Consider the following 57,671-nt stretch of genomic DNA (forward strand, 5'->3'; position numbering starts at 1 on the left):
GCATCCGTCCCGAGAAAGGCCGCCCATGCCCATCGAGTTCGCCGACTCCCCGCGATCGACCGTCGGCCTCGAGTGGGAGATCGCCATCGTCGACCGCGAGACGGGCGAGCTCGCCTCGGTCGCCGACCGGGCGTTGCAGCTGCTCGACTCGATCAGCCCGGGCGGCCGGCACCCCTTCATCACCTCGGAGCTCCTGACGAACACCGTGGAGCTCGTGAGCAGCGTGCACGCGACGGTCCCGGCGGCGGTCGCCGACCTCGAGGGGCAGCTCGCCGAGGTGCGCGCCGTCGTCGAGGAGCTCGGCGACTACGAGCTGATCTGCAGCGGCTCCCACCCGTTCAGCCAGTGGTACGACCAGCAGCTCACCGACAAGCCGCGCTATCACAAGCTCATCGAGCGCACCCGGTGGTGGGGGCGCAACATGATGATCTGGGGCGTGCACGTGCACGTCGGCATCGAGGACCGCGACAAGGCGCTGCCGATCCTCGACGGCCTGCTCACCTTCCTTCCGCACTTGCAGGCGCTCAGCGCGTCGAGCCCGTTCTGGGCGGGCGTCGACACCGGCTACGCGTCCAACCGGGCCCTGATGTTCCAGCAGCTGCCGACCGCGGGACTCCCCTACCCGCTGACGGACTGGGCCGCCTACGAGAGCTACGTCGAGGACCTCCGACGCACGGGGGTCATCGAGGACCACAGCGAGGTGCGCTGGGACATCCGCCCCTCCCCCCGCTGGGGCACGGTCGAGGTCCGCGTCTGCGACGGCGTCTCCACCGCCAGGGAGCTCGGCGCGATCGGTGCCCTCGTACAGTGCCTCGTCGAATGGATGAGCACGAAGCTCGACCGCGGCGAGCCGCTGACCGTGCTGCAGCCCTGGTACACGCGGGAGAACAAGTGGCGTGCCGCACGCTACGGCCTCCACGCCGTCGTCATCACGGATGCCTCGGGCACGGAGCGACCCGTCGCCGACGATCTGCTCGAGCTCGTCGAGCGCCTCTCCCCCGTCGCCGCGCGGCTCGGCTGCGGCGCGGAGCTCGCCGAGGTGACGCGCATGGTCGCCGAGGGCGCGAGCGCCCAGCGTCAGCTGCAGGTCGCGGAGGCGAACGCCGGGGACCTCAAGGCCGTCGTCGCGCACCTCGCCCACGAGCTCCGCTCGGGGATGGACGCGTCGACGCGCTGAGCGGAGCTCAGCGGCCGCCGAGCAGTTTCTGGAAGTTCGCGAGATCGTCGGCCGAGGGAGTCGGTGCCGGCGCGCCGCCGAGCCCGAAGCCCGCACCCTTCGACTCCTCCGCCGTGCCCGCGACCGGGCGCCCCTCGGCGATCGCCTGGTTCTCGGCCGCCCGCTTCGCGGGGTTTCCCGAGCGCGAGCCGCCCGACTTCTTCTTGTTCTTGGCCGACTGACGCTTGCCCCCGCCGTACCCGCCGGCGCCCGGGATGGGCCCCATGCCGGGGATCTGCGGCACGCCGCCGCGAGCGACGGTCTTCATCATCTTCGCGGCCTGCTCGAAGCGCTGCACGAGCTGGTTCACGTCGGTCACCGTCATGCCGGCGCCCTTCGCGATGCGGAGGCGGCGCGATCCGTTCAGGAGCTTCGTGTTCTTGCGCTCCGCCGGCGTCATCGACTGGATGATCGCCTCGGTACGCACGATCTCGCGCTCGTCGAAGTTCTCGAGCTGCTGCTTCATGCCGCCGGCACCGGGCAGCATGCCGAGCATCTTCTTGATCGAGCCGGCGCCACGCAGCTGCTGCATCTGCTTCAGGAAGTCCTCGAGCGTGAACTGCTCGCTCGCGAGCTTCTCGGCGACCTTCATCGCCTCTTCTTCGTCGAAGGCCTGCTGCGCCTGCTCGATGAGCGTGAGGATGTCGCCGAGGTCGAGGATGCGGCTCGCCATGCGGTCGGGGTGGAACGGCTCGAAGTCGTCGAGGCCTTCACCGGTCGAAGCGAAGATGATCGGCCGGCCGGTGACCGAGGCGACCGAGAGCGCGGCACCGCCGCGCGCATCGCCGTCGAGCTTGGACAGCACGACACCCGTGAAGTCGACGCCCTCCTGGAACGCCTTCGCGGTGGCGACCGCGTCCTGACCGATCATCGCGTCGATGACGAACAGCACCTCGTCGGGGTTCGTCGCCTTCCGGATGTTCGAGGCCTGCTTCATCAGCTCCGCGTCGACGCCGAGGCGGCCGGCGGTGTCGATGATGACCACATCGTGCTGCGCGCGGGCGGCCTGCGCGACGCCGTCCTTCGCGACCTTGACCGGGTCGCCGACGCCGTTGCCGGGCTCGGGCGCGTAGACGGGCACGCCGGCCTGGCCGCCGACCACCTGGAGCTGGTTCACGGCGTTCGGGCGCTGGAGGTCGCTCGCGACGAGGAGCGGCGTGTGCCCCTCTTTCACGAGGTGCTTCGCGAGCTTTCCCGCGAGCGTGGTCTTGCCCGCGCCCTGGAGGCCGGCGAGCATGATCACGGTCGGCGGGTTCTTCGCGAACTGCAGGCGCCGCTGCTGGCCGCCGAGGATGCCGACGAGCTCCTCGTTGACGATCTGGACGACCTGCTGCGCGGGGTTCAGCGCTTTGTTGACCTCGTCACCGAGCGCCCGCTCGCGCACCCGAGCGGTGAACTGCTTGACGACGTCGAGCGAGACGTCGGCGTCGAGCAGCGCCCGCCGGATCTCCCGAACGGTGCCGTCGACGTCGGACGCCGACAGCTTGCCCTTCGTGCGGAGGTGCTTGAAGGTCTCGGCGAGGCGGTCAGACAGGGTTCCGAAGGTAGCCATAACAGGCCGATTCTATCCGGATGCCCTGGGCCTCGCGGGCCAGTCGCGCGGTTCGCCCGCGCTCAGCCCTCGAAGCGGACGTCGACGATCTCACGCCCGAGCTCGATCACGGCGATGAGCCGCTCGTCGGTCTCGTCCGGCGCCAGCCCGTACTCGAACTCCGCGAACGGCTCGCCCTCGCCGTCGGCCTCCGGTCGAAGGTCGACCCGTACGAGGCTCAGCGAGCGCAGCGCGTCGACCTGACGGTCGCCCGATTCCCGGCCGATGGCCGCCTCGATGTCCTCAGCCTGCTCCAGTTCGGGATCGAGCACCGCGTCGAGGAAGCGCACCACCGGGGACGAGCTCGAGTCGAGCTGACCGACGAAGGCCCCGCGCAGCTCGTCGTCGACGAGCTCGAGCTCGCCGACGAGGGTGGCCGCGGCATCGAGCGCCGCGGTCGACGCGGACTCGCCCTCGGCGTCCAGGACGACCTCGACCCGCTGGTCCGCGTACTCGACGTCCTCGGACCAGTAGTCTCCGACGACGCCGAAGTAGTCGTGCTCGGTGGCCATGTCGCGCCCTCCTCTTCTTGCGTGCGCTTATCCGACGAGCTTCTGCGCGAAGACGTGCGGGGTGAACCCGGTCAGGTCGGCGATGCCCTCGCCCTGACCGATGAGCTTGATGGGCAGCCCGGTCTTCTCCTGCACCGCGAGCACGAAGCCGCCCTTCGCGCTGCCGTCGAGCTTCGTGAGTACGAGCCCCGTCACCCCGCCGTGCTCGATGAACGCCTCGGCCTGCGCGAGCCCGTTCTGCCCCGTCGTGGCGTCGAGCACCAGCAGCACCTCGCTGATCGGCGCCTGCTTCTCGACGACGCGTCGGATCTTGCCGAGCTCGTCCATGAGCCCGCCCTTCGTGTGCAGCCGGCCCGCCGTGTCGATGACGACGATCTCGGTGCCGTCGCGCTTCGCCTGCTCGACCGTCTGGAACGCGACGGATGCCGGGTCCTGCCCTTCGCGCTCCGGCCGGACGATGCCGACCCCGGCGCGCTCCGCCCAGGTCGCGAGCTGATCCACCGCGGCGGCGCGGAAGGTGTCGGCCGCGCCGACGACGACGCTGCGGTCGTAGCTGCGGAGGAAGCGGGCGAACTTGCCGATCGTCGTGGTCTTGCCGACGCCGTTGACGCCGACGACGAGGACGACCGCCGGCCGCTCGGTGAGTCGGAGCGTCGGGTCGTACTTCGCGAGCCGCTCCTCCACGACCTCGCGGAGCATCCGCTGGACGTCGCGCGGATCGGTGGTGCGGTACCGCTCGACCTGGGCCTTGATCTGCTCGACGATCTCCTCGGTGACGGCGGGCCCGAAGTCCGCGGTGATGAGCGCCGCCTCCAGGTCGTCCCAGGTGTCGTCGTCGATCGTCTTCGCACCGAAGATGCCTCGGAGCGCCGAACCGAGCGACCAGGATGCGCGTTCTGCCATGCGTCGAGCTTATTCGTTCAGCGGAGCCTGCCGGGTTCACTCAGGGCACCACGGCGATGGCCGAGAGCTCGTTGAGCTCGTCGAGCACCGCCTCCGGGTCCTGCCCGGTGCAGTCGATCGTGACCGTGAAGCCGAGCCCCGGCTGCACGAGCGCCCGGCCGGCGACGACCCACTGGACGGTGCCGTCGTCGCCCACGACGTAGCGGGCGTCGACGTCGTCGTTGCCCGGCGCGGCGAGGGCGAAGCCGCCGTCGACGGCCACCTCGCCGACCTCGGCCGCGGTGGCGCCGAACACGACGGCGAGCATCTCGTCGGTGGCGATGCGATCGTCGCCCGAGCTCGTGTCGACGTCACCGATGTAGCCCTGCCAGTACGCCGCCGTGCACGCGCCGTCGGCGGAGGTGTAGCCCCAGTTGCCGTTGCCGTCGTCCGGGCTCGTCAGCGTCCAACCGTCGTCGAACATGAGCCCGTCGGCCCACTCCGCGGTCGAGGCGGAGGTGAGCAGCGCGCCGTCCTCGAAGGACAGCTCGTCGAAGCCGGCGGAGTCGCTCTCGACGATCGGGTCGTCGCTCTTGCTCGCGCCGCCGCCGTCGATGCGCTGCGCGTTCGTCACGTCGATCGGGAAGCAGCCGCTGAGCGCGAGCGGCGCCGCAACGGCGGCGAGGATCGCGAGGGCGCGGAGCGCGGAACGTGGTGCGGTGCTGACGGGGCTCATGCGGCCAGCCTAGCCATCCGCCGGGACGCGGCAATGGGGAGCGCTCCCCGCCGCCGCCGCCGAGCGATCAGCTCGCCGCGCGCTCCTCCCGGACCCGCTGACCGACGACGGCGGAGACGCCGTCCTGGCGCATCGAGACGCCGTAGAGGGCGTCGGCGATCTCCATCGTGCGCTTCTGGTGCGTGATGACGATGAGCTGGGACGCTTCGCGGAGCGACTCGAAGGTCGTCAGCAGGCGGCCGAGGTTCGCATCGTCGAGGGCGGCTTCGACCTCGTCCATGATGTAGAACGGGCTGGGGCGGGCTTTGAAGATCGCCATCAGCAGCGCGACCGCGGCGAGCGAGCGCTCACCGCCGGACAGCAGCGAGAGACGCTCGATCTTCTTGCCGGCCGGCTTCACGCTGACCTCGATGCCGGTGCTCAGCAGATCGTCGGGGTTCGTCAGGAAGATGCTACCGGTACCGCCGGGGAAGAGCACCGGGAACACCTCGGTGAAGGCGTCCCTGGTGTCCTCGAAGGCGGCCCGGAAGATCGCCTCCATCTTGCCGTCGATCTCCTCGATGATCGTGAGCAGATCCTTGCGGGTGTTGGCGAGATCGGTGAGCTGCTCGGTGAGGAACTGGTGGCGCTGCTCGAGCGCCGCGAATTCCTCGAGCGCGAGCGGGTTCACCCGGCCGAGCTGGGCGAGCTTCCGTTCCGCCTGTGCCAGCCGTCGCTGCTGCACCTCCTTGGAGTACGGCGTCGCCTCGCCGTCCTCGGTCTCCGGCGGCACCTCCTGCTCGGGGCCGTACTCGGCGACGAGCACCTCCTCGGTGAGCCCGAGCTCGGACTCGGCGCGCTCGGCGAGCGAGGCCGCGTGCAGCTTCTTCTCGTAGATCCGCAGTTCGAGGCCGTGGACGTCCTCGGTGACCGACTGCAGCCGCTCCCGGACCTGGGCCTCCTCGCGTCGGACGGCCTGCAGCTGTTCGTTCCGGCTCGCTCGCTCCGCTTCCGCCCGGCCGAGCGCGACCCGCGCCTCGGCGACCGAGGCGTCGACCGAGGCCAGCGCCGCGGGCAGCGCCTCGGCGACCCGGCTCGCAGCCTCGAGCTGGGCACGGCGGATGACGGCGCGCCGGGCGGCCTCGACCGCCTGCTGCTGCTCGGTGTCGAACTGCCGCTCGAGCTGGCCGATGCGGGCCTCCTCGGAGCGCACCCGCTCGCGGATGGTCTCGACCGCGAGCTTGGCTTCGACCTCCCGCTCCCGCGCGGCATCGAGCGCCGCGACGGCCCCGTCACGCTTCGAGGCGTCGAGCACCGGCCTCGGCACGGCCCGAGCGGCCTCGTGCGCCGCCTTGCCCGCCTCCGCGGCGGCCTCGGCCTCGCCGACACGGCCCTCGGCGCTCGCAGCCGCCTGCCGGAGGCGTTCGAGCTCGGCGTCGGCGGCCTCGAGCTGCACACGGGCTCGGTTCAGGCGTTCGGTGCGCTGGGCGAGCTGGGCGTCGAACTCGCGGAGGCTGGTGAGCGCCTGCTTGGAGACCTGCTTCGCCTGCTCGTGGGTCGTGCGCTCCTCGGCGAGGGCGCTGCGGCTGCGCTCGAGTGCGCCGCGCAGCTCGTCGAGGGCGTTCTGGGCCTCGTCGCGCTCGGCGACGAGCTCGATGCGGCTCTGCTTGCGCCCGGAGCCGCCGCGCAGCACGAAGCGGCCGACGACGGTGCCGTCGCGGGTGATCACCGTCACCGGACGATCGAGCTTCGCGAGGGCGGGTTCAGCGGCGCGGACCGCGTCGAGGTCGTCGGCCACGAGCACCTCGGCGAGGAGCGCGCGCACGCCGGAGGGCGCCGTGATCACCTCGGCGGCGGGCGTGAGCCCGGGCACGCTCGGCAGCGCGGCGGAGGCCGGCGCGCCGCCCGCGTCCGCGAGGGTGATCGCGACACGGCCGAGATCGCCGTCCGCCGCTGCCGCGACCGCCCGGAACGCGGCATCCCGGTCGTCGACCAGCACGGAGTCGGCCAGCGAACCGAGCGCGGCGGCGATCGCCGCCTCGAAGCCGGAGCGCACCTGCATGCCCTCGGCGAGCAGGCCCCGCACGCCGGGCACCCCGGCGGCCACGAGGGCGGCCGAGCCGTCGCGCTGGTCCAGCGCCAACGAGAGCGCCTGGGTGCGCGCCTGCAGGGCGCCCTGCTCGCGCTCGAGCCCGTGCAGCCCCTCGCGGAGCCGCTCGATCTCGGCCTCGGACTCGAACACCGCCGCCTGCGCGAGTTCGTACGCCTCGTCGAGGTCGGTCTCTCCGGCGTCGTCGCTCTCCGCCTGCTGCTCCGCCTCGGCGAGCGCGGCGGCCGCGGCGGTGCGGCGGGCCTCGGCCGCCTCGAGGGCGTTGCCGTGCCGCAACACCTCGCCACGGGCCGAGGCGAGCTTCGACGCGGCCGCGTCGGCCCGGCCGGCGAGCTTGGACAGTTCGAGGTCGTATGCGGCGACGAGCGCGCTCTGCTTCGCGATCTCGGCATCCACCTCGTCGAGCGCGGCACGCGCGACCCCGGTCGCCTCGTGCGCGACGTCGAGCTCGCCCGCGGCCGTACCGATGCCGTCGCGGAGGGCGTCGAGGGCGTCGATCGCCTGGACGATGTCCTGACGGCTGACGGTCGGCACGGCCTCCGGGGCCTCGCTCTGGCCGCCGAGCAGCGCGATCCGCTGCCGGGCGAGGGTGTCGACGGCGCGGAGGGCGCTCTGCGCCTGCTCGAGCTCGAAGCCGAGCGAGCGCGCCCGATCGACGTCGTCTCCTTCGAAGGCCTGCTCGAGTGCGGTCACCCGCGCCTGATGCTGCTCGAGCTTCTCCTGCAGGACGAGCCGCTCAGCGTGCCGTTCGTGCTCGCTGCGACCGTGCTCCTCGAGTGCGCGGCGCAGGCCGGTGAGTTCATCGGCGAGCAGGCGCGCCTTCGCGTCGCGCACGACGGCGGCGATGCCGGCCGCCTCGCGGGCGACCTCCGCCTGGCGGCCGAGCGGCTTCAGCTGGCGCCGGATCTCGCCGGCGAGGTCGGACAGGCGGGTGAGGTTCGTCTGCATCGCCTCGAGTTTGCGCAGCGTCTTCTCCTTGCGCCGGCGGTGCTTCAGGATGCCGGCCGCCTCCTCGATGAAGCCGCGGCGGTCCTCGGGGCTCGCGTGCAGCACCGAGTCGAGCCGGCCCTGCCCGACGATGACGTGCATCTCGCGGCCGAGCCCGGAGTCGCTGAGGAGCTCCTGCACGTCGAGGAGCCGGCACTGCTCGCCGTTGATGGCGTACTCCGACTGGCCACTGCGGAACAGGGTGCGCGAGATCGTGACCTCGCTGTACTCGATCGGCAGGGCGCCGTCGGCGTTGTCGATCGTGAGGCTCACCTCGGCGCGGCCGAGCGGCCCACGGGTCGAGGTGCCCGCGAAGATGACGTCCTCCATCTTGCCGCCGCGGAGGGTCTTGGCCCCCTGCTCGCCCATGACCCAGGCGAGAGCGTCGACGACGTTGGACTTGCCGGAGCCGTTCGGCCCGACGATGCAGGTCACCCCCGGCTCGAACGCGAAGCTCGTGGGCTGCGCGAAGGACTTGAAGCCTTTGAGCGTGAGGCTCTTGAGGTACACGTCCCACCTTCCTGCTCCGGGCGCTGCGGACTACCGTAGCCGAGTTCGCCCCCGCGGGCGCGGCGGAACGCCGTCGGGCGCCGGGACGGGCCCGGTCCCCGTTCGGTCGCCCCGTACGCTGAAACCATGGAGATCCGTCAGATCCCGGTCCCCGAGCGCCTCGGTGTGCCCGCCGCCCGTGAGTTCGAGCAGGCGGTGCTGCTCCTCGCGGCGGTCGAGCACGAAACCTGGGGCGACGACGACTTCGCCCTCAGCGCCGAGGAGATGCTCGCGGCGGCTCGCGGAACGCACTTGCGAAGGGTGGCGTTCGGCGCGTGGGACGGCGCGGAGCTGCTCGGGCGGTCCTCCGCCGTCTGGGACGAGGACCCGGAGGCCGAGTCGGCCGAAGTGCACGTCGTGGTCGCTGCGGGGCACCGCCGTCGGGGCATCGGCCGCGCCCTCCTCGAGGTCGCGGAGCGCGCCGCCCTCGGCGCCGGCAAGATCGCGCTCGACTCCTTCTCCGACCATCCCCCCGGGAGCCTCGGCGAGCCCGGCTCTGGGCTTCGGGCACCCGCGGCGACCGCCGGCGACGCAGAGATCCCGGCCGACTCCGCCGCGGCCGCATTCGCCACGGCGACCGGCTATCGACTGGGGCAGATCGAACGGGTGAGTCTGCTGGAGACGAGCGGACGCGACCGGGAGCTCCGGGCGCAGCTCACCGAGGTTCAGGACTCCGCCGCGTCGGCCGGCTACCGGGTCGTGAGCTGGCGGGACGGCGCGCCCGACGCACTCGTCGACGCCTACGCCGCAGCGAGGGAGCACATGAGCCGAGACATCCCGGCCGGGGCGCTGCAGATCGACGCCGAGCGCTGGGACCGCGCGCGGGTGCGCGCCTGGGAGTCCGAACTCCTCGCGGGCGGGACGACCCTGCTGAGCTGCGCCGTGGTCGACCCGAGCGGGAGCGTCGCGGGCTACACCGTGCTGGAGCTCCCGCCCGGCCGCCCGGTCGCGTACCAGGACGACACGATCGTGCTCGGCCCGCACCGGGGTCACCGGCTCGGTCTCCTGCTGAAGCTCGCGAACCTCGTCGCGCTGCATGACGCGGCTCCGGAGCGGACCCGGGTGCACACCTGGAACGCCGACGAGAACGCCCATATGCTCCGCATCAACCTCGGCCTCGGCTTCCGTCCGTACGGGCTGTCGGCCGCGTGGGAGCGGCGGGTGCCGAGCGGCGAACGGCCGTCGTCGCTCAGCTGACCCGGCTCATCCGACCCGTGCGACGGTGGCCCGGAGCCGAGCGACGCCGCAACTCCGCCCGGTCGATTCGCGCGGCATCAGCCGCGTCGGGAGGAGGATCGGGTCCGACGGGACCGGCTTGCCAGCGAGGATGGCGATGAGCGTGTTCGTGGCGGTCGTACCCTGATCTCGAAGCGGGGACGCGATGGAGGTGAGCGGTGGCGTCGTCAGCGTGCCGAGCTGGGAGTTGTCGAAGCCGACGACGCTGACATCGCGGGGCACCTCGAGCCCCAGGGCGCGCAGGCCGACGATGAAGCCGATGGCCATCACGTCGTTGAACGCGATGACGCCGGTCGTCGGATTCGCGGCCCAGTGCGAGGCCGCGCGGAAGCCGCCTTCGACGGTCGGGGACGCGGCTCGGATCCGGCAGGTGCGGATGCCGAGATCGACCGCCGACTGCTGCACGCCCCGCCACCTGACGCCGTCGGTCCAGGATGCCGCGGGGCCGGCGAGGTACGTGACCTCGGTGTGGCCCAGCTCGTGCAAATGCTCCGCCGCGTGCCGCGCGCCCTCCGCACCGTCCGTCAGCACGCAGGGCAGGTCGCCGACGATCCGGTTGAGCACGACGACCGGGCGCTGCTTGGCGAGCATTCGGATGCCGGCGGCGGGCAGCCGCGGACTCGTGAGGATGACCCCGTCGACCGCGGTGAGGTATCGCTCGAACGCGCGCTCGCGCACCATGCTCTCGCGGGAGTCGAAGACCATCAGGGTGTACCCCGCCCCCTCGGCCGCGAGGTCCGCACCGCGGACGAGGTCGGTGAACACCGGGTTCTTGATGTCGCTCACTACCATCGCGAGCAGCTGCGACCGTTGGAGTGCGGCCGGTAGGGTGCGGCTGCGCAGGTACCCGAGGCGCTGCGCGACCTCCCGGACCTTCGAGGCGGTCGCCACGCTCACCCGCCCGGGCCGGGCGAGAGCGCGTGAGACAGTCGACGGCGCTACGCCCGCTTCCCTGGCGACGTCATAGATCGTGACCGGGCGCTCCTCTGCCTGTTCGCGGTGCGGCATACGGGCATGGTACTGGCGCTCGCGCGGGGCGGAGCGACGCGGAATCACGGACGCTCCACCCGTTCGAGGGCCATCCCGGTCAGACGGTTGGCAAAGCATGGCAACTTGTTGCCAACGCCCGAGGGGCTCCCAGAGGATGGTCCGCATGCAGGCCACACGACGAACGCACCCGGCAGGGCGGCACCCCGACCGTCTGCTCCCCTCGGAGCCGCAGCGCCGTCGCATCGCCCGCGAACTCTACGAGCAGGTCGCCGATCTCCCCATCGTTTCGCCGCACGGCCACGTGCCCGCGGCGCTGCTCGCGGAGAACCGGCCGTTCGAGAATCCGGCCGAGCTCTTCATCACCCCGGACCACTACGTCACGCGCCTCCTGCACGCGCACGGCGTCCCGCTCGCCGAGCTCGGCGTCGGCGCCGAGCCGCTCTCCGAGGAGCAGGCCCGGAGATCGTGGCGCATCCTCTGCGAGCACTGGGCGCGGTTCGCCGGAACGCCGATGAAGTACTGGCTCGAGGACGTGCTCGTCGGCGTGTTCGAAGTCGACGAGCTACCTGACGCCTCGAACGCGGACGCCCTCTTCGACCACCTCGGCGAGCGCCTCCGCGACCCGGCGTACCTCCCGCGCGCCCTCGTCGAGTCGTTCAACATCGAGACGCTCGCCACGACGGACGACCCGCTCTCGACCCTCGAGCACCACGCCGTGCTCCGCGACGACCCCGCCTTCGCCACCGACGTGATCCCCACGCTGCGGATCGAGGCGGCCATCGACCCCGCCCATCCGAGCTGGCACCGGAACGTGACCGCGCTCCTCGCCGGCGCGGGAGGCGACGACGCCTTCGAGCCCTACCTCACCGCCATCGCCGAACGCCGCCGCGTGTTCGCGCAGCACGGCGCGGTGTCGATCGACTGCGCGCTCGAGGACGCCCGCACGGCGGTCCTCCCCCACGGACAGCTCGCGGAGCTGTATCTGCGAGCACGGCGAGGCGAGGCGACGCCCCTGGAGAAGGCGACGTTCTGCGCGGGCATGGTCTCGGAGCTCGCCCGGCAGTCCCATGACGACGGACTCGTCATCACCCTGCACGTCGGTTCGCTGCGCGACTACGACGCCGGGCTGCACCGGCAGTACGGACCGGATCGGGGCTGCGACATCCCGCTCACGACGCAGTTCGTCGAGGGGCTGCGCCCCCTCCTCAACGAGTTCGGCCACGACCCGGCGTTCCACCTCGTCCTCTTCACGCTCGACGAGACCTCGTGGGCGCGGGAGATCGCGCCGCTCGCGGGCTTCTACCCGAGCGTCTACGCGGGCGCGCCCTGGTGGTTCCTCGACGAGCCGGAGGCCATCCTGCGCTACCGCTCCGCCGTGACCGGTTCGATCGGCTTCGGCAAGCAGTCGGGCTTCATCGACGACACCCGTGCGCTCTGCTCCATCCCCGCGCGCCATGACATGGCTCGACGCCTCGACAGCGCCTTCCTCTCGAAGCTCGTGAGCGAGCACCGGCTCTCGATCGACGAGGCCGGCTCGATCATCAGGCAGCTCAGCTACGAGCTGCCGCGCGCCGCGTTCCGGCTCGGCCACTTCGGCCACTGAGCCGTTCGTACGCGCGCCCACCCCCATTCCCCCCGACTCGGCTCCACTCCCCCGATTCCCTCCCCCGCTCGACCCCGAACCTGACCAATGGAGGTCACGAAATGAAACGGTCCATGGCACGCGGAACCGCCACCGCAGCGGCGCTCTCGCTGCTCCTCGTGGGATGCAGCGCTTCACCGCCGGACGGATCCTCGGGATCCGGCTCCGAGGAGCTCGTCTACTGGTCGATGCTGACCGTCGACGAGCCCGAGGTCCCGATCCTCACGGCCGTGTTCGATGAGTTCGAAGCGGAGACGGGCATCACGGTCAACGTGCAGTGGCAGGGGCGCGACGTGCTCCAGAAGGTGATGGCCGGGATGACGACCGGCAACGTGCCGGACCTCACCGACCAGGACAACAACCGGCTGCAGGGCCTCCTCGCGAACAACGGTGCAGCCCGAGACCTCTCCGGACTGTACGAGCGCACGGTGCAGGGCGAGGACGTCACGATCGGCGAACTCGTCGGCGACAAGTACGACCCGCTCACGAAGGGCGAGGACGGCGCGTACTTCATGCTGCCGTTCACCCTCCAGCCCTACGTCTGGTGGTACAACGGCGCCAACGTCCCGAGCCTCACCGACGGCGCGCCGAGTGATTGGGCCGGCATGGACGCCCTGCTCGGCGAGCTGAAGGCGGAGGGACGCGCGCCGCTCGCGCTCGACGCGGACCACACCGACTACGACCGCGCGATGGTCGCGACCGCCATCGTCCGCGCGGTCGGGCCAGGCAAGCTGCTGGAGGCCGTCGAGGACCCCACCGGCGACGCTTGGGACACCCCCGAGATGCGCGAGGCCGTCGAGCTCTTCGTCGACTGGGCCGAACAGGGCTTCTACGCCGAGGGCTACGACAGCAGCAAGTGGCCGGCCATCCAGACGGAGTGGGCGCAGAACAAGGCCGACCTGCTCTTCCTCGGCGGCTGGACGCCGAACGAGACCCGGGGCTATGCCGCCGACGACATGGCGTACCGTGCGTTCAACTTCCCCGCCGTCGAGGAGGGCGGCGACACCGCGGTCCCGGTGGCGCTCAACGGCTTCGCGATCCCCACGAAGGCGAAGAACCCCGAGGCCGCGGAGCAGTTCCTGGCGTTCCTGTATGCGAAGGACCCCATGTCCCGTCTCACGACCGAGACGCTGAGCCTCACGGTCCGCTCCGACATCGAGGTGCCGGCCGACCTGCAGGACATCCGCGACATCGTCGACCAGAACGCGATCTACGGCGTGAACGACCAGGTCCCCGCCGTGGTCCCGAACTTCGACACCACGGTCTTCCAGCCCGCGACTCAGGCCCTCGTGACCGGCCGGCTCACCACCGACGAGTTCATCGAGCGGATGAAGACCGAGCAGAAGCAGTACTGGGAACTCAACGGGTGACCGTCCCCCGAGCCGCAGGAGCAGACGAGTGAGCGTGTTGGAGTCAGAGCGCGTCGGGACCGACGCCGACGCACCGGGGCGCACCGCCCGTACCGAGGCGAGGCCGCGGCAGCGCTCGCAGCGGAACTGGTTCGTGCTCTTCGTCCTCCCGGCCGTCGTGCTCTACGCACTCGTCCTGATCGGTCCGACGGTCTTCTCGATCGGGGTCAGCCTGTTCCAGTGGAATGGGCTGACCCCGCCCGAGTGGCGCGGGCTCCGCAACTACGAGATCCTCTTCCGGGATCCGGTGTTCCTCCGCTCGCTGGTCAACACCCTGGTGATCCTCCTCGTCGGCGGCGCCGTGATCTTCATAGTCGGCTTCTTCTTCGCAGCGTTCATCCGGACCATGCGGGGGCGGAACTTCATCCGTTCTGCGCTGTTCTTCCCGTTCATCGCGTCGCCGATCGCCCTCTCGATCGTGTGGGGCGTGCTGTTCCAGTACCGGGGCATCGTGAACACCCTGCTCGGCGAGCTCGGCATCGAGCCGCTCGAGTGGCTGTCGAGCGAGAACATCTTCAAGATGGCCGTCACCGGCACCATCTGGGTGAGCGCGGGGCTCTATCTCACCATCCTGCTCGCCGGGATCGACCAGATCCCGCCCATGTACTACGAGGTCGCGGAGCTCGAGGGTGCGAGCGCCTTCCAGCGGTTCCGGTACGTCACGCTCCCGCTCTCCTGGGACGTCGCCTCCGTCGCCGCGATCCTCTGGACGATCGAGGCGCTGAAGCTCTTCGACTTCCTGTTCGCCTTCGGCGGGGCCACGACGACGATGCCGCCGGTGGAGATCTGGAACTCCTCGCTCTTCGTCTACGGCCAGACCTTCGGCGACCAGGTGCCCGCGTACCGCTTCGGGTACGCCTCGGCATCCGCGGTGCTCATGCTGCTGCTGTTCGGCGTCATCGTCGTACTGCTCCGGCGGATCCTCCGCAGGGAGCCGATCGAACTATGACCCGCCACCGCCCCCGCGGCCGGCCCACGCCGGACGCCCCGTCGAAAGAGGTGCACCGATGAGCCCGCAGAACACGGCCCGCGCGCCTCGGCGAGCGTTCCAGCGTGCCACGCGCTCCACTCCCGGCCGACTCTTCGGCTGGCTACCCCGCCTCGTCATCTGGCTCTTCGTCGGGTTCAACCTCGTGGTCCTCGCGATCACCCTGTTGTCATCGGTGAAGACCACGAAGGACATCTTCGCGGCCCCGCTGGGCCTCCCGACCACGTGGGAGTGGGGCAACTGGAGCACGGCCTGGTCCAACAGCGGGTTCGCCGTCGGAGCGATCAACTCCCTCATCGTCGTCGGCTCGGCGTCGATCGCGGTCGTGGCGATCGCCGCGCCGGCCGCCTACGCGCTCTCGAGGATGAATGTGCGCTGGGCCAAGCAGCTCTCGACCGCGTTCGTGCTCGGCATCGGCATCCCGCCGCACATCATCATCATCCCGCTGTTCATCGAGTTCTCGCAGCTCGGCCTCATCAACAGCAAGCTCGGGCTCATCATCGTGTACACGGGCGTCTCCTTGCCGTTCGCGGTGTTCCTGCTCACCGGCTTCATGGCCGCCGTGCCGAAGGAGATCGAGGAGGCAGCTTCCCTCGACGGGGCGGGGCCGATCGCGACGCTCGTCCGCATCTTCTTGCCGACCGTGCGCAACGGCCTGCTGACGGTGTTCATCATCACCGCGGTGAGCCTCTGGAACGAGGTGCTCATCGCCCTCACCTTCGTGCAGTCGAACGACAACTTCACCCTCGGGTTCTCGCTCATGTCCCTGCTCTCGGCGATCCAGTACAGCGGTGCGGACTACGGGCTGCTGTTCGCCGGCGTCGGCATCATGCTCGTGCCGATGCTGCTGCTGTTCGTCCTGCTGCGGCGATTCGTCATCGAGGGCATGACCCTCGGCGTCGGCAAGTAGCCGCGCACCGCGCCATCAACGACGCACCCATCTCGAAAGGACCTGCACGTGACCACCCCAGCCGTCCCGCTCGGACATCGCAATCTCAGCCCGAACGCCTGGCTCCTCGACCGGGCCAGGAAGCACACCCCCCGGTTCCACTTCGACCCGGAGACCACCGACGTCGAGGCCTGGCGGGAGAAGACGCTCGCCGCGGTCCTCGCGACGCTCGGCGAGGAGCCGCCGGCCTGCGAGCCGAACCCCGTGCTGCTCGGCGAGATCGAGCTCGACGGCTTCATCCAGCAGCGCTGGATGATGGACGTCGAGGACGGACTGTCCACAATCGTGGCGGTGAACCGGCCGAGCGGCGGCGGCGAGGAATCGACCTGGGCCCCGATCCTCTGCTGGCACGGCCACGACATGGGCGGCAAGGAGCCCATCATGGGCAACCGCTCGACCGCGCTGCTCCGCTCCTACGCGGACGACGGCTACAACTACGGCGCGGTGATGGCGCGCCACGGCTTCGTCACCATCGGCGTCGACTGGATGGGGCACGGCGACTTCGACGAACAGCGGAAGTGGCGCATCAGCTCGCCCCAGAAGGGCGTCGAGATGGACTGGTGCGACACGTACTACCTCAACGCGACCAACCTCGGCATGACGCCGCTCGGCATCAACATCGCCCACGGGAAGCGCGTGCTCGACTTCGTGACCACGCTCCCCTACGTGCAGGACGGGCCGATCGGGGTGATGGGCGTCTCCGGAGGGGGCACGATGTCGCTGTGGTCGGCGCTCGCGGACCCGCGCATCGCGGCGACCGAGATCATCTGCTACTCGGACACCTTCCCCGACTTCGGCTTCCGCGACAGCAACTACTGCGGCATGCAGATCACGCCGGGCCTGTTCTCGCTGGTCGACGTCTCCGATCTGCAGGGGCTGCTGTTCCCCCGCGCGCTGATGGTCGACCTCGGGTTCTTCGACGACTGCTTCATGCTCGAGTCGGCCGGCCCCTGCGCCGACCGCGTCGAGGAGATCTATCGACGGGCCGGTGCGTCGCACCGGTTCCGCCGACAGCTGTTCGCGGCCGGGCACAGCTGGTGCGACGAGCAGTCCGCCGACTTCTTCGGGGAGCACCTGCGATGAGCGGACAGGAGCACTGCGAACTGACGATCGAGACGGTCGCGGGCGAGCGCCTGCTCGCCGTGGCGGGCGCCTCGGACCGGGAGCGCGCCCGGTTCGAGCGGATGGCGCCGGGCCCTCGCGCCGGCGTGTCGTACGGCCCGCTGTCGGCGCGCAACGCGGCGGCCGCCCGGATCGTCCGGCCGAACCTCGCACCCCGACCGATCGGGCTGTCGACCTCGGCCGGCACCGGGGATCGGCTCGGCCTCGCAACCCCGGGTCAGGCCGCAGCATTCCGAGACTTCGCGCCGGGCCTGCGAGCGATCTTCGCGCAGCAGTCCATTCGAGAGATGGACCGCCTGGGCCGCAGCCCGCAGCAGGTGCTGGACGACGCCACGTTCGGCTGCATCGAGGCCGGTTGGACCGCTCCGGTCGGCGCGGATGCCGACCATCTGAAGACCACGGACGACATCGACCGCTGCCTCGCCGCTGGCTTCAGCCTTTTCACGATCGACGTGGGCGACTTCGTCGAGGCGTGCGACGCGGTGCCGTCCGACGCTGAGCTGGCCGGGCTGCCCTGGGCCGAGCTCGAGGACGACCTCGCCTCGGCCAGGCGCCGATACGCCTCGCTTCGACTCGAGCTCGACTCGGGCGTGCAGACCGTCGGCGAGGCCGAGCTCGCCCATGCGATGGGCAAGTACGGACGAGCTGTCGCCATGGGAGCGCGACTCGCCCGTCACCTGATGGACCGCGCCAGCTCTCCCGTCGAGATCGAGATCGCCGTGGACGAGACCGACGAGCCGACGACCTCGGAGGAGCACATCTACATCGCGACGGAGCTCGCGCGCCTCGGCATCCGCTGGGTGAGCTTCGCTCCTCGCCATCTCGGCTCCTTCGAGAAGGGCGTCGAGTTCGCCGGCGACCGCGCAGCGCTGTACGACGCGATCTCCCGGCACGCCGCGATCGCGCGGGCGCTCGGGCCCTACAAGATCGGCATGCACTCGGGCTCGGACAAGTTCAGCATCTACGACGGCGTGATGGAGCACACCCGGGGACTCGTGCACCTGAAGACCTCAGGCACCAGCTATCTCGTGGCGCTCGGCGTCCTCGCGACGCAACGTCCCGAGCTCTTCCGGCGGGCCTACGAGGCGAGCCTCGCCGCGTATCGCGCCGCCCGCGCGAGCTACCAGGTGTCCGCGGAGTCCGGCGCGGTCCCCGCCCCTGACGCGCTCGCCGACGCGGAGCTGCCGCGCCTGCTGCTCGCCCCGGCGACGCGGCAGATTCTGCACGTCGGCTACGGTGCGGTGCTCCGCACGGCGGACGGAGGCGGTGCGTCGTTCCTCGGCACGGAACTCGTCACCGCACTCTCGGACCACCACGACGAGTACCGGGCCGATCTCCGTGCGCATTTCGGCCGACACCTCGCCCCGTTCTCGGCCGTGAAGGTCCGCTCGTGACGATCGCCCCGTCGGTCGCCGGCCTGTTCGACCTGGAGCGGAGCACCGCCCTGGTCGTCGGCGGCACCGGCGTCCTCGGCGGCCGATTCTGCGAGGCGCTGGCCGCCGCCGGCGCTGAGGTCGCGGTCGCCGGTCGCTCCCGCGAGCGCGGCGAGCAGGTGGTGCGCCGTGTGCTGGACGCCGGCGGTGCGGCGCGGTTCGTCGAGCTGGATGCCACAGACCGGGCGTCCGTCGAACGCGTTGCCGCGGACTGCCGGGAGCGGGGAGGAATCGACATCCTCGTGAACGCCCCGGGCGTCAACAGCGCGACACCGTTCGAGGAGATCACCGACGCCGAGTGGGAGCTGCTGCTCGACACGAACCTCGGATCGATGTTCCGGACGATCCAGGCGTTCCGGCCACAGCTGGCGGCCGCCGGGGGCGGCAGCATCATCAACATCTCCTCGGCCTCTTCCGGCCCGCCGCTGTCGCGGGTGCTGGCCTACGGGGTCGCAAAGGCCGGCGTCAACAGCCTCACCCAGTACCTCGCCCGGGAGCTCGCACCGGACGGGATCCGCGTCAACGCGATCGTGCCGGGGTTCTTTCCCGCCGAGCAGAATCGTGCGCTGCTCAGCGAGGAACGGGTCTCCGACATCGTCCGGCACACCCCGATGGGCCGCCTCGGCGAGCAGCACGAGCTCGACGGCGCGCTGCTCTGGCTCGCCTCCGGCCGAGCCTCCGGCTTCGTCACCGGTGCGCTCATCCGCGTCGACGGCGGGTTCTCCGCCATGACTATCTGAGATCACGCCCGACCGCACCCCGCGGCTCGCCCCTCCCCTCCCCTGCAGAAAGGAACCGGTGTGAAGATCGAACGCGCCGAGGTGATCGTCACCAGCCCGAATCGGAACTTCGTCACGTTGAAGCTCACCACCGACGATGGCCTGACCGGTCTCGGCGATGCGACCGTCAACGGCCGGGAACTGGCCGTGGTCTCCTATCTCACCGATCACGTCGTCCCCCTGCTGCTCGGACTCGATGCACATCGCATCGAGGACACGTGGCAGTTTCTCTATCGGAGTGCGTACTGGCGCCGAGGGCCGATCACGATGGCGGCGATCGCGGCGGTCGACATGGCGCTCTGGGATCTCAAGGGCAAGGCGGCCGGCCTGCCGGTCTACCAGTTCCTCGGCGGCGCCTCGCGCAGCGGGATGATGGCCTACGGGCACGCCTCGGGGAAGGAGCTGCCGGAGCTGTTCGATTCGATCCGGGAGCACCAGGAGCTCGGTTACCGCTCGATCCGCGTCCAACCCGGCGTACCGGGGCTGAAGGCGATCTACGGCGTCGCCTCCAACACCGGCCTCGCCGGCAACGAGGGCGTCAGATACGACCACGAGCCGGCGCAGCGCGGCGTGATGCCCATGCTGGAGGACTGGGACACGCGCGCGTACCTGCGGCACGTGCCGACGGTCTTCGAGGCGATCCGCGCGGAGTTCGGCGCAGAGCTGCCATTGCTGCATGACGGCCACCACCGGATGACCCCGCTGCAGGCCGCCGCCTTCGGGAGGTCGCTGGAGCCGTACGACCTCTTCTGGCTGGAGGACTGCACGCCGGCGGAGAACCAGGAGGCGCTCCGCCTCGTCCGACAGCACACCACGACCCCGCTCGCCATCGGCGAGGTGTTCAACACGATCTGGGACTTCCAGGCGCTGATCAAGGAGCAGCTGATCGACTACGTGCGAGCGGCCTCGACGCATTTCGGCGGCATCAGTCCGCTGAAGAAGGTGATGGACTACGCCGCCCAGTATCAGATCAAGTCCGGATGCCACGGACCGACCGACATCTCACCGGTCGGCTTCGCCGCGCAGCTGCACGTCGGGCTCGCGATCCACAACTTCGGCATCCAGGAGTACATGCAGCACGGGGCTCGCACGAACGCCACCTTCGAGCAGTCGATGACCTTCGTCGACGGGTTCCTGCACCCGGGCGAGCGCCCGGGTCTCGGCGTGGAACTTGACGTCGACGAGGCCGGCAAGTACCCCTATGTGACCGCCTACCTGCCGTACAACCGCCTGGCGGACGGGACCGTCCACGACTGGTGACGTGCCCCACCCGGTGACGTGCGCCACCGACTGCGGTCGGCGACGTGAGATCAGCCGGCTCGTCGCGCCCGCAAACGCTGGCAGCGCGGGCAGAAGTGCGAGGAGCGGTTCATGAACGGCTCACGCACCATGAGCGTGCCGCAGCGCGGGCAGGCCTTGCCCTCGCGACCGTACGCGTTCAGGGAGTGCGCGAAGTACCCGGACGCCCCGTTCACGTTCACGTACTGGGCGTCGAAGCTCGTGCCGCCCTCGGCGAGGGCCTTCTGCAGCACCCCGCGCACGGCCTCGAGGAGCTCGCCTGCCCGGCGCGCACTGACGCTCGACGCGGGCTGCTCGCCGTGCAGGCGCACCGCCCACAGCGACTCGTCGGCGTAGATGTTGCCGATGCCGCTGACGAGCGTCTGGTCGAGCAGCACGCGCTTCACGGCGGAGTGCCGTCTCGCGAATGCCATGAGGAAGCCGCGCTCGTCGAAGGCCGGGTCGAGCGGGTCCCTGGCGATGTGCGCGACCTGGCTCGGCACGAAGTCCGCCCATTGCCCCGTCACTCCGGCGGAGAACCCGGCCGCACGGCCGTCTGGCGTCGGCGCCATCCGGTCGATCGCCATCGAGCCGAAGATGCGCTGGTCGACGAAATCGACACGGAGCTCGCCGTGGTCCTCGTGCTCGAGGTGGATGCGGATGCGGGCGTGCGCGTCGCCGCCCGGATGGTCGGGCGTGCGCAGCAGCACCTGCCCGCTCATGCCGAGATGCGCGACGAGCGCCCGCGGCTCGGCCGGCGCCTCGGATGCCTCGGATGCCTCGGATGCCTCGGATGGCAGGATCGGCAGCCAGAGGAACTTGCCGCGGCGGACCGCGGCGGCGAAACGCGCCCCGACGAGGCTGCGCTCGAAGTCACCGCTCGCGGGATCGTGCCGCTTCAGCGACCGCCGGTCGAGCACCTCGACGCCGGTGACGAGCGCACCGGTGACGGCGGGAGCGAGACCGGCGCGGACGACCTCGACTTCGGGGAGTTCGGGCACCTCAGCCCGCGCTCAGGGCGGTCCAGGCTTCGAGCGCCGCGGCCATCTCGGCCTGCTTCTTGCTCGATCCTTCGCCTGAGGCCCGGACGAGCTCACCCACGGAGACGGTGGCGAGGAAGTGCTTGCTGTGATCGGGACCGCTCTCGGCGACCTCGTACACGGGCGGCGGGGAACCGAGCCGCGCGGCGGCTTCCTGCAGACTCGTCTTCGGGTCCATCGCTGCACCGAACCGCGCGGGGTCGCTCATGAGCGGGGCGACGAGACGCAGCACGAGCGCCGTCGCGGCATCGCCCCCGGCGTCGAGGTAGGTCGCCCCGATGATTGCCTCGACCGTATCGGCGAGGATCGACGGCTTGTCGGCACCGCCGGTCATGGTCTCACCGCGCCCGAGCCGGATGAAGCGGCCGAGGCCGATCGCGCGACCGACCTCCGCCAGCGCGGCGCTCGAGACGAGGCTCGCCCGTCGCTTGGCCAGCTCGCCCTCGTCGAGCTCGGGGTGATCGCGGAACAGCCGCACCGTGACGGCCTGACCGAGGATCGAGTCGCCGAGGAACTCGAGGCGCTCGTTCGTGGGGATGCCGCCGTTCTCGTACGCGAACGACCGGTGCGTGAGCGCGAGCAACAGCAGCTCGGGGGCGATCTCGATCTGCAGCGTCTCCTGGAGCGCTGCGAGGTCTCGATCCGCAGTTCCCGTCTGCCGCGCGTGCGCCACGACCGGTCGTTCGGAGTCCGAGGGCCGACTAGACGTCGGCGACCTTCCGGCCCTTGTACTCGAGGAAGAGCGGGGTGCCCGCCGAGTCCTCGACCACGCGCGCGCGGTGCGGGAGGCTGTAGGTCACCTTGCCGTTCTCGACGGTCTTGACGAGCGTGGGGACCTCGGCCTTCCACTGCGAACGGCGCGCGTGGGTGTTGGCGCGTGACTTCTTCCGCTTGGGAACAGCCATGTCTCTCTCTCAATCTCTCTCAGAATCAGCGCTGCCCGCGGCAGCGCCCTGGTCTTCGGAAGCCTCGAACCCGGCGAGCGCGGCCCATCGAGGGTCGCGCTGCTCGGACGTGACGAGTTCCGGATGATCAGCCAGACGCTGCCCGGTCACAGGGTCGAGACCCGGGCAATCAGGCCGGCACACCGGCTGGAAGGGCAGTGCCAGCACTACCGCATCTCGGATAAGCGGTTCAAGATCCACGTGGTCGTCTTGAACCTCATACTCGAAAGCTTCCCCAGAATGATACGCGAAAAGCTCCTGGAACTCGACTTCGACGGGCACGGCGATGTCGATGAGGCACCGACTGCACTCCCCCTCGGCCACCGCATCGAGCTCGACACTCGCGAGAACCCCCTCGTGCACCGACTCCAGCCGAACGTCGAGCTCGAGCTCGGAGCCTTCGCGGACGGCGACGAGGCCCTCGCCGAACTGGGCCGGCGCGGGGACGTCGAGCTCGACCTCACGCATCTCGCCAGGGCGGTGCATGACGTCGCGCACGTTGATGCGGAACGGGGAATCGTGATGGGCCACGATCGGCCATTCTACGCGCGCGCAGCCGACCGTCGGCCCGCCCGCGCCGTATCGAGCAGCGAGACCGGGAGAAGTCGGGCCCGCACTCGCGTCACGGGCGTCGCCCGGCGCCGCAGCGCCGTCACGAGTTCGACGAGCGCGGCCTCCGACACCGGCGCCTCGGTGCCCGGCGGTCCGTACCGGGCGCGCTCCACCGCGTCTCGCAGCGCGTACAGGGCACGCCGACCGGCGTCGTCGAGGCCCCCGAGCTCGTCGAGCAGCACGTCGGCCGCCTCGCGCGGGGTGAGTGCCGCCGTGCCTGCGGCAGAGCCGAGGTCGCTCGCGGTTCCCATCGCCTCCCGCCAGGCGGCATCCGCGCCGCGATCGTCGCGCCGGACCCGGCGGAACCGTACGCGGCGGACCCAGCTGCGCACCCCGGCCGGCAGCAGCAGGACGACGACGAGGCCGAGGGTGACGAGCGGCCACACGACCGGATCGCTCGTCGCCCCGGCTGACCCGCCGGACGCGAGCTGACGCTCGGGATCGAGGTCCGGCCTGGCTCCGGGCGTCGGCGGCGGCGTGCCCGGGGCGCGCTCCGGCACCGGGGCGGTCTCGCTCGCCCCCGGGCGCGAGTAGTCCGGGACGGTGCCCCGGCCGGGCGTCGGTTCGAAGGGCACCCAGCCGACGCCTTGGAAGTAGAGCTCCGGCCAGGCGTGGAGATCCTGGCTGTCGACCTGGACGACGGCGACGTTCTCCACGCGGGTCGTCGTCGGCGTCCCGGCCGTGTACCCGACGGAGATGCGCGAGGGGATGCCGAGCTCGCGGGCGAGGACGGCCATCGTCGAAGCGAATTGCACGCAGTAGCCTTCCCGCTGCTTGAGGAACTCGGCGACGACGTCGAGGCCGCCGCCGTCGTAGCTTTCCTCGACCGGTGCCTCGACGGAGTATCGGAAGTCCGGGCCGCGAAGGTACTCCTGGATGGCGACGGCGCGGTCGTACGCGGTGTCGGCGCTCGCGCCGAGTTCCGCCGCGAGCTCGGCGATCGGAGCGGGAGTCTCCTCGGGGAGCTCGGTGAACTCCTGGATGGACTCGGGAATGCGGCTGCCGGCCGCTCGGAGCTGCTCGGCAGTGGGATCGATCTCGAGCATCGTCGCGCGGTACTGCTGACCACTGGTGTCGCTGTCGGCGCTGCGGACGGTGAGGGGCCCGCGGTCCCAGAACCAGGACCCGTCGAGCCCTTCGACGGACGACACGGGGTACGGCAGGGGCAGCCAGGTGGTGCGCAGCTGCTGCACGGTGATGTCGATGGGATGCTGGGTGCGCGCCACCGCATCGCCGAGGCCCGTCGGCGTGGGGAACTCGTCGACCGCGTTGTCGCCGTCGATCCGCCGGTCGCTGGGAGCCCAGACCTCGCCGTCGAAGCGATCGATCGTGAGGAGCCGGAAGTACGGTCGGTCGCCGTCGCGTGCGACGTAGCTGAACGCGGGCACCGCGTCCGGTCGCCGAAGGTCCCGCCCGAGGTCGAGGAAGGGGCTCACCCCGCGCGCGAACAACGCTCCCTGTCCCCCGCTGCCGAGCAGGAGGCTCGTCGAGACGCTCGGCGTCGAGGCGGTGAGGAGCGACGCCGCGACGAGTCCCGCCGCGGCGAGACCGATGGTCGGGAGCACGCTCGACGCGACGGGCGTCCGCCGCGGCGCCGTGATGAGTACCTCGTCGTCGTGGTGGGCGAGGGCGGCTCGCCGACGTACGCGCACATCGACCCGGAGCAACAGGAGGAAGGCGGCGGCGGTGAGCACGAGCGTGCCGACCTCGGCGCCGTCCTCGATCAGGAAGCCGGGCACGAGGATCGGCACCAGTGCGGGCGCGGCGGCGAGGGCGGGGAGCCGGAAGGTCAGCACGAGCAGATCCGCGAGCACGGCGAGCAGCCCGGTTCCGAGCGCCAACCCGAAAGCGAGGGACGGCACCACCACGGCCGGCACCGACTGCTGCTGGATCGTGCGCTGCGCACCGCCGAGCAGCTCCCCGAACACGCCGAAGGTGTCGGCGGTCGGGACGAGCAGCAGGAGCGAGCTCGAGCCGCCGAAGAACAGCGTGAGCGTCGCGAGGAGGATGAGGAGCTCACCCAGCGGCACGAGCGAGGCCGGCAGGCGGATGGCCCGGAGCCCGGCGCCGCCGAACAGCACGGCGGCGGCGACCGCCGTGCACAACCACCACCACCCGCTGCCGGCGAGCAACGGGCCGAGGGCCATCACGGCGATGACGAGGAGCAGGAAGGTGGCACCGCTCAGGGCGAGCGCTTGCAGCCGGCTGAGCGGCGCACGGTCACGGCGCATCGCGCTCACCCGCCAGGAACTCGTCCCATCTGGCCTCACGAGCCGCGCCGGCGCCGACGGTCGTCGGGCGGGCGGTGAAGACCGTCGCGAGCTCGGCCGCGCGGCGGATGCGGATGATGCGCCAGTCGGCGTGCTCGAGCGTCTCGATCCAGCGTTCGGCGACCGACGGCAGCACGATGGCGACGGCCGGTGCGAACGTCGCTCGGAGCGCCGCGAGTTCCGCGAGACGCTCGTCGGCTGGCCGAACGAGCACGGCGAAGCCCGGCATCGGCGCCCGCCGTTCGCGAGTAGCCGTGAGCCGGCCCGCCCCGTTCGCCGCGCTGCCGCCGCCCGCGCGCTCCCGACGCCGCCACTGCCCGGGCGTGGGGAGCCGGGCGAGATCGTCGAGGAGCAGCGCCGCGCCGCCTCCGGGTTCGCGATACTCGCCGCGTCCCGGCGCGCCGTCGTCGAGCGGATCGACCCGCAGCCGATATCCGCGATCCAGCAGGTGCACGCCGAGGGAGGCGGCCGCCTCGACCGCGAGCTCGAACTCGAAGTCCGGCGCATCGCCGCGGTGAGCCTCGTCAGTCCGGCCGCGCGGCGCGGTGTCGAGGAAGAGTCGAGCTTCGGGGTCGCCGCGCTGCTCCTCCTCCCGCACCATCAGCTCGCCCCGCCGGGCCGTCGCCGCCCAGTTCACCCGGCGCAACGGGTCGCCGTAGCGGTACTCCCTCGCGATCAGCTCGTCGGAGTTCGGGTTCGTGCGCCGCTGCAGCCCGTGCCGAGCTCCGTCGACCGCGGCGCTGCGTGCGATGGCACCGTCGATCGCGGTCACCCGCGGGGTGACGAGCAGCTCGCGTTCGCCACCGACCGCGCGCCGCATGACGGCGAGGCCGAACGGGTCGCCGAGCGACAGCTGCAGCGGGCCGATCGGGTACGCGCCCCGCCGGGGCGTCCGGAGCAGATAGTCGAGACGCACCGTGTCGTCACCGCTCGGCAGGGCGCGCTCCCAGGACCCGATGCCGGGGAGCACCTCCTCGCCGGGCGCGAGCAGCGGTGACGGCACCTCGTCGCGCCACCTCGCCCCGTCGAACGGTCGCCGCGAGCGGTTCTGCACCGTGAGCCGCACCCGGGTCGAGCCGCCTGCCGCGACCGTCGCCGGGGCGAAGGTCCGGGTCACCGCGAGCCTCGGTAGTCGGAGCATCGCGTAGCCGAGGCCGACGAGCGGCATCGCGATCGCCACGAAGGCCAGCAGCAGCACGTCTCGCAGGTCGAACCAGAGACTCACCCCCGCCAGCACCGCCCCGATGACCACCAGCCCGGCCCCGCGCCTCGTCAGCCGCGGAACGTTCCGCGGCTGGCGGCGGGAGGAGGCCGGCACGACTAGTCCCTTCGAGCGCTGCCGATCGGCACGGGCGTGTCGGTGACGATGCGGCGCACGATCGTATCGATGAGGGGGCCGCTGTCGTGGTCGTGCGAGCCGAGCGCCCGGCTCGTCGGAACGAGCCGGTGGGCGAGCACCGGCACCGCGAGCGCGTCGATGTCGTCGGGCAGCACGAAGTCCCGGCCGTGCATCGCCGCATGCGCCTTCGCGGCACGGACGAGCTGCAGCGTCGCGCGCGGACTGGCGCCGAGTCGCAGCTGGCGGTCGTCGCGCGTCGCCCGGGCGAGCTCGACCGCGTACTCCTTCACCGGGGCGGAGGCGAACACCCGGGACACCGTGCGGATCATGGCCTGCAGTTCGTCGAGGGCGACCACCGGGTCGACGAGGTCGATCGGACTCGCCGTCTCCCGCGTCGACAGCATCGCGAGCTCGTCGGCCTGGGCCGGATAGCCCATCGAGATGCGCGCCATGAAGCGGTCGCGCTGGGCCTCCGGCAGCGGGTAGGTGCCCTCCATCTCGACCGGGTTCTGCGTGGCGACGACGACGAACGGGCGCCCCAGTCGGTGCGTCACGCCGTCGGCCGTGACCTGACGCTCCTCCATGCACTCGAGCAGCGCCGACTGGGTCTTCGGGCTGGCGCGGTTGATCTCGTCGCCGATCACGAGGTTCGCGAAGACCGGGCCGGGCTTGAACGTGAAGCTCCGCGTGGACTGGTCGAAGACGGAGACACCGGTGACATCGCTCGGCAGCAGATCGGGGGTGAACTGGATGCGGCTCACCGTGAGGTCGACCGAGCGCGCCAGGGAGCGGGCGAGCATCGTCTTGCCGACGCCGGGCACGTCCTCGATCAGCAGGTGCCCTTCCGCCAGCAGGACCGTGAGCGCCGCCACGACGGCCTCGCGTTTACCGCTGATCACCGTCTCGACGTTCGCGACGATGGCGGCGGCGCGGGCGCCGACCTCGTCGATGCCCGGATCCGGCATCCCCGTCATGGTCGCAGCGCCCGCTTCGCTCACGGGGTCATCGCCCCCGCGAGATACTCCGCGACGGAGGCCGGCACGTATGGGCGCACGTCGCCGCCGAGGGCCGCGACCTGGCGCACGAGCGAGCTCGAGACATGCGCGTTCGCCGGGTCGGGCAGGAGGAAGACGGTCTCGACCCCGGCCAGGTGGCGGTTCACGATCGCCATCGGCGTCTCGTACGCCACGTCGAGCTGGGAGCGGATGCCCTTCACCAGCACGCTCGCCCCGACATCGGTGCAGTAGTCGACGAGCAGCCCCATGCTCCAGCTGGCCACCACGATGTCGCCCTGGATGCCGGCGTCGGAGATGGACTGCTCGATGAGCGCGACCCGCTGGGCGATGGGCAGGAGGGCGCTCTTGTCGGGGTTGTGCACCACGACCACATGGAGCTGGTCGTACAACCCTGCCGCACGCCCGATGACATCGAGATGTCCGAGGGTGACGGGGTCGAACGAGCCGGGAACGACGGCGATCCGCTGCATGGCTCCAGCGTAGTGCCCGGCGGAGCCGCCGGCCCGGCCGCCTCAGCTCTTGCTCAGGAACTCGCTCGCCTCGTCGTCGAGTCGCCGTCGCACCGCCTCGGCGAGCGCCTCGTGCCGGGTGAGTCCGGGATCGTCGTCGAGCAGCGCGGCCGCGTGCCCGCGCGCCTCACCGATGAGCTCGGCATCGCGGACCACTCGCAACAGCTTCAGCGAGGACCGGCCGCCCGACTGGCGGGCGCCGAGCACATCGCCCTCCTGGCGGAGCTCCAGGTCGACCTGGGCGAGCTCGAAGCCGTCGAGCGTCGCCGCGACCGCCTCGACGCGCTGCAGTGCCAGGGAGCCGGGCGCCGCCCGGGTCACGAGCAGGCAGAGGCCCGGCACCCCGCCGCGCCCCACGCGCCCGCGCAACTGATGGAGCTGCGAGACGCCGAAACGATCGGCGTCGACGACGACCATCGCGCTCGCGTTCGGCACGTCGACCCCGACCTCGATGACGGTGGTGGCGACGAGCACGTCGACCTCCCCGGCGGCGAACGCCCGCATCACCCGGTCTTTCTCGTCGGCCGCCATGCGACCGTGCAGGGGTTCGATGCGGGCGGAGCCGAGCTGCGGATGCTCCCGGAGCTCGGCGAGCGTGGCGAGCACGGTCGCCGCCGGCGCACCCTCCGCCTCGGCCGCCTCGATCGGCGCGACCGGCTCGCCGTCATCCTCGGTCTGCTTCTGGTCGATCGCCGGGCAGACGACGAACGCCTGCCGACCCTGGGAGAGCTCTTCGGCGAGCCGCTCCCAGATGCGGGACCGCCACGCCGGACGGATGGCGAGCGGCACCACCTGGGAGGTGATGCCGGCGCGGCCCGCGGGCAACTGCCGGATCGTGGACACGTCGAGATCGCCGAAGACGGTCATCGCGACGGTGCGCGGGATGGGCGTGGCCGTGAGCACGAGCACGTGCGGGGCGGTGCGGCCCTTCAGGCGCAGGGCCTCGCGCTGTTCGACGCCGAAGCGGTGCTGCTCGTCGACGACGACGAGCCCGAGATCGGCGAAGGTCACCCGGTCGCCCATGAGCGCGTGGGTGCCGACGATGATGCGAGCCTGCCCCGCGGCGGTGCGGAGGAGCGCCTTCCGGCGTTCCGCGGCCGGCAGCTGGCCCGTGACGAGGGTCGGCATGAGTTCGGCCGAGAGCTCGGGGCCGAGCACTTTCGCGATGGAGCGCACGTGCTGGGCGGCGAGCACCTCGGTCGGCGCGAGCAGGGCGGCCTGCCCGCCCGAGTCGGCCACCGCGAGCATCGCCCGCAACGCGACGAGGGTCTTGCCGGAGCCGACCTCGCCCTGCACGAGGCGGTTCATCGGGGCGGCGCTCGCGAGGTCGTCGGCGATCTCCCGCCCGACCTCGTGCTGGTCGTCGGTGAGCTCGAAGCCGAGTGCCGCGTCGAAGCGCTCCAGCAGCCCGCCCGGCTTCGGCCGGCGTTCGATCGCCGCGTGCGAACGGAGTGCGGCGCGCCGCTGCAGCAGCGCGGTCTGCAGCACGAAGGCCTCGGTGAAGCGCAGCGTGCGCCGCGCGCTCTTCCAGTCGCCCTCCGACGACGGCCGGTGGATCAACTCGAGCGCTCGGCGGTGACCTTCGAGCCCGCGGGCCTCGCGCACCTCGGCCGGGAGCGGGTCGGCGACGCGGCCGAGACCGTCGAGCACGAGCGCCATCGACTTCGCGAGCTGCCAGCTGGCGATCGTGGAGGTCGCCGGGTAGATCGGGATGGGCGCCTGCGCCCAGCGCACCGCCTCGGCATCGTCGACCGTGCGGGGGGTCTCCTCGTCGAAGAGCTCGTAGTCGGGATGGGCGAGCTGCCGCGCGCCCTTGTACGAGCCGACCTTGCCCGCGAAGATGCCGCGCCGGCCGGGCCGCAGCTCGTTCTGCCGCCACGACTGGTTGAAGAACGTCAGCGTGAGCACCCCGTTGCCGTCGGAGATCTTCACTTCGACGATCGAGCCGCGTCGCTGTCGCATGGACCGCTCGCGCACCTCGAGCACCTCGGCCACGATCGTCACGTTCTCGTCGAGCGGCAGCGAGTCGAGCGCGGTGAGCTCCCCGCGCATCGCATAGCGCCGCGGGTAGTGCGACAGGAACTCCCCCACCGTGCGGTAGCCGAAGGCGCGCTCGACGGCCTGTGCCGTACGCGAGCCGAGCGCCGTCGCGAGCTTGGACTCGAGGCCGAAGGAACCGGGCTCCACACTCGGCTCAGCTGCTGCGACCGTCATGCCTCGATCGTAGGCCGTGCCCCCGTCAACGCCTCGAGCTCGGCCGTCACGAACGGATCGCCGGCGCGCTCGGCGTCGAGCGCACGCTGGATGGCCAATGCCTCGTCGGTGCGCCCGAGGGTGCGCAACGCGCGCGCCATCGACCACCGCGCGACACGGAGCTGCTCGGCGCTGCCGTACTGCTCGGCGGCCTCGGCGGCGAGGGTGAAGTGGTGCAGCGCGGCGACCGGATCGTCGCCGTCGTGCTTCGTCCAGCCGAGGTTGTTGTGCAGCGCGATGCCCCAGCGCAGCACCCGCGGATCGCGGGAGCCGGCGAGCACGTCGAAGCCCTCGGCCGCCCATTCCTCCTCGTGGCCGCCGTCGGTGAGCGCGAGCATGTGCAAGCCGTCGAGCACGAGGAAAGCGGCACCCGCCGCGGCGGCCTCCCGGACGGCGCGGGTGAGCTCGGGCAGCGCTTCCTCCGGGCGCCCGGCGGCCGCATGCAAGCGGCCGCGCTCGAGCGCCACACGGGCGCGCAACTCCGCCGCCTCCGGCCCGGACTCCGATCCCGGCGCGGCGGCGGCGACGCCGTCGAGCACCGCGAGCGCCTCCTCGGTACGGCCCTGCAGGCCCACGGCGCGCGCGAGCTGGGCGGCCATCACGGCGCGCTTGTGCGGCGTGCGCTCGGGATCCGCGGATGCCGCACGGAATCGCTCCTCGCTCGCCACCGGATCGGCGAAGTCCCAGAGCCGATCGATCTCGCGCTGCTCCGTGCCCCGATGGCGGGACGGGCTGGCTGGAAGGTCGGTCGATTCGTCCACGAAACCATCATGGCAGCGCCTCCCCCGAACGGGCGACCCCTTGACGGCGGATGACGCCCCGCCTATGGCACCGCCGCTAAGCTGCCTGGAGCATGACGCGCATCATCGCCGGCTTCGCCGGTTCTCAGACCCTCGCCGTCCCCCGCTCGGGCACTCGGCCGACGAGCGACCGCGTGCGCGAGGCGATCTTCTCCGCGCTCGAGGCCCGCGACGCGATCGCCGGCGCTCGCGTGCTCGACCTCTACGCCGGCTCCGGGGCGCTCGGCCTCGAGGCCGCGAGCCGAGGGGCCGCGGAGATCGTGCTCGTCGAACGTGCGAAGCCGGCCGCCGACATCTGCCGCCGGAACGCCGAGGGCGTGCGCCGCGCGGCACCGCGCGGCACGGCGCCGATTATCCGGGTCGCCCAGCGCAGCGTCGCCGCGTTCCTCGAGCCCGGCGCGGCCCCCGGCCCCTGGCACCTCGTCTTCATCGACCCGCCGTACGAGCTGGGCGAGTCGGAACTCGCGCGCGAACTCGCCGCGCTCGCACCGGCGCTCGCCGACGACGCGCTCGTGATCGTGGAGCGGAGCGCGCGCTCGCCGGAACCATCCTGGCCGGAGGAGATCGACCTCGAGCGGCGCCGCGACTACGGCGAGACGACCCTGTGGTGGGCCGTGCCCGCGGATCACCCGGCCCGGCCGTCCCAGCCCGAGTAGGGGTCCCAGCCGAGCGCCTCCACGGGCTCGCCGTCCAGCGAGAGCCGGCCCGGTGCGTCCACGACCCGGCCGATCCGCTCGAACGGGGGCGGCGGCGTCTGCCCCGCGGGGAACGTCGCCAGCAGCCCGTGATCCTCGGCTCCGGCGAGAGCGAGCCGCGGGTCCGGGCCGAGCGCCGTCGCGGCGAAGTCGAGCCCCACGCCGCTCGCGACCGCGATGCGTCGGGCGTCGCGGGCGAGCCCGTCGGAGACGTCGAGCATCGCGGTGGCACCGGCCGCCGCAGCGGCGACCCCCGCCGACACCGGCGGCCTGGGCGCGAGCTGCGCAGCCAACAGCTCGGGCTCGCGCCGCCGGAGCTCGGCGGCGAGCGAGGCATCCGGCTCTCCCGATGCGTCGCGGGCCTCGTCGAACAGCAGGGCCAGGCCCCGCGCGGCGTCGCCTCTGACGCCCGCGTGCGCGAGCACGTCGCCGACGCGGGCACCGGAGCGCAGCACCGGCGCGCGGCCCTCGAGATCGCCGAAGGCGGTCACGGCCAGGGTCAGCACGGTGGAGGCCGAGAGGTCCCCGCCGACGACTCCCGCCCCGGGGGCCAACACCACGAGCGCCTCCCGGAACCCGTCGGCGATGCCCTCCAGCACGGCGACGTCGAGCTCCGGCGGGGCCGCGATCGCGACGGTGAGGGCGGTGGGCCGGGCGCCCATCGCCGCGACATCAGTGAGATTCGTCGCCGCCGCCTTCCACCCGAGTTCGAACGGCGTCGACCAGGCGAGTCGGAAGTCGGGTCCGTGCACCATCAGATCGGTCGTGACGACGAAGCGGCCGTCGGCCGCCGCGACGACGGCCGCGTCGTCCCCGGCGCCGAGCAGTGCGGCCTCGCCCGGCCGCAGCCTCGGGAGCACCCGCGCGAGCACCGCGTCCTCGCCGAGCCGTCCGATCGAGGTCGCCGGGCTCAGAGCGTCTTCCATGGCTCCCACGCTAGCCTGGCCTGGATGTCTCTCCGCCCCACCCGGTTCCGCCGCGTCCTGCGCGCCGCCGCCGTCATCGCCCCCGCCGCCCTCGCGCTGTCCGCCTGCACGCCGATCGTGCCCTTCGAGGCCGCCCCCGACGCGAACGACGCCGACTGCGCCTCGCTCGTGGTGCGGCTGCCCGACACCGTCGCCGAGCTGCCGAAGCGTGAGACGAACGCGCAGGGCACCGGCGCCTGGGGTGAGCCCGCGTCGGTGCTGCTGCGCTGCGGCGTGCCCGTGCCCGGTCCCACCACCGACCGCTGCGTGAGCGTCGACGGCATCGACTGGGTCATCGACGAGTCCGACGCCCCGCGCTACCTCTTCACGACGTACGGTCGCACGCCCGCCGTCGAGGTACTCGTGGACAACGACGTCGTCGGCGGCACCACGGCGATCGCGGACCTCTCGAACGCGGTCGGCATCATCCCGGCCGACGACGGATGCACCTCCCTCGGCGACCTCGGCGAGATGCCGAGCGAGGGCTGAACCGCCGGCTCAGCGGGCGCCGCGCGCGTGCCCGACCTCGATGAGGCGGGTGATGAGCTCCGGGTAGCTGAGCCCGGAGTTCAGCCAGCACGTCGGGAACATCGAGATCGGCGTGAAGCCCGGCATCGTGTTCACCTCGTTCACGACGTAGCCCTCGTCGGTCAGGAACACGTCGACCCGGGCGAGCCCCTCGGCCCCGAGCGCCTCGAAGGCGCGGCGCGCGATGCGCTGCAGCTCGAACAGCTCGCCGTCGCCGAGCTCGGCCGGGCAGACCAGCTCGACGCCCGGCGCGTCGAGGTACTTCGCCTCGAAGTCGTAGAAGTCGCGACCCGTGACGACGACCTCGCCGGCGACGCTGACGCCGATCTCGCCCGGAGTCGGGCCCTCGAGCACCGCGATCTCGATCTCGCGGCCGGGGACGGCGGACTCGACGAGCACACTGCGGTCCTCCGCGAACGCGACGTCGAGCGCGGTGTCGAGCCCGGCCCAGTCGTCGACCTTCGTCACGCCGACCGAGCTCCCCGCGCGCGCGGGCTTCACGAACACTGGCAGTCCGAGGGCCTGCACCCGGCGCTGCCAGAGCGCCGGGTCGGCCGCGAGCGCCGCCCGGGTGAGGGTGACCCACGGCGCGACCTGGATGCCCGCGCCCTCCAGCAGCGTCTTCGTCGCGTGCTTGTCCATGCCGGCAGCCGAGGCCAGCACGCCGTTGCCGACGTAGGGCAGGCCGAGCAGCTCGAGGAGCCCCTGGATGGTGCCGTCCTCACCGAAACGCCCGTGCAGGATCGGGAACACCACATCGACGTCGCCGAGCGAGCGGGTGACCGGGCCGCCGGTCTCCGCCGACCCCGTCGTCACCCGCAGCTCGCGGGAGACGGCGCTGTCCGGCCAGCTCACCCGGGTGCCGTTGTCGACGACCTCGGGCAGCTGCGCCGGGTCGAGGGCGAAGCGCGCCGGATCGTCTGATTCGAGCACGAAGGCGCCGTCGCGGGTGATCCCGACCGGGATCACCTCGAAGCGGTCACGATCGATCGCCCCCAGCACTCCCCCCGCCGTTGCGCAACTGATCGAATGCTCGCTTGAACGCCCGCCGAAGAGCAGAACCACCCTGAGCTTGTCCATCGTTCGTCCTTTCGCCCTGGGGCTCGTCGTCGGTCGTGAGGTGCGGGGCGATGTCGCGCGGGGCCAGCGTGCCCGCGAGCACCTGCCGCACCTGCTCGACGATGGGCATAGCGACGCCCTTCGCCTTCGCCAGCTCGAGGATCGGGCCGACGGACGCCAGCCCCTCGGTCGTCTGCTGCATGCGCTCGACGACGTCTTTCAGGTGGTAGCCCTGCCCGAGCAGCCGGCCGGCCGTGTTGTTCCGCGACAGCGGCGACTGGCACGTCGCGATGAGATCGCCGAGGCCGGCGAGGCCGGACAGCGTCTCGGCCTGCGCGCCGTAGGCCACCGAGAAGTCGGTCATCTCGACGAGGCCGCGGGTGAGGATCGAGGCCTTCGTGTTCTCACCGTACCCGGCGCCGTCGACGATGCCGATCGCGACCGCGATGAGGTTCTTCAGCACTCCGCCGAACTCGGTGCCCGGCACATCGGTGTTCACGAAGGAGTGGAAGTACCGGTTGCGCGACACCGAGGCGACCGCCTGCGCCGTCTCGAGGCTCACCGAGGAGACGACCGCTGCGGTCGGCTGCTCCTTCGCGATCTCGAGCGCGAGGTTCGGGCCCGAGATGACGGCGATGCGCGACTCGTCGATCGGGAGCACCTCGGCGATGACCTGGCTCATCCGCAGGCCGCTGGCCTTCTCGACCCCCTTCATCAGGGAGACGACGATCGCGTCGGCGTGCAGGTGCGGCGTGATCGCCTCGAGGTTGTCGCGGAGCGACTGGCTCGGCACCGAGATGTAGACCTGCTCGGCCCCGGCCAGCGCGAGGTCGAGCCGGCTCGTCGAGCGCAGGCCCCGCGGGAGATTGATGCCCGGCAGGTAGTCGCTGTTGCGCTGCGCCTCCTGGATCTCGCGGGCGAGTTCCGGACGCCTCGCCCACAGCATCACGTCGGCGCCGCCGTCGGCGAGGATCTTCGCGAAAGTCGTGCCCCAGCTGCCCGCCCCGAGCACCGCGACGCGGGTGCCGTGGGGCTTGCGGGAGCCGCTCCTAGTCTTCAAGGCGGCCCGTCTCCTTCTGACCGTGCACCACGGGGTCCCAGCGTTCGGCGGGCGCCGGCTCCCCGCGGAGCTCCGCGAGCAGCGCGGTGATCGCGTCCATGAGGTCGGCCGTCGCCGCGACCATCGTCGCCTGGTCGAGCGGCTTGCCGCGGTACCGCGAGAGGTCGACGGGGTCGCCGATGGCGACGTCGATCGTCTTGCGCGGGAACAGGCTCAGCTTCTTGCCGTAGCGCGGCATGAGGGCCTGGGTGCCCCAGTGCGCCGCGGGGACGAGCGGGATGCCGCGCTCGAGCGCGATGCGCACCGCGCCGGTCTTGCCGCGCATGGGCCAGAGATCGGGATCGCGGGTGAGCGAGCCCTCCGGGTAGACGATGACCATCCGCCCCTTCTCGACGAGCTCTTCGGCGGCGCGGAGGGCGTCATGCCCCCGGCTGCCGCTGCGCTCGACCGGGATCTGACCCGAGGCGCGGAGCGCCCAGCCGACGACCGGCACCTTGAAGAGCGAGGCCTTCGCGAGGAAGCGGGGGGCGCGTCCGAGCTTCCAGCTCGCGGCGCCCATCACGACCGGGTCGATCTCGCTGTAGTGGTTCGGCGCGAGCACGAACGCCCCCGACTGCGGCATGCGCTCCCGGTGGTGGAAGCGGAACTTCACGCCGAGGTTGAGGATCGGCAGGATGACCGCCGCCAGGAACCAGAAGAAGGAGGGCCGTCGGGTCTCGGACCGGGGCTTCGCCCGCGCCGGAGGCGGGTCGCTCACCGGCTTCGACTCATCCGCGCCGTCGTCGTTCGCCACCTGGCCGTTCACCCTTCGAGTTCGAAGTCCGCCCCGAGCAGCTCGAGCTTCCCGATGAAGTTCTCGTAGCCGCGGGCGATGATCCCGACGTTGGACACGGTCGAGCGTCCCTCGGCCGTGAGCGCCGCGATGAGGTGGCTGAATCCGCCGCGAAGGTCGGGCACCTCGATGTCGGCGCCGGTGAGCTTCGCCGGGCCGGAGATGACCGCGGAGTGCTTGAAGTTGCGCTGACCGAAGCGGCACGGCTTGCCGGTCAGGCACTCCTTGTGCACATCGATCTTCGCGCCCATCTCGACGAGCGCGTCGACGAAGCCGAAGCGCTGCTCGTAGACGGTCTCGTGCACGATCGACACGCCCTTGGCCTTGGTGAGGGCGATCACGAGCGGCTGCTGCCAGTCGGTCATGAAGCCGGGGTGCACGTCGGTCTCGATGATCGTCGAGCTCAGTTCGCCACCCGGGTGGAAGAAGCGGATGCCGTCTTCTGCGATCTCGAACGCGCCGCCGACCTTGCGGAAGACGTTCAGGAACGTGAGCATCTCCGCCTGGCGGGCTCCGCCGACGAAGATGTCGCCCTCGGTCGCGAGGGCCGCGGCGGCCCAGCTCGCGGCTTCGTTGCGGTCGAAGAGCGCGCGATGGCTGTACCCGGAGAGCCGGTCGACCCCCTCGATGCGGATCACCCGGTCGGTGTCGACCGTGATGATGGCGCCCATCTTCTGCAGGATGTTGATGAGATCCATGATCTCGGGCTCGATCGCCGCGCCGGTGAGCTCGGTGATGCCGTCGGCGAGGGTCGCCGTGAGCAGCACCTGCTCCGTCGCGCCGACGCTCGGATAGGGCAGCTCGACCTTCGCGCCCTTCAGCCCGTTCGGGGCGGACATGCGGATGCCGCTCGGCAGCTTCTCGACGATCGCGCCGAAGTTGCGCAGCACCTCGAGGTGGTAGTCGATCGGGCGGTCGCCGATGCGGCAACCGCCGAGGTCGGGGATGAACGCCTCGCCGAGGCGGTGCAGCAGCGGCCCGCAGAACAGGATCGGGATGCGGCTGGACCCGGCGTGGGCGTCGATGTCGGCCATGTGCGCCTGGGCGACCCCGGACGGGTCGAGCACGAGCGCGCCCGGCTCCTCGCCCTCGGTCACGGTGACGCCGTGCACCTCGAGCAGACCGCGGACGATGCGGACGTCGCTGATGTTCGGCACGTCTTTCAGCACGCTCGGCGTGTCACCGAGGATCGCCGCGACCATCGCCTTAGTGACGAGGTTCTTCGCGCCCTTCAGCTCGATGCGGCCGCGCAACGGCTTGCCGCCGTTGATGGTGATCTTGTCGACCTCGAGCCCCACCGCACTCCCATGCTGCTTCGCGTCATCAACGAGTGTGTTCACTCAGTTCCCTGCTTCCGCCGGCTCCCGGATCGGGAGCGTTGTTGGCCGCCACGCCGCTCGATGCTGTTCGAACTCGGCGATGGCCTCTTCTTCGCGCAGAGTGAGCCCGATGTCGTCGAGTCCCTCCAACAGCCTCCACCGAGTGTAGTCGTCGATCTCGAACGGCACCGTGAGCTCACCTGCGCTCACCGTACGCTCAACGAGATCCACCGTGACCGGCATTCCCGGAGCCGCCTCGACCACCTCCCAGATGCGCTCGATGTCCTCGTACGCGACGAGCGCGGCGAGCAGCCCCTGCTTGCCCGCGTTGCCGCGGAAGATGTCGCCGAAGCGGCTCGAGATGACCACCTGGAAGCCGAAGTCGCGGAGCGCCCAGACGGCGTGCTCACGGCTCGAGCCGGTGCCGAAGTCGGGGCCGGCGACGAGCACGCGAGCATCCTGGTAGGCGGGCTGGTTGAGGATGAAGTCGGGGTCCTGGCGCCAGCCGTGGAACAGGGCGTCGTCGAAGCCGGTCTTCGTGACCCGCTTGAGGAAGACGGCGGGGATGATCTGATCGGTGTCGACGTTCGAGCGACGCAGCGGGACGGCGACGCCGGTGACGGTGCTGATCTTCTCCATGATTACTTCGCCTCCGCCTCGGTCACGGCCTGTTCGAGATCCCACGGGCTCGAGAGCGTGCCGCGGATCGCGGTCGCCGCAGCCACGAGCGGGGACACCAGGTGGGTGCGGCCGCCCTTGCCCTGCCGGCCCTCGAAGTTGCGGTTCGAGGTGGACGCGCAGCGCTCGCCCGGCGCCAGCTGGTCGGGGTTCATCCCGAGGCACATCGAGCAGCCCGCGAAGCGCCACTCGGCGCCGAAGGCCTCGAAGACCTTGTCGAGCCCCTCGGCCTCGGCCTCGAGCCGCACCCGCGCGGAGCCCGGGACGACCATCACGCGGACGCCGTCGGCCTTCTGCTTGCCCGCGACGATCGACGCGAACGCGCGCAGGTCCTCGATGCGACTGTTCGTGCAGGAGCCCATGAAGACCGCGTCGACCTTGATCTCCTTCAGCGGCACGCCGGGACGGAGGTCCATGTACTCGAGCGCCCGCTCGGCGGCGGCGCGCTCGTGCTGGTCGTCGATGGCGGCCGGGTCGGGCACGGTCTCGGAGAGCGAGACGCCCTGCCCCGGGTTCGTGCCCCAGGTCACGAACGGCTCGAGCGCGTCGGCGTCGATGAAGACCTCGGCGTCGAACTCGGCGCCCTCGTCGGTCGGCAGCGTCTTCCAGTACTCGACGGCGGCGTCCCAATCGTCGCCCTCTGGCGCGTGCGCGCGGCCCTTCAGATAGGCGAAGGTGGTCTCGTCGGGCGCGACCATTCCGGCACGGGCGCCCGCCTCGATCGACATGTTGCAGATCGTCATCCGGCCGTCCATCGACAACGCACGGATGGCGCTGCCGCGGTACTCGAGCACGTAGCCCTGCCCGCCTCCGGTGCCGATCTTCGCGATCACGGCGAGGATGATGTCCTTCGCCGTCACCCCTGGGCGCAGCGTGCCCTCGACGGTGATCGCCATGGTCTTGAACGGCTTCAGCGGCAGCGTCTGGGTCGCGAGCACATGCTCGACCTCGCTCGTGCCGATGCCGAACGCCATCGCGCCGAACGCGCCGTGCGTCGAGGTGTGCGAGTCGCCGCAGACGACCGTGATGCCGGGCATCGTGAGGCCGAGCTGCGGGCCGACGACGTGGACGATGCCCTGCTCCTTGTCGCCGAGCGAGTGCAGGCGGATGCCGAATTCGGCGGCGTTGCGGCGCAGCGTCTCGATCTGCGTGCGGCTCGTGAGATCGGCGATGGGCTTGTCGATGTCGAGCGTCGGGGTGTTGTGGTCCTCGGTCGCGATGGTGAGGTCGGGGCGGCGCACGGGCCGGCCGGCCAGGCGCAGGCCGTCGAAGGCCTGCGGGCTCGTCACCTCGTGCACCAGGTGCAGGTCGATGTAGATGAGGTCGGGGGTGCCGTCCTCGCCCTGCTTGACGAGGTGGTCGTCCCACACCTTCTCGGCGAGGGTGCGGGGGCGTTCGCTTGACGCGGTCATGCGGTGGTCTTCCTTCGGTTCTGCTCTGAATCAGCCGTCGACGGACTCCGCGGCGGGGAAGGGCCTAGAACGAGGCCCCGCCGCGGCACCGAAGCAGAAGTCGCCGTGCACGCACCCTGACAGATTACACGCTCGGCGAGGGCAGCCTCGCCACGAGCAGTCGCAGCCGCCCCAGCACGAGCACCTCGCCATCGCCCACGAGGACGGACGCGCCGGGCGCGAGCTCCTCCGCCTCCGCACCGGCCCGCTCGATGCGGATCCCGTTCGTCGAATGCAGGTCGGTGACGACGAGCGCCTCTCCGGCCGGAACCACGAGGGCGTGCGTCTTCGACACCGTACGGCTCGGATCCTCGATCGGCACCGCCGCGCTCGCCCCTGCCGCGTCCTCGACGCGGGGCGCCCGGCCGAGCACCGAGGGGCCGGTCACGACCGCATCGGCCCCGCCCGCGGCGGCGAGCCGCCACCGGACCCGCTCCCCCGTGACCTCGAAGGCGGGGTCGAGCGGCACCGGCGCCTGCACGACCGGGCCCGCGGGGGACGGGAGGATCGGCGGCGGGCCGCTCCGGCCCGGGGCGAAGGAGGGCAACGTGCGCTCGACGGGCTTGGCGGCGCGCTCGGGCGCAGCCGGCGGTTCGCCGGGCACGAGTCCCGGCGGCGGCACGATGAAGTCGGACCCGTCCACGCCGCCAGCCTAGCGGCGGCGCCACAGCGTCTGCGAGTTGCACGACGATCCCCCGGGCCGCCCGCACCGCATCGGCGCGCCGCCCCCATCGTCGTGCACGCCGCAGGCGGCCCGCTCACGAGCGTGAGCGGCGGCGCCCCTGCTTCCGTCGGCGCGCGTAGCGGTACCGGCTCACGATCCGGCGGACCCGGCCGGCTGCGGCCGTCGCGGCGGCGGCCACGGCATCCGCCTCCGTCCAGCGCTGCGTCGCGACCGTCTCGTCGAGTTCCCGGCCCTCGAAGACGTCGCGATCGACCGCGGCGGCGAGCGTGGCGAGCCCCTCGGCCCCGGCGAGCCCCTGCTCGCCGGACTGACCGGCGAGCGCGAGCGCCGTCTGGCGGCGCGTGGCGCGCTCGGGCGGCTCGAGCCCGAGCTCCGCATAGCGGTCGACGAGTTCGTCCCAGGCGCCGGCCGAGCTGCGGTCGGGGCGTTCGCGGAGCCGCCGCGCCCGACGTCGCCGCTTCGCGAGCGCGACGAACAGCACGGGCAGGAAGACGATCGCGAGGGGGATGCCGACCGAGCCCGCGAGGACCCAGACCCAGCCGGGCACCTCGAAGGGGTGGTCTCGCTTCTCGTCCTCGGTGTCGTCGATCTCGACCGTCGTGAGCAGTTCGTCGTCGGTCGACTCGTTCCTCGGCGGCTGGCGCACCTGCGGCTGCGGCTCGCTCTTCGGCCGCGGCGTCTGCTCCTGCGGCACGTCGACCTGGTCGGGCGTGGGGCGGAAACTCACCCAGCCGACGCCTTCGAACGGCACCTCGACCCAGGCGGTGACATCTTCCCCGCGGATCTCGACCTCCTCCGCACCCTGCTCGACCTCGGGGGCGAAGCCCATCACCACGCGCGCCGGGTAGCCGAGCTGGCGCACCATGAGCGCCATCGCGGCGGCGTACTGCTCCTCGTCGCCCACCATCTGGGAGCGGGTGAACAGCTCGATGAGCCGATCGGCGCCGTGCCCGGCGCGTGAGGCCACGGAGTCGGAGGCGAGCCCGTGGCTCAAGAAGCCGTTGGTCTTCAGTCCCGTTTCGATCGCCCGGATGCGTCCGATCGCGCTCTCCTCGTCGCCCGCGTACTCCTCGGCCTTCGCGGCGACGACGTCCGGCAGCTGGTCCACGGGCGGCAGCTCGAGTCGGGCGACCGGGACATCGGCGAGGGCGTCGGGGTCGGGCTGCACCTGGATGCGGGCGTCGAGCGCGTAGCTCCCGCCCACCTGGAGCCCGCTCGTGAGCACGGCCGTGCCCGCATCGGCGTTGTACCTGAGGTCGCCCGCACGACCGGCGGTGCCGTCGTCGACCAGCTGGAGCCGCGTGCCGTAGCCGATCGTCGGCAGCCAGACGTCGCGGTAGGCGAGCGACTCGACCTCGAGGTGCCGCTCGCTGCCGAGCTCGGCGAGCGTCGGCTCGGGCAGCGTCTCGCCCACGATCGCGTAGCCGCCGTCGACCTTGGACTCCGGGCCGGCGACCGTGAACAGCCGACCGGTGTACGCGTCCATCGAGGCGAGTCGCAGCACGTCACCCGGCTGCATCCCCCGCACGCGGAGCACGGGCTCCTCGGCGAGGTCCTTCGTGTAGCTCCGGAAGCCGGCCAGCGGGCTCGAGAACTCGCGCGCGTCGAAGGGCGGCACGATCTCGTCGCGGAGCACGAAGCGCTCGGCGGCAGTCGGTGCGAACGCGAGGCCGGCCACGGTGCCGACGACGACCGCGCCGCCGACGACCGCGGCCGCGCCACCGGCGCGACGCAGCAGCGTGCGGCCGTCGGCCCCGCCCTGCTCGAGCCCGGAGCTGCGTCGCCACGCCAGCCACAGGAGCGCCAGCGCGCCGAACGCGACGCCCCGAACGGCGGCGAGGAACGCCTCGTCGGTACCGAGCAGGATGCCGGACACATAGAGCAGCACGGGACCGATGAGGAGCACCGCGGCGCGCAGCACGGTGCGACGCGCCGGCAGCCAGCGGAGCACGAGCAGTCCGCCGACGAGCGAGACGAGCCACGTCGCCACGTACGGCACGGCGGCGACGTAGTAGGGCGCCTCGACCGGGGCGGCGATCGTCACGAGATCCGCCCAGCCGTACACCGCGCCGATCGCGAGGCCCGCCAAGGAGTCGAGGCTCGGCAGGATCACCGCGATCCCCTGTGCGGGCATCGCGAACGGCGTCCCGAGCAGGAAGTAGGCTGCGAGGGCCAGGAGCACGGTGTTCAGCACGCCGAGGCGCAGCAGCGACCCGAGCAGCGCCGCGCCCGTGCCGACGATGAGGCCGCCGACGGCGGCGAGGAGGAAGTCCATGCCGCCGAAGCTCGTCTCGTAACCGGCGACGGCGAGCAGGCACAGCGCGGCCAGCACCCCGAGGTCGACGAGCTGCGTGGTGGTGACCGTGCCGCGAAGGCGTGGCGCGGTCGCCGGTGCGAGGGTCGGGCGGGTCGCGGTCATGGCCTGACCCTCCGCATCACCGCGGCGAGCTCGCCGAGCTCACCGATCGTGGCGACGGTGCTCCGGCCCACCTTCGCGATCCGCGACTCGGCGCCGCGCTGCACGCGGACCGCGACGAGCGGGGTCTCGGGCGGCAGCACGGTCTGCACCGCGCGCACCTCGCTGAGCGGCTGGGCGCCGCCGGTGACGAGCACCACGACGCTCGCCGCGGGCGCGAGCCGGATCCGGTCCCGCACGAGTTCGCGCAGCGCGCCGGCGGCCGGCCCGCCGCGACGGGCGTACGGCTCGATGCGGCAGCTGTCGTCGAGGAGGCTCGTCGTGCTCGTCGTGCGCAGCCGCATCCGTTCGGTGGCGCAGACGGTCTTCGTGGCGTCGCGGATCAGCTGCACGCCGATCGACGCGAACACCGAGACGCCGAGCTCGAACTCGGCTTCGTCGTCGTAGTGCGACTCCTCGGTCGACTGGAGGAGCACCAGTTCGGAGCGCCGAGTCTCCTCGTACTGGCGCACCATCAGGCGGCCGGTGCGCGCCGAGCTCCGCCAGTGCACGTTGCGCAGCGGGTCGCCGGGCTCGTAGGCGCGGAGCGCGTGGAAGGAGAGGTCGTGATCGGTGATGACCTTCGTGACCTCGCCTTCGAGGTCGCGGACGAGGCCGGCCGCGGACGGGCGGAGCCGGGCGGTCACCGGGTGCACGAAGAGCTCGACGGGATCGTTCCAGCGCACCGTCCTCCGAAGCAGTCCGAGTTCGTCGCCGCGGACCGAGATCGCCGGTCCGGCGACGATCACCGCACGGCGATTGGTCGGCACCGCGAAGAGCTCCTCGTGCTCCGCCCGCGGCTCCAGCGTCGGAATCCGGAAGACGGCCGATCCCGCTCCGACCGGCAGCTCGATGCGCGAGGAGACCGAGTTCGAGCCGCCGTCGTTCACGACGGTCAGCCGGCCGAGCGCACGCTCCCCGGCGACCACCCGACGCGGCTCCAGCTCGACGCCGACGCGGTAGCGCAGTCGACCGAACACGAACGGCACCGCGATGAGGAGCGCCCCCGCGAGCGTGGCGGCGAGGAACGCGAACTCCACCCAGTCGAGAACCACCGCGATCAGCGTCGCGACGAGCGCCGCGACCAGCACGAGCCATCCCGTGGTCGAGACCAGACTCGTGACCGGCCGGACGAAGGCCGCGACGGCCCGCCGGGCTCGCCCGAGCCGTTCGCCGAACGAACCGGCTGTACGCGCGACGGAGCGCCCGACGGCCTGGAAGGCCAGCCGGGACTGCGAAGGCTGCGGCGTGGTGCCGGCGTCGCCCGTCATGCCGCCCGGTAGGCGGGCGGGGCCACGTCGGCCAGAGCCCGGGCCACGATATCGGTCGCCGTGACTCCGGTGAACTCCGCCTCCGGGTCGACGATGATGCGGTGCGAGAGCACTGGGACGGCGAGCTCGCGGAGGTCGTCGGGGGTCACGTACCCGCGCCCCTGGGCGATCGCCCAGGTCTTCGCGGCGCGGGCGAGCGCGAGGGCCCCGCGCATGCTGACACCGAGTGCGGCGTCGGGGTGCTCCCGCGTCGCCGTGACGATCTCGTTCAGGTAGGAGACGACCGACTCGTCGACGTAGACCTCGGCGGCGAGCGCCGACATCGCCGAGATCGAGCTCGCGGCGATGATCGGGGTGATCCCGTCGGCGCGCGCCCGGTTCGCCGAGTCGAGCAGCACCGCGACGGCGGCCGCGTGGTCGGGGTAGCCGAGCGACGTCTTGATCAGGAAGCGGTCGAGCTGGGCCTCGGGCAGCGCGTAGGTGCCGGCCTGCTCGACGGGGTTCTGGGTGGCGATGACCATGAAGGGGCGCTCGACCTCGTAGCCGACGCCGTCGACGGTCACCCGGCCCTCTTCCATCACCTCGAGCAGCGCCGACTGGGTCTTCGGGCTGGCGCGGTTGATCTCGTCGGCGAGGACGACCGAGGCGAAGATCGGTCCCCGGTGGAACTCGAAGCGACCCTTCGTCTGATCGAAGATCGTGACGCCGGTGACGTCGGAGGGCAGCAGGTCGGGCGTGAACTGGATGCGCGAGTTCGTGCCGTCGAGGGTGTTCGCGAGTGCCTTCGCCAGCACGGTCTTGCCCGTTCCGGGCACGTCCTCGAGCAGGACGTGCCCCTCGGAGAGCATCGCCGTCAACACGAGCGCGATGATCTCGCGCTTGCCGAGGATGGCCCGGTCGATGTTCTCGACGAGCCGCCCGAAGGCGTCGCGGAACCACTCCGCCTGCTCCTGCGTCACTGCCATGTCGTTCGTTCCTCCACGGTGGAAATCATCAGAGTGCGCCCCAGTTCGCGACGCTGCTGTAGAAGGTGCCGCCCGGCCCCTGGAAGCGGATGCGGACGCCCGGGAACTCGGCCGGGTTCGCCTCGCCCAGGAAGCTGAGCGTCTGGAAGGTGCCGCCGCTGCCCAGGTTGATCCGCTGCGACGTCATCGAGGTCCAGCCGGCGCTCGTGCTCCAGTGCTGGTACTCGACGGTCACGGTGTAGGAGCCGGGGGTGAAGTCCGAGTACCTGGCCGCGACGTAGCGGCAGCAGCCGCTGTCGCCGCCCTTGTAGACCGACGCGCTCGGCGAGGGCGGGGGCGGGTTGTTGACGGTGACGCGATCGGACGCGCCCGGTCCTGCGTTGTTGCCGCCGTTGATCGCGCGCACCTCCACGGTGTGCGTGCCGGCGCCCTGGTTCGGGAAGCTGGCTGCACGAGCCGGCACGTCCTGCCAGCCACCGCCGTCGAAGCGGACCTGATACCGCAGCTGGCCGCCGCCGTCCTGTGTGGGGGCGTTCCAGCTCGCCCGCACCGTCGTCGGTGCGTTGCCGTCGGCGCTCACCCGCACATCGGTCGGCGCGCTCGGCGTACCCCAGGGCGTCACCGACGCGGAGAGAGTGGAGTACGTGCCGTCGCCCATCTTGTTGCTCGCCCGCACCTGGAAGGTGTACGCCTGGCCGTTCGTGAGGCCGCCGATCACCTGATTCTTGCCCGCCGCGTCCGCGCCGAACGGCCGGGCCGAGCCGGCACCGGCCACGTCGTAGCCGGTGATCGCGGCGTTGTTGTTCGCCGGCGCGCTCCACTTGATCGTCGCCTGGCCGTCGCCGCTCGCGACGACCGTGGGCGCGCCCGGTGCGTCCGGCGCATCGCGGACGACGACGGTCACCTGGCCCTGCGCCTGGCGGGTCGGGTCCTTGGTGCCGTCCTCGATGCGGTAGTTCACCGTCACCGTTCCGGTGAACGCCGAGCCCGTCCGGATCGTCACGTCCTCCGGGGTGAAGCTCGCCGTCGCGTTCGCGCCGACGCTCACCACCTCCGCGGCCACCACCCGCAGCGGCACGCCGTCCTGCGCGAAGGGGTTGAAGTCGTTCTCGAGCACCGGGACCGTCACCGAGCCCCCGCGCTTCACCTCCAGCTCACCGGTGTTCGGGTCGGCGACCGCTCGCGGCTTCGCCCGCGTCGACGACACCACCTTCACGTCGACGTACCCGGGAACGGTGAACTCGTTGAAGCGGAGCTGGAAAGAGAGGCGAGCGGACGCCCCGGGCTGCACACCGAGGGGCGCCTGCATCCGCAGGATCGAGCCGTCGACGATCTCCGCCTGGATCTCCTCGCTCTGCCCGCTGAGGCCGGTGTAGCTCACCTTCGCGATGTTGTCCGGGTTCGGCTGATCGGTCATCTCGCGCAGGTCGACCTCGAGCGGAGCCTCGCCGGCCTCGATGGTCTCACCGCGCGGGGTGAACGTCGGCGCGACGTCGTTGAAGCCGGGGTCGCCGACCGTGATCGGGAAGCTCAGGATGGCCCGACGGCCGACCGGGTCGTCGGCGCCCTTGCCGTCGGTCACCTCGAAGGTCACCGTCGCGGGGCCGCGGTAGTCCCGCTCCGGCTCGAACCGCAGCTCGGTGCCGCTCACCATCGGCGAGCCGGCCGAGTTCGTCGCCGACGCCGACAGGATCGTGGCGGGCTGGCCAGAGGGCACCTCGACGAGCTCGCCGACGCCCCACTCGATGCTGCCGTTCATCGGCACGACGATCTCGCCGAGGTTCTTCAGGTACGGCGCCGGGAACTTCGCGCGCTCCTCGGCCGCGATCTCCTCCGGCGTCTTCGGGCGCTGGGTCTCCTCCGGCACGGCGTCGCCGTCCGGCATGGGTGGCACGATCACGAACGCCATCGCGGACAGCTCGTCGAGCTCGTTCGTGAGCCGGAACGCCACCGCGTAGCGTTCCTGGGCCGGCCGCACGGAGATGGTGCCGTCGGCTGCGACCTCGGCGCGGCCGGCGTTCGGCCCCTCGACGGTGACGACGAGGTCTTCGACGAGCCCGCCCGGGTTCGTCGCGTCCTTCAGCGGGTCGACGACCGCGTCCTCGCCGGCGACGAGCCGTTCGGGCTCGAGCACCTGGTCCTCGGCCGTCGGCGGGTCGATCACGGCGTCCTCGCTCACCGCGAGCTGCAGGAACGCGGTGTCGGTTCCGCCGTGCCCGTTCGAGATCGCGTAGCGGATCGTGTAGGCCCCCTCGCCCTCCGGCGCGGTCACGATGACCCGGCGGCGGTCCCGGATCTCGGCCTCGATGCCCTCGTCGACCTCGGGGAGGTCCGCGACGTGCAGACTGTAGCCATTCGGGTCGGAGTCGTTCAGCAGCACGTCGACGCCGACGGTGCGACCCGGCTTCATCTCGATCGCGTCGTCGACCGCGGTCGGCGGCGCCTGCACCTCGGCGCGCGGGATGACGCCGATCCGGATGGTGCCGACGGCCTCCTCGCCCTGCGTGTCACGCAGCACGTAGCGGAACTCGTCGGTGCCACTGCCTCCGGCGAACGCCTCGTACGTGAACGAGGTGCTCGTGCGCTCGAGGATCCGGCCGAGGGCCGGCGCCTGATCGATGCCGGTGAGCACGACCGAGTCGCCGTCGGGGTCGATGCCGTCGAGCGGGACGTCGATGGTCACCGCCGAGCCGGCGAAGGTGCGCGAGGTGAGCGGGGTGGGCAGCGGTGCCCGGTTCTCGGCGTCCCGCCCGATGACCGTGAAGGTGACCGTGGCACGTGCGAGCTGCTCGAAGTCGTCGAGCACCGTGTAGACGACGGTGTGCACGCCCGCCTGGTCGGGTGCCTGGAACCGCACCGACTCGCCATCGGTGAACGCGAGCGCGCCGGGCGCTCCGCTGAGATCGAGCTCGGGGTCGAGCCACATCGTCGCCGCGTCGGGGTGGTAGTCGTTCGCGAGCACCGGCACGGTGACGATGTCCCCGGCGCGCACGATGGCGGAATCGTCGAGCGCGACGGGGGGCTGGTGCTTCACGAGCGGCGGAACAGGGACGACGGTCACGGTCGAGGTCGCGGTGTTCACGCCGTCGGAGACCGTGTACGAGAACTGCAGCTGCCGGTCGAGCGCCTCGGAGGCGCTCACGCGGGCGACGGTGTTCGTGAGGAGCTCGACCGAGACGAGGCCGTCCGTGGCGGTGTCGTCGATCGACTGCACCGCGAGCACGCGACCGGAGGGGGACACGTCGTTCGCGAGGACCGAGACGGAGGTCGGCTCGCCGGGCCGGAGGTAGGCGGTGTCCTTCACGGCGATGGGCGCGGGCGGGTCGGCCGGCGGTTCGACGACCTGCACCCGGATGAGCCCGACGCTCACATTGGCCCCGGCACCGAGGTCGTACAGGAAGATGTACTCCCCCGCGGTGTTGCTCGAGAAGGCGATCGTGCCGCGCTCGGGGTTCGGCGTCGTCGTGGCGCCCTCGGGCGGCTCGGGCACGCCGAGGAGCTCCACCGGTGCGCCGGAGGGCGAGAGGTCGTTCAGGAGCGGCTCGATGAGCACGTTCTCGCCGACGAAGACCTGAGCGAAGTCGGGCGTGCCGATCGGGTTCAGCGAGCCGGCGGGCTTCACGTCGACGGTGAGCGTCCCGGTCGCCGAGTTCTGGCCGTCGGAGACCGTGTAGACGACCTCCTTCAGGCCGAGCTCCGCCGACTTGTGCTCGAAGGTGACGAAGCCGTCGGGGCTCGCACGCACCAGGTCACCGCTCGTCGGCGAGGCATCGACGAGGAAGAGGTCGTCGCCGTCGGGGTCGCTCCAGTCGGCGAGCAGGTTGTAGGAGATCTGCTGGCCCTGCTCGACGCTCGTCGCCCCGTTGCGCATCGGCTTCGGCGCGGCATTCTCGCTCTCGGGCACGACTCGGAGGTTCACGCTCGCCTCGGCGACTCCGCCGCGCCCGTCGTCGGCGGTGTACCGGAAGCTGACGGTGCCGGCGGCACCGTCAGCCGGGGTGAACTGGAGGGCGCGGCCGCCGTCGATGACGTCGAGGCGTCCGGCCGCTTCGGCGATCTCGCTCGTCCGGACGATGGTGAGCACGTCGCCATCGGGGTCGGTGTCGTTCGCCAGCACGTCGACGATCGTGGTCCGCCCCGGGCGCACGCCGAAGTCGTCGTCGCGTGCGACCGGCGGGCGGTTCTGCTCGGTGCGCTCGGCAAGCGTGTCCTCGAAGGTCTGCTGGGCGCTCTTCTCGTCGCCCTCGAGTTCGTCGGTCTCCTCCGGGGGCGTGACCTCTTCCCAGTTGTCGACAAGGCGGAGCTCGGAGTCGAGGAGCCAGGCGTCCCCGTTCGCGAGGTTGTTCAGCACCACGACGTCGCGGTTCACCCGGAACTCGAGCCGACCGCCAGCGGTCGACTGCTCGAGGTCGACGCCGCGCGGCTCCTCGCCGTCGCAGACCGCGAGGTAGCGGCCGGCCTCGGCCCAGGCGCCGTGCACGCAGGCTCCGACCCGCACCGGTGCGGCGACGCTCGACCGCTTCTCGGTGCTCGCGGCGCCCTCCCGCTGCACCTCGCGGACCTCGCCACCGCCGAGCGGTGCGAACAGGAGCGCATCAGCGGTCGCCACGACGGCTTCGGATGCCTCGGGGCCCGACTGCTGCAAGCGCAGGGCGCCGCCCGGCAGTTCGATCCGCCGCTCGTCGACGAGGAGTTCGTCGGCCTCGAGGTCGAGGACGACGGCCCGCTCGCCCACCGCGGCGAGCTCGTGCTCGCCGAAGGCGCCGATCGAACGGACCACGGGTGCCTCGGCGCCTCGTTCGAGGCTCAGCAGTTCACCGGGCTTGGGGTCGCTCGCGAAGACGGTGCCCCGTTCACTGACCGCGACCGCAGCACCCGAGCCGAGCTTCGCGACGGGCTCGGTGCCGCGCCAGTCGAACGAGAGCGACCCGGCGGCCGGCACGGTCCACAGTTCGCCCTTCGGCGACAGTACGGCGATCACGTCGCCGCCGTAGGCCACCCTGGAGGCGGGCGGCACGTCGATGCGTTCGACGAGCGTCGTGAAGGCGGCGTCGACCCGTTCGATCGAGCCGACCGACGGGTCGTACGCGAAGGCGTCCTGCCCGTGCTGGAAGACATCGGTCTCGCTCGCGGCGGTCGCGACCGCCGCGTCGAGCTCGTCGATCTGCCGGTTGAGCCGGCCGAGCTGCAGTTCTTCGGCGTTCGTGACCCAGACCTCGCGCACGCGGAGGTCGGGGTCGGTCACCGGGAACCCCTGGTGCAGCACCGCGAAGCCGATCGGGACACCGGCCAGCACCGCGAGCGCGGTGACCGAGGCGATGGTGCGTCGGCGGGCACCGAAGAACCCCATGGCGCTCCCCCCTCGGTGCCGTCGTCGGGTCGTCGTCGAAACGGCCCGGTCGCCTCAGGTGGAGCGTGCCGGGCCGGGCATCAACCTAACATGCGGAGGGGCGCCCCCCAAACGGGGAGGACTCCCCATGGCGGGGCATCCGCCGGCCGGTCAGGCCTCCGCCGCGCGCGCTTCGTCGGACTCTTCACGCGCCCGATCCAGCAGCGGGAGCTCGTCCGCGCTCACGAGACGTGTCGCCACCGCGTACTCCACGAGCCTGGCCCGACGGTTCGTCGCGAGCTTGCCGCGGCCGCCTCGCAACCCCTCGACCCCGATCTTGTCGAGCTTCTCGCAGACGTTGTCGAGCTTCCGGTTGAACGTCGTCATGCTCCACCCGAGGCGCTCGGCGGCCTCCGCGGAGCTCGGCACCGTGGCCCGGCCCGCCGGCTGCACGAGCACCTGCTCCGCGAGGGCGAGCACGAGCAGCCGCTGGCTCGGCGTGAGCGACACCGGCATGATCGTCGTGCCGGCCGTCGACGTCTCGGCGGTCAGCGAGGTGTTGTAGAAGTCGTCCTCGGCGTGCACGGTGAAGTCGTACGCGGTGGATCCGGCACTGAACATCACGTGCATCGTCTGGAACACGATCGGCAGTCGTGCGCCCGGCGCGAGCCACGCTTGCACACTGCCGGTCGCGTCCGACACCGTCGCGGAGAGCAGCTGACCGACGTTGTCCAGCCACCACAAGCCGTACTCGGCCCTGAGCGTCAGAAAGACGCGGTGCAGGTACGGGTTCTCGTCGATCACCAGCTCGGCCTCGCGACCGATGCCGAACGGCACGCCCTCCTCGACGGTGTACCACTCCCCGCAGAACTCGATCCGCAACGGCCTCATTCTGTGCACCCCCGCACGCTCTCGCTCGTCTTGCTCCCCCGCTGCACCTGCACGTCGATGCAGATCCGCTGGCCGGGCGCGACCGGCGCCACCACGATCTCCGGTCCGTCCGCGACCTCCGTCGAGCCGGACCCGTCCGCCAGCCTCCACCGGTAGCGGTCGCCGTCCGCGGCGTCGTCGTGCGACACGGCGAAGACGACTTCGGTGCCGTCCGCCGAGGCGACGCCGTCGGCGACCACGGGCGACGGCACCTGCGCACCGGCGATCGCGTCCTCGCCGTCGACCGCGGCCGGAGGACTCGCCTCGGGCGGACCGGCGAGCTGGCCGGAGAGGGCGACGGCGATGCCGACCGCGGCGACCACGACCAGTGTGGCGGCGATGCCGATCACGAGGCCGAGGCGCGAGCGTCGGCGCTGCGCTGCGGGCTGCGTCGTCCCCGCCGCGGCGTCGGCCGCCGGCGTCGCGAACGTTCCGTGCGCTGCGCTCGACGGCGGTGGGGCGGTCGGCCGCTGCGCCTGACGGGGTCGCACGAGCGTCTGCTCCTCGGCGGGCGGCTCCGGCGCGGCCGTCGCCGGCGCCAGTGCCGGCGCCGGCGCCGTCGGAAGCTGCGCGGGCACGGTCACGGGACCGCGCGCGCGAGTCGCGTCCGCGTCGGGGGCGGCGGGCTGCGCCTGGATGGAGGCGACTCGCGCGCGAGTGGCGTCGGCGCCGTCCTCTGCGGGGGCCGCATCGGCGCTCTGCTCGGCGAGCAGCTGCGTCGGCACCTCGATCGCGGTCGCGGCGTAGCCGAGCTCGAGCTCGATCCGCTGCAGCGCCCGCGCGAACTCGACGGCACTCGCGTAGCGCTGCTCGCGGCGCACCGCCATGCCCCTCCGGAGCACGGACTGGAGGCTCTGCGGCACGTCGTCACGATCGATGGGGGTGATCGCGCCGCGTTCGATCCGGCCGATCAGGTCGAGCGACCCGTTCGGTCGGCCCGGGAGTTCGAACGGCGAGCGTCCGGCGAGCAGCGTGTGCACGGTCGCGGCCAGCGCATACACGTCGCTCCGGGTGTCGGGGCGCGGATCGTCGTCGAACAGCTCCGGCGGCGACCACGGAACGCTCAGGCCGATGGCCGATTGCGCGCCGCCGGTCGACCCGGTCTCCGCGCCGCCGCCGAGGAACGTCATCGTATGCACCGGCAGTTCGCCCTCGAGCGTCGACGAGATACCGAAGTCGGTGAGCGCCGGCCAGCCGTAGTCGTTCGTGAGCACGTTGGCGGGTTTGATGTCCCGGTGCAGGATTCCGGCCGCATGCGCCGTCGCGACCGCACTGGCGAGCCGGATGCCGGTGCGCAGCGCGGCGTCGACCTGGAACGGCTGGCGCTTCAGCTGCGCGGCGAGGCTCGGTCCCGAGCAGTACTCCATGACGAAGTACGGGCGGCCGTCGGCCGCGACGTCGGCGTGGAAGATCGTGACGATGTAGGGGTGCGCCGAGAGCTGGGCCATCAGGTTCGCCTCGGCGACGAACTGCGCCCGGGTGTCGCGGGACAGTTCGTCGGCGATGAGCACCTTCACGGCCACGCGCCGCCGAGGCAGCCGCTGCTCGTACAGGAACACGTCGGCGAATCCGCCGGAGCCGAGCAGGTCGACGTACTGATAGCCGGGCAGTTCCGGCGGGGTACTGGGCTGGCGACGCATCAGTCGGCCACCACGCGCATCGTGCAGCCGCCGCCGAGGTCGATGAGCGTGCCCGCGAGCACCGGGGTCGCCTCGCCGGCGCGGAGCTTCACGGGCGCCCGGTCGGGTTGGACGACCGTCGTGCCGTTGCGGGACTGCAGGTCGGTGACCACCACGGTGCCGCCCTCGACCGCGAGGCGCAGGTGGGAGCGCGAGATGTCCGGGTCGCCCACGCCGATCTGCACGAGCTTCGGCAACGAGGTCCCGCTCGACCGGCCAGCGCTCGGCGAACGACCGAGCACGATCTCGCCCGTGAGCACTTCCTCGCGTCCGTCGTCGAGCACGAGCCGCAGCCGGGGCGCCTCCGGCTCGGGGCTCGGTGGCGCGGCGCCGTCGGCGGCGAGCGGGCCGGTGACCCGCTCGCGGCGGAGCCGCTGCAGTTTGGTCACCGCGACCGTGAGTCCGTCGTGGTCGCCGGTCACGGGGGCGGCCGTCGGTTCGCTCGCGGCGGCGGCGGCCGCGATGCCGTTCCCGGCCCCCGTTCCGATGACGATGGTCTCGTCGTCGGCCGGCACGAGCGTGTGCTCCGGGGCGACCGGCTCGGGCTCGAGCTCGAGCTCGAGCTCCGGCTCCGGGCCGGGCTCCGGCTCCACGTCCCGCACGACGCGGGGTTCGGGCTCGGCCTCGGGCTCGGCCTCCGGCCGGGGCTCCGCGTCCCGCGCGACGCTGGATCGGGGCTCCGCCCCGGGCTCCGCGTCCTGCGCGTCGAGCTCGCCGCGACTCACCGCGTGCGCGGGCACCACGCCCTCGACCATCGGCAGCGGGCCCACTCCGGCGCCCTTGCGGGCGAACGGGGCGAGCACCTCGAACACCGCGTCAGTCTCCAGGGCGCGTTCGTGCCAGGTCGACACCCCGGCGGCGGTCACGGTGTCGCCCGCCGTGCGCACCCGGAAGCCGCCGCGGACGACCACGCGCAGGCTTCCCGGCACGGCGACGACGAGGGCGAAGTCCGGGAGCGCGACGATGCCGTCCCGGGCGAGCTCGCCGAGCACGGCCTCGACCGGATCGGCGGCGCCCAGCGCCTCCCAGAGTCCCGGGTGCGCGGTCCAGGCCGGCACCGGCACGAGGAGCACGGCCTCGCCCCGCACGATGGCGAGCGTCTTCGTCGCCGCATCCGGCGTGTAACGGATCATGCGGCGTCGCCCTCCCTGGGCACGGTGTCTTCGGGAACCGGGGCCCGGTCCCGCGTCGTCTCCTCGTCGACCTCGTGCGAGCCGCTCTGCGCCTCGACCACGACGACGGTGACATTGTCGCGTCCGCCACGGGCGAGCGCTTCATCGACGAGTTCGCCGGCGAGCCCGTGGGCGTGCCCGCCGCCCGTCGCGAGCACCTCGCCGATGGCGTGGTCGTCGAGCTCCTTCGTCAGGCCGTCGGAGCAGATGAGGAAGACTTGCCGGCCCTCGCTCGGGAGCAGCCACACGTCCGGCTCGACGATCTCCTCAGCACCGAGCGCGCGCGTGATGACGTTCCGCTCGGGGTGCCGTTCCGCCTCCGACTGCCGGATGACGCCCGCGTCCACGAGTTCCTGCACGGCCGAGTGGTCCACGCTGACCTGCCGGAGCCGCCGCCCGTCCCAGTTGTAGACGCGTGAGTCGCCGACGTTGAACACCATCCAGCGCAAGCCTTCCCCCGGGCCCGCGTCGACAAGGGCGATGCCGGCGAGGGTGGTGCCGGCGACCGCGGTGCCGAGCTCGCCGTGGTCGCTCAGGGCACGGACGGCCTCGTTCGAGGAGTGGATCGCGTCGAGGATCTGTTCGGGCGTGGATGCGCGTCCGAACTCGAGGTGCCGGCGGAAGGTCTCGAGCACCGCGCGACTGGCAGCGTCGCCCTTCGCGTGCCCGCCCATGCCGTCCGCGACGAGGTACACGGGGGCATCGGCGAGGTAGGCGTCCTCGTTCACCTGACGCACCCGGCCGACATCGCTCGACGCGCTGTGGGCGATCACCGCCCCGCCGTGCGGCAGTGCTGTGCGCCCCTCGTCGTCGATCGCCACGCTCGCCTCCCCTTGGCCGGCTCGGTCACGCCGGTCGCGCGCGAGCCGGAGACCACGCTACCAAGAGGAACGGGCCGGGCCGCGCGGCCCGGCCCGTTCGGCTCGGTCGAAGCTGACGGCGGACTGTCAGTCCTCCGTGAAGTGCGGCACTTCCTCCATCAGCGTGTGGCCGCGGCGGCGAGCATCGATCCGCGCCTTCACCAGGCTCGCGACCGTGGCGACGAGCATGGCGGCAAGGATCACGCCGAGCGAGGTCCACGTCGAGATCTCCGGCGCCCACTCGATCGGGTGGCCGCCGTTGATGAACGGCAGCTCGTTCACGTGCATGGCGTGCAGCACGAGCTTCACGCCGATGAACGCGAGGATGAACGCGATGCCGTACTTCAGGTACTCGAGGCGCTCGAGCAGGCCGCCGAGCAGGAAGTAGAGCTGGCGCAGCCCCATCAGCGCGAACACGTTCGCCGTGAAGACGATGAACGGGCTCTGGGTGATGCCGAAGATCGCGGGGATGGAGTCGAGCGCGAACAGCAGGTCGGTCGTGCCGATCGCGACGAACACGATCAGCATCGGGGTGAAGAAGCGCTGGCCGTCGATCGTGGTGCGGAGCTTCACGCCGTCGTAGTCGTCGGAGAGGCGCACCCGGCGGCGGAGGCTGCGGATGAGGAAGGAGTCCTTCTGATCCTCGTCGTCGTGCCCGCCACGGATCTGCCCGATCGCCGTCCAGACGAGCCAGGCGCCGAAGAGGTAGAAGATCCAGCTGAAGTTCTCGATGAGCGAGGCGCCGAGCAGGATGAAGATGCCGCGCAGCACGAGGGCGAGGATGATGCCCACCATCAGCACCTCCTGCTGCAGCTTCCGCGGCACCTGGAACTTCGCCATGATGATGACGAAGACGAACAGGTTGTCGATCGACAGGCTGTACTCCGTCAGCCAGCCGGCGAGGAACTGCCCGCCGTGCTCGGCGTCGCCGAGCATGAACATGAGCCCGGCGAAGATCAGCGCCAGCACGACGTAGAAGACGACCCAGAGCGTCGATTCCTTGAACGAGGGCACGTGCGGTCGCTTCACGACCAGCAGCAGGTCGGCGACGAGGATGAGGGTCAGAACCACGAGGGATCCGACTTCGAACCAGATGGGGAGCTCGAGCACAGGCGGCCTTTCGGGGAGTGGAGGGTACGGCGGAACCCGAAAGTCTCTCCTCCGCGCTCTCGCACTGCCACGCCCGGAACGTCTTCATCGGCGTTCGTATTGACGATCGTGGCTCACGGCGTTCGCACGCCGCGGGATACTCCCCTTCGCTCCGGGAAGTCTAGCGGACCCGCGGCCAGAGACTCGTACCCCCGGAATTCGAGGTGACCGATCTTCCTGAAGGAGCTCTGGCACCTCGTCGAGGGCGTCTTCAACTTCGAGCACGCACTCACCGAGGCCCAGATCATGCTCGTCGTGCTGGGGCTCATCGACGTCGTGATGATCGCGAACCTGCTGATCATGGTCATCATCGGCGGCTACGAGACGTTCGCGAACGTGCTGAAGGTGAAGCTCGCGATGGCGATCATCGGCATCTCGTCGATCCATCTCCTGAAGACCTTCATCGGCGTCGGCGCCATCACCGAGCGTGGCGCCGTCGAGAACGGCGAGGAGTACACCTCCACGGGCGTGATGTGGCAGGTCACCATCCACTGCGTGTTCATCCTCTCGGCGCTCGCACTGGCCTGGATCGACCGGATGTCCTATCACCGCGGACACCCCGGCGAGACCCACGACGGCGTCCCGGTGCCCGTCGTCGGCGCGGAGCAGCTCGCACCGGCCCCGGCCCGCTCGGCGGCGTCGGATCACGAGCAGGTCCCGGCCCGCAGCTGACGCCTCGGCGACGACCGACGGATGCCCCGGAGCGATCGATGCGCCGGGGCATCCGTCGTATCCGGAGGCGGCGACCGCGCACCCCCTGGAAACGACGAAAGCCCCCGCGTTCGCGAGGGCTTTCTGCCGTGTTGCCAGTGGTGACCCCAGCGGGATTTGAACCCGCGCTACCGCCGTGAGAGGGCGGCGTCCTAGGCCGCTAAACGATGGGGCCGTGTCTTCGGAATCTCGTTCCGTTTTTGGCAACTCGAAGAGTATGGCACACGTTCGGAGCACATTCCAAATCGAGCGGGACGCTCGACCGGGACGGTTTCCGAGCACACCACCGGGGGCCTCGCCGGCCCCTCGTTCCGCGTGCTTGCGCACCGGCGGTGCGGGGTGTTTGCTCGGAACATGCGCCTCACGAAGCTCGAGCACGCCGCACTGATCCTGGAGGAATCCGGCGTCCGGCTCTTCATCGATCCGGGCAAGTTCACGACGCCGATCACCGACGCGGAGGGCACGCTCGCGGTCGTCATCACGCACGAACACGACGATCATTGGACACCGGCCCAGCTCGACCGCATCCTCGAGCAGAGCCCCGATGCCCGGCTCTTCGGACCGGCGGGAGTCGCGGCGGCGGCGGGCGACTATCCGGTCGAAACCGTGAGCGCCGGCGAGGAGCGCGAGCTCGGTCCCTTCCGGCTTCGCTTCTTCGGCGGCCGCCACGCGGTGATCCACCCCTCGATCCCCGTCATCGACAACGT

At 71.5% G+C, this 57,671-nt stretch carries 47 protein-coding genes and 1 tRNA gene (1 of these 48 running past the window's edge); 14 read left to right on the forward strand and 34 right to left on the reverse strand.

Annotated elements, in window-relative coordinates:
• Positions 1-25: 25 nt before the first annotated feature.
• Positions 26-1,177 (forward strand): glutamate--cysteine ligase, encoded by a 1,152-nt coding sequence (locus M3147_RS07840; protein WP_251202895.1) that lies wholly within the window; start codon positions 26-28, stop codon positions 1,175-1,177.
• Between the two features lie 7 nt (positions 1,178-1,184).
• Here M3147_RS07840 and ffh read toward each other — a convergent pair whose 3' ends face one another.
• The 5 genes from ffh to smc form a co-directional block, all read right to left on the reverse strand.
• Positions 1,185-2,768 (reverse strand): signal recognition particle protein, encoded by a 1,584-nt coding sequence (gene ffh / locus M3147_RS07845; protein ID WP_251202896.1) that lies wholly within the window; start codon positions 2,766-2,768, stop codon positions 1,185-1,187.
• 62 nt (positions 2,769-2,830) lie between these two features.
• Entirely contained in the window at positions 2,831-3,319 is a 489-nt protein-coding gene (locus tag M3147_RS07850) for a hypothetical protein (protein ID WP_251202897.1), read from the reverse strand.
• A 27-nt stretch (positions 3,320-3,346) separates the two neighbouring features.
• Positions 3,347-4,222: a signal recognition particle-docking protein FtsY gene (gene ftsY / locus M3147_RS07855; RefSeq protein ID WP_251202898.1), complete on the reverse strand. Its 876-nt coding sequence runs from the start codon at positions 4,220-4,222 to the stop codon at positions 3,347-3,349.
• Positions 4,223-4,262: 40 nt separating this feature from the next.
• A complete protein-coding gene (locus tag M3147_RS07860; RefSeq protein WP_251202899.1) occupies positions 4,263-4,937 on the reverse strand; it encodes a hypothetical protein in 675 nt (224 codons plus the stop codon).
• Positions 4,938-5,004: 67 nt separating this feature from the next.
• Positions 5,005-8,523 carry a chromosome segregation protein SMC gene (gene smc, locus M3147_RS07865; RefSeq protein WP_251202900.1) on the reverse strand — a complete coding sequence of 1,173 codons (3,519 nt, stop codon included), beginning with the start codon at positions 8,521-8,523 and terminating at the stop codon, positions 5,005-5,007.
• 126 nt (positions 8,524-8,649) lie between these two features.
• Here smc and M3147_RS07870 point away from each other — a divergent pair, with 126 nt between their 5' ends.
• Positions 8,650-9,759, forward strand: coding sequence for a GNAT family N-acetyltransferase (locus M3147_RS07870; RefSeq protein WP_251202901.1), 1,110 nt, complete (start codon positions 8,650-8,652; stop codon positions 9,757-9,759).
• A 6-nt stretch (positions 9,760-9,765) separates the two neighbouring features.
• On the opposite strand, the gene M3147_RS07875 is transcribed toward M3147_RS07870, so the two are convergent.
• On the reverse strand, positions 9,766-10,806 hold the full coding sequence (locus M3147_RS07875; RefSeq protein ID WP_251202902.1) for a LacI family DNA-binding transcriptional regulator: 1,041 nt from the start codon (positions 10,804-10,806) through the stop codon (positions 9,766-9,768).
• Positions 10,807-10,951: 145 nt separating this feature from the next.
• Between M3147_RS07875 and uxaC the strand changes: the two genes are divergently transcribed.
• From uxaC to manD, 8 genes are all read left to right on the forward strand, one after another.
• Entirely contained in the window at positions 10,952-12,391 is a 1,440-nt protein-coding gene (uxaC, locus tag M3147_RS07880; RefSeq protein WP_251202903.1) for a glucuronate isomerase, read from the forward strand.
• A gap of 113 nt (positions 12,392-12,504) precedes the next feature.
• Positions 12,505-13,800, forward strand: a complete 1,296-nt coding sequence (locus M3147_RS07885; RefSeq protein ID WP_251202904.1) for an ABC transporter substrate-binding protein — start codon at positions 12,505-12,507, stop codon at positions 13,798-13,800.
• A 28-nt stretch (positions 13,801-13,828) separates the two neighbouring features.
• Complete coding sequence (locus M3147_RS07890) at positions 13,829-14,788, forward strand: carbohydrate ABC transporter permease (protein WP_251202905.1); 960 nt, start codon at positions 13,829-13,831, stop codon at positions 14,786-14,788.
• Between the two features lie 58 nt (positions 14,789-14,846).
• Complete coding sequence (locus M3147_RS07895) at positions 14,847-15,737, forward strand: carbohydrate ABC transporter permease (protein WP_251202906.1); 891 nt, start codon at positions 14,847-14,849, stop codon at positions 15,735-15,737.
• Positions 15,738-15,785: 48 nt separating this feature from the next.
• Entirely contained in the window at positions 15,786-16,859 is a 1,074-nt protein-coding gene (locus M3147_RS07900; RefSeq protein ID WP_251202907.1) for an alpha/beta hydrolase family protein, read from the forward strand.
• The gene (locus M3147_RS07905) at positions 16,856-18,292 is read left to right on the forward strand and encodes a tagaturonate epimerase family protein (RefSeq protein ID WP_251202908.1); all 1,437 of its coding nucleotides are present in this window, start codon (positions 16,856-16,858) and stop codon (positions 18,290-18,292) included. The genes M3147_RS07900 and M3147_RS07905 overlap by 4 nt, the downstream gene beginning before the upstream one ends.
• Entirely contained in the window at positions 18,289-19,071 is a 783-nt protein-coding gene (locus tag M3147_RS07910; protein WP_251202909.1) for an SDR family oxidoreductase, read from the forward strand. Before M3147_RS07905 ends, M3147_RS07910 begins: the two co-directional genes overlap by 4 nt.
• 60 nt (positions 19,072-19,131) lie before the next feature.
• Positions 19,132-20,370, forward strand: a complete 1,239-nt coding sequence (gene manD, locus M3147_RS07915) for a D-mannonate dehydratase ManD (protein WP_251202910.1) — start codon at positions 19,132-19,134, stop codon at positions 20,368-20,370.
• Positions 20,371-20,420: 50 nt separating this feature from the next.
• Here manD and mutM read toward each other — a convergent pair whose 3' ends face one another.
• Genes mutM through M3147_RS19505 form a run of 10 tightly spaced genes read right to left on the reverse strand, consistent with a single transcriptional unit; the run spans position 20,421 to position 31,132 of the window.
• Positions 20,421-21,389, reverse strand: a complete 969-nt coding sequence (gene mutM, locus M3147_RS07920) for a bifunctional DNA-formamidopyrimidine glycosylase/DNA-(apurinic or apyrimidinic site) lyase (protein ID WP_251202911.1) — start codon at positions 21,387-21,389, stop codon at positions 20,421-20,423.
• 1 nt (position 21,390) lies between these two features.
• Positions 21,391-22,101 carry a ribonuclease III gene (gene rnc, locus M3147_RS07925; protein WP_251202912.1) on the reverse strand — a complete coding sequence of 237 codons (711 nt, stop codon included), beginning with the start codon at positions 22,099-22,101 and terminating at the stop codon, positions 21,391-21,393.
• Positions 22,102-22,129: 28 nt separating this feature from the next.
• The gene (gene rpmF / locus M3147_RS07930; RefSeq protein WP_067950558.1) at positions 22,130-22,333 is read right to left on the reverse strand and encodes a 50S ribosomal protein L32; all 204 of its coding nucleotides are present in this window, start codon (positions 22,331-22,333) and stop codon (positions 22,130-22,132) included.
• Between the two features lie 9 nt (positions 22,334-22,342).
• The gene (locus tag M3147_RS07935) at positions 22,343-22,903 is read right to left on the reverse strand and encodes a YceD family protein (RefSeq protein WP_439954193.1); all 561 of its coding nucleotides are present in this window, start codon (positions 22,901-22,903) and stop codon (positions 22,343-22,345) included.
• Between the two features lie 11 nt (positions 22,904-22,914).
• A complete protein-coding gene (locus M3147_RS07940; RefSeq protein WP_251202970.1) occupies positions 22,915-25,215 on the reverse strand; it encodes a transglutaminase family protein in 2,301 nt (766 codons plus the stop codon).
• Complete coding sequence (locus tag M3147_RS19500; protein WP_251202913.1) at positions 25,205-26,572, reverse strand: DUF58 domain-containing protein; 1,368 nt, start codon at positions 26,570-26,572, stop codon at positions 25,205-25,207. The genes M3147_RS07940 and M3147_RS19500 overlap by 11 nt, the downstream gene beginning before the upstream one ends.
• 2 nt (positions 26,573-26,574) lie before the next feature.
• The gene (locus tag M3147_RS07950) at positions 26,575-27,558 is read right to left on the reverse strand and encodes an AAA family ATPase (protein ID WP_251202914.1); all 984 of its coding nucleotides are present in this window, start codon (positions 27,556-27,558) and stop codon (positions 26,575-26,577) included.
• 29 nt (positions 27,559-27,587) lie between these two features.
• Positions 27,588-28,079, reverse strand: coding sequence for a pantetheine-phosphate adenylyltransferase (gene coaD / locus M3147_RS07955; RefSeq protein ID WP_251202915.1), 492 nt, complete (start codon positions 28,077-28,079; stop codon positions 27,588-27,590).
• 42 nt (positions 28,080-28,121) lie between these two features.
• Positions 28,122-30,332, reverse strand: a complete 2,211-nt coding sequence (locus tag M3147_RS07960) for an ATP-dependent DNA helicase RecG (protein ID WP_251202916.1) — start codon at positions 30,330-30,332, stop codon at positions 28,122-28,124.
• Positions 30,329-31,132, reverse strand: coding sequence for a hypothetical protein (locus M3147_RS19505; protein ID WP_251202917.1), 804 nt, complete (start codon positions 31,130-31,132; stop codon positions 30,329-30,331). Before M3147_RS19505 ends, M3147_RS07960 begins: the two co-directional genes overlap by 4 nt.
• Before the next feature lie 92 nt (positions 31,133-31,224).
• Here M3147_RS19505 and rsmD point away from each other — a divergent pair, with 92 nt between their 5' ends.
• Positions 31,225-31,827 (forward strand): 16S rRNA (guanine(966)-N(2))-methyltransferase RsmD, encoded by a 603-nt coding sequence (gene rsmD, locus M3147_RS07970; RefSeq protein WP_251202918.1) that lies wholly within the window; start codon positions 31,225-31,227, stop codon positions 31,825-31,827.
• Here the strand turns inward: rsmD and thiL are convergent.
• The gene (thiL, locus tag M3147_RS07975; RefSeq protein ID WP_251202919.1) at positions 31,797-32,792 is read right to left on the reverse strand and encodes a thiamine-phosphate kinase; all 996 of its coding nucleotides are present in this window, start codon (positions 32,790-32,792) and stop codon (positions 31,797-31,799) included. The genes rsmD and thiL overlap by 31 nt on opposite strands.
• 24 nt (positions 32,793-32,816) lie before the next feature.
• Between thiL and M3147_RS07980 the strand changes: the two genes are divergently transcribed.
• A complete protein-coding gene (locus M3147_RS07980) occupies positions 32,817-33,320 on the forward strand; it encodes a DUF3515 domain-containing protein (RefSeq protein ID WP_251202920.1) in 504 nt (167 codons plus the stop codon).
• Positions 33,321-33,329: 9 nt separating this feature from the next.
• Here the strand turns inward: M3147_RS07980 and M3147_RS07985 are convergent, their stop codons facing one another.
• From M3147_RS07985 to M3147_RS08060, 16 genes are all read right to left on the reverse strand, one after another.
• Complete coding sequence (locus M3147_RS07985; RefSeq protein WP_251202921.1) at positions 33,330-34,439, reverse strand: D-alanine--D-alanine ligase family protein; 1,110 nt, start codon at positions 34,437-34,439, stop codon at positions 33,330-33,332.
• Entirely contained in the window at positions 34,339-35,478 is a 1,140-nt protein-coding gene (locus M3147_RS07990; protein ID WP_251202922.1) for an NAD(P)H-dependent glycerol-3-phosphate dehydrogenase, read from the reverse strand. The genes M3147_RS07985 and M3147_RS07990 overlap by 101 nt, the downstream gene beginning before the upstream one ends.
• Positions 35,468-36,235 carry a lysophospholipid acyltransferase family protein gene (locus tag M3147_RS07995; RefSeq protein WP_251202971.1) on the reverse strand — a complete coding sequence of 256 codons (768 nt, stop codon included), beginning with the start codon at positions 36,233-36,235 and terminating at the stop codon, positions 35,468-35,470. The genes M3147_RS07990 and M3147_RS07995 overlap by 11 nt, the downstream gene beginning before the upstream one ends.
• 44 nt (positions 36,236-36,279) lie before the next feature.
• Positions 36,280-37,650, reverse strand: coding sequence for a UDP-N-acetylglucosamine 1-carboxyvinyltransferase (gene murA / locus M3147_RS08000; protein WP_251202923.1), 1,371 nt, complete (start codon positions 37,648-37,650; stop codon positions 36,280-36,282).
• Positions 37,651-38,268 (reverse strand): 3-isopropylmalate dehydratase small subunit, encoded by a 618-nt coding sequence (gene leuD, locus M3147_RS08005; protein WP_251202924.1) that lies wholly within the window; start codon positions 38,266-38,268, stop codon positions 37,651-37,653. It abuts the gene before it with no gap.
• A 2-nt stretch (positions 38,269-38,270) separates the two neighbouring features.
• Entirely contained in the window at positions 38,271-39,719 is a 1,449-nt protein-coding gene (leuC, locus tag M3147_RS08010; RefSeq protein ID WP_251202925.1) for a 3-isopropylmalate dehydratase large subunit, read from the reverse strand.
• Between the two features lie 124 nt (positions 39,720-39,843).
• On the reverse strand, positions 39,844-40,401 hold the full coding sequence (locus M3147_RS08015) for an FHA domain-containing protein (RefSeq protein ID WP_251202926.1): 558 nt from the start codon (positions 40,399-40,401) through the stop codon (positions 39,844-39,846).
• Positions 40,402-40,516: 115 nt separating this feature from the next.
• Positions 40,517-42,862 (reverse strand): transglutaminase domain-containing protein, encoded by a 2,346-nt coding sequence (locus tag M3147_RS08020; protein ID WP_251202927.1) that lies wholly within the window; start codon positions 42,860-42,862, stop codon positions 40,517-40,519.
• Complete coding sequence (locus tag M3147_RS08025; RefSeq protein ID WP_251202928.1) at positions 42,859-44,169, reverse strand: DUF58 domain-containing protein; 1,311 nt, start codon at positions 44,167-44,169, stop codon at positions 42,859-42,861. The genes M3147_RS08020 and M3147_RS08025 overlap by 4 nt, the downstream gene beginning before the upstream one ends.
• On the reverse strand, positions 44,166-45,134 hold the full coding sequence (locus tag M3147_RS08030; RefSeq protein ID WP_251202929.1) for an AAA family ATPase: 969 nt from the start codon (positions 45,132-45,134) through the stop codon (positions 44,166-44,168). The genes M3147_RS08025 and M3147_RS08030 overlap by 4 nt, the downstream gene beginning before the upstream one ends.
• 28 nt (positions 45,135-45,162) lie before the next feature.
• Positions 45,163-50,484 carry an Ig-like domain-containing protein gene (locus M3147_RS08035; RefSeq protein WP_251202930.1) on the reverse strand — a complete coding sequence of 1,774 codons (5,322 nt, stop codon included), beginning with the start codon at positions 50,482-50,484 and terminating at the stop codon, positions 45,163-45,165.
• 150 nt (positions 50,485-50,634) lie between these two features.
• Positions 50,635-51,354 (reverse strand): hypothetical protein, encoded by a 720-nt coding sequence (locus tag M3147_RS08040; protein WP_251202972.1) that lies wholly within the window; start codon positions 51,352-51,354, stop codon positions 50,635-50,637.
• Positions 51,351-53,033, reverse strand: coding sequence for a serine/threonine-protein kinase (locus M3147_RS08045; RefSeq protein ID WP_251202931.1), 1,683 nt, complete (start codon positions 53,031-53,033; stop codon positions 51,351-51,353). Before M3147_RS08045 ends, M3147_RS08040 begins: the two co-directional genes overlap by 4 nt.
• Positions 53,033-54,205 carry an FHA domain-containing protein gene (locus tag M3147_RS08050; RefSeq protein WP_251202932.1) on the reverse strand — a complete coding sequence of 391 codons (1,173 nt, stop codon included), beginning with the start codon at positions 54,203-54,205 and terminating at the stop codon, positions 53,033-53,035. The genes M3147_RS08045 and M3147_RS08050 overlap by 1 nt, the downstream gene beginning before the upstream one ends.
• A complete protein-coding gene (locus tag M3147_RS08055) occupies positions 54,202-55,065 on the reverse strand; it encodes a PP2C family protein-serine/threonine phosphatase (RefSeq protein ID WP_251202933.1) in 864 nt (287 codons plus the stop codon). Before M3147_RS08055 ends, M3147_RS08050 begins: the two co-directional genes overlap by 4 nt.
• Before the next feature lie 126 nt (positions 55,066-55,191).
• Positions 55,192-56,214, reverse strand: a complete 1,023-nt coding sequence (locus M3147_RS08060; protein ID WP_251202934.1) for a TerC/Alx family metal homeostasis membrane protein — start codon at positions 56,212-56,214, stop codon at positions 55,192-55,194.
• A 216-nt stretch (positions 56,215-56,430) separates the two neighbouring features.
• Here M3147_RS08060 and M3147_RS08065 point away from each other — a divergent pair, with 216 nt between their 5' ends.
• A complete protein-coding gene (locus tag M3147_RS08065) occupies positions 56,431-56,925 on the forward strand; it encodes a YqhA family protein (RefSeq protein WP_251202973.1) in 495 nt (164 codons plus the stop codon).
• Positions 56,926-57,063: 138 nt separating this feature from the next.
• Here M3147_RS08065 and M3147_RS08070 read toward each other — a convergent pair.
• Positions 57,064-57,139 (reverse strand) — tRNA-Glu (locus tag M3147_RS08070).
• 179 nt (positions 57,140-57,318) lie between these two features.
• On the opposite strand from M3147_RS08070, the gene M3147_RS08075 reads away from it, so the two are divergent.
• A protein-coding gene (locus tag M3147_RS08075; RefSeq protein WP_251202935.1) for an MBL fold metallo-hydrolase crosses the window boundary here: on the forward strand, positions 57,319-57,671 show its 5' portion. It continues 286 nt past the right edge of the window; 353 of the gene's 639 nt are visible here — the first part of the coding sequence; it begins with the start codon at positions 57,319-57,321; its stop codon lies off the right edge, out of view.

Origin of the sequence: Agromyces mediolanus, assembly GCF_023715325.1 — a bacterium.
Taxonomy (GTDB): domain Bacteria; phylum Actinomycetota; class Actinomycetes; order Actinomycetales; family Microbacteriaceae; genus Agromyces; species Agromyces mediolanus_A.

What these genes read in the sequence shown, in the direction of transcription:
- M3147_RS07840 (WP_251202895.1), top strand. Translation starts at nt 26, where the DNA reads ATGCCCATCGAGTTCGCCGACTCCCCGCGATCGACCGTCGGCCTCGAG.
- ffh (WP_251202896.1), bottom strand. Translation starts at nt 2,768, where the DNA reads ATGGCTACCTTCGGAACCCTGTCTGACCGCCTCGCCGAGACCTTCAAG.
- M3147_RS07850 (WP_251202897.1), bottom strand. Translation starts at nt 3,319, where the DNA reads ATGGCCACCGAGCACGACTACTTCGGCGTCGTCGGAGACTACTGGTCC.
- ftsY (WP_251202898.1), bottom strand. Translation starts at nt 4,222, where the DNA reads ATGGCAGAACGCGCATCCTGGTCGCTCGGTTCGGCGCTCCGAGGCATC.
- M3147_RS07860 (WP_251202899.1), bottom strand. Translation starts at nt 4,937, where the DNA reads ATGAGCCCCGTCAGCACCGCACCACGTTCCGCGCTCCGCGCCCTCGCG.
- M3147_RS07870 (WP_251202901.1), top strand. Translation starts at nt 8,650, where the DNA reads ATGGAGATCCGTCAGATCCCGGTCCCCGAGCGCCTCGGTGTGCCCGCC.
- M3147_RS07875 (WP_251202902.1), bottom strand. Translation starts at nt 10,806, where the DNA reads ATGCCGCACCGCGAACAGGCAGAGGAGCGCCCGGTCACGATCTATGAC.
- uxaC (WP_251202903.1), top strand. Translation starts at nt 10,952, where the DNA reads ATGCAGGCCACACGACGAACGCACCCGGCAGGGCGGCACCCCGACCGT.
- M3147_RS07885 (WP_251202904.1), top strand. Translation starts at nt 12,505, where the DNA reads ATGGCACGCGGAACCGCCACCGCAGCGGCGCTCTCGCTGCTCCTCGTG.
- M3147_RS07895 (WP_251202906.1), top strand. Translation starts at nt 14,847, where the DNA reads ATGAGCCCGCAGAACACGGCCCGCGCGCCTCGGCGAGCGTTCCAGCGT.
- M3147_RS07905 (WP_251202908.1), top strand. Translation starts at nt 16,856, where the DNA reads ATGAGCGGACAGGAGCACTGCGAACTGACGATCGAGACGGTCGCGGGC.
- rpmF (WP_067950558.1), bottom strand. Translation starts at nt 22,333, where the DNA reads ATGGCTGTTCCCAAGCGGAAGAAGTCACGCGCCAACACCCACGCGCGC.
- M3147_RS07940 (WP_251202970.1), bottom strand. Translation starts at nt 25,215, where the DNA reads ATGCGCCGTGACCGTGCGCCGCTCAGCCGGCTGCAAGCGCTCGCCCTG.
- M3147_RS07950 (WP_251202914.1), bottom strand. Translation starts at nt 27,558, where the DNA reads ATGCCGGATCCGGGCATCGACGAGGTCGGCGCCCGCGCCGCCGCCATC.
- coaD (WP_251202915.1), bottom strand. Translation starts at nt 28,079, where the DNA reads ATGCAGCGGATCGCCGTCGTTCCCGGCTCGTTCGACCCCGTCACCCTC.
- M3147_RS07960 (WP_251202916.1), bottom strand. Translation starts at nt 30,332, where the DNA reads ATGACGGTCGCAGCAGCTGAGCCGAGTGTGGAGCCCGGTTCCTTCGGC.
- rsmD (WP_251202918.1), top strand. Translation starts at nt 31,225, where the DNA reads ATGACGCGCATCATCGCCGGCTTCGCCGGTTCTCAGACCCTCGCCGTC.
- thiL (WP_251202919.1), bottom strand. Translation starts at nt 32,792, where the DNA reads ATGGAAGACGCTCTGAGCCCGGCGACCTCGATCGGACGGCTCGGCGAG.
- M3147_RS07980 (WP_251202920.1), top strand. Translation starts at nt 32,817, where the DNA reads ATGTCTCTCCGCCCCACCCGGTTCCGCCGCGTCCTGCGCGCCGCCGCC.
- M3147_RS07985 (WP_251202921.1), bottom strand. Translation starts at nt 34,439, where the DNA reads ATGGACAAGCTCAGGGTGGTTCTGCTCTTCGGCGGGCGTTCAAGCGAG.
- leuD (WP_251202924.1), bottom strand. Translation starts at nt 38,268, where the DNA reads ATGGAGAAGATCAGCACCGTCACCGGCGTCGCCGTCCCGCTGCGTCGC.
- leuC (WP_251202925.1), bottom strand. Translation starts at nt 39,719, where the DNA reads ATGACCGCGTCAAGCGAACGCCCCCGCACCCTCGCCGAGAAGGTGTGG.
- M3147_RS08020 (WP_251202927.1), bottom strand. Translation starts at nt 42,862, where the DNA reads ATGACCGCGACCCGCCCGACCCTCGCACCGGCGACCGCGCCACGCCTT.
- M3147_RS08025 (WP_251202928.1), bottom strand. Translation starts at nt 44,169, where the DNA reads ATGACGGGCGACGCCGGCACCACGCCGCAGCCTTCGCAGTCCCGGCTG.
- M3147_RS08030 (WP_251202929.1), bottom strand. Translation starts at nt 45,134, where the DNA reads ATGGCAGTGACGCAGGAGCAGGCGGAGTGGTTCCGCGACGCCTTCGGG.
- M3147_RS08035 (WP_251202930.1), bottom strand. Translation starts at nt 50,484, where the DNA reads ATGGGGTTCTTCGGTGCCCGCCGACGCACCATCGCCTCGGTCACCGCG.
- M3147_RS08040 (WP_251202972.1), bottom strand. Translation starts at nt 51,354, where the DNA reads ATGAGGCCGTTGCGGATCGAGTTCTGCGGGGAGTGGTACACCGTCGAG.
- M3147_RS08045 (WP_251202931.1), bottom strand. Translation starts at nt 53,033, where the DNA reads ATGCGTCGCCAGCCCAGTACCCCGCCGGAACTGCCCGGCTATCAGTAC.
- M3147_RS08050 (WP_251202932.1), bottom strand. Translation starts at nt 54,205, where the DNA reads ATGATCCGTTACACGCCGGATGCGGCGACGAAGACGCTCGCCATCGTG.